The 55,750-nt window shown below is 46.3% G+C and carries 60 protein-coding genes and 6 pseudogenes (2 of these 66 only partly in view); 30 read left to right on the top strand and 36 right to left on the bottom strand.

The window, feature by feature from the left end; translation table 11 throughout:
* Positions 1–153, top strand: partial view of a DUF2203 domain-containing protein gene (locus QUA56_RS04065; RefSeq protein WP_333353551.1) — the end only. Its footprint begins 213 nt before the window's first position; the window shows 153 of its 366 coding nt (coding positions 214–366); its start codon lies off the left edge, out of view; the stop codon is at positions 151–153.
* A 109-nt stretch (positions 154–262) separates the two neighbouring features.
* Positions 263–1,654 carry an asparagine--tRNA ligase gene (gene asnS / locus QUA56_RS04060; protein WP_333353548.1) on the top strand — a complete coding sequence of 464 codons (1,392 nt, stop codon included), beginning with the start codon at positions 263–265 and terminating at the stop codon, positions 1,652–1,654.
* A gap of 80 nt (positions 1,655–1,734) precedes the next feature.
* On the opposite strand, the gene QUA56_RS04055 is transcribed toward asnS, so the two are convergent.
* Together QUA56_RS04055 and QUA56_RS04050 are read right to left on the bottom strand one after the other, a co-directional pair.
* Positions 1,735–3,216 carry a pitrilysin family protein gene (locus QUA56_RS04055; RefSeq protein WP_333353545.1) on the bottom strand — a complete coding sequence of 494 codons (1,482 nt, stop codon included), beginning with the start codon at positions 3,214–3,216 and terminating at the stop codon, positions 1,735–1,737.
* A 270-nt stretch (positions 3,217–3,486) separates the two neighbouring features.
* Positions 3,487–5,082, bottom strand: a complete 1,596-nt coding sequence (locus QUA56_RS04050; protein WP_333353544.1) for a pitrilysin family protein — start codon at positions 5,080–5,082, stop codon at positions 3,487–3,489.
* Positions 5,083–5,394: 312 nt separating this feature from the next.
* Here QUA56_RS04050 and QUA56_RS04045 point away from each other — a divergent pair, with 312 nt between their 5' ends.
* Together QUA56_RS04045 and QUA56_RS04040 are read left to right on the top strand one after the other, a co-directional pair.
* Positions 5,395–6,009, top strand: coding sequence for a TetR/AcrR family transcriptional regulator (locus QUA56_RS04045; protein ID WP_333353542.1), 615 nt, complete (start codon positions 5,395–5,397; stop codon positions 6,007–6,009).
* 24 nt (positions 6,010–6,033) lie between these two features.
* The gene (locus tag QUA56_RS04040; RefSeq protein WP_333353539.1) at positions 6,034–6,555 is read left to right on the top strand and encodes a GNAT family N-acetyltransferase; all 522 of its coding nucleotides are present in this window, start codon (positions 6,034–6,036) and stop codon (positions 6,553–6,555) included.
* Positions 6,556–6,563: 8 nt separating this feature from the next.
* Here QUA56_RS04040 and QUA56_RS04035 read toward each other — a convergent pair whose 3' ends face one another.
* Positions 6,564–6,929, bottom strand: a complete 366-nt coding sequence (locus QUA56_RS04035; protein WP_333353536.1) for a hypothetical protein — start codon at positions 6,927–6,929, stop codon at positions 6,564–6,566.
* A 190-nt stretch (positions 6,930–7,119) separates the two neighbouring features.
* On the opposite strand from QUA56_RS04035, the pseudogene QUA56_RS04030 reads away from it, so the two are divergent.
* Positions 7,120–7,353 (top strand): annotated as a pseudogene (locus QUA56_RS04030) (TetR/AcrR family transcriptional regulator); the annotation flags it as partial.
* A gap of 64 nt (positions 7,354–7,417) precedes the next feature.
* Here the strand turns inward: QUA56_RS04030 and QUA56_RS04025 are convergent.
* Positions 7,418–7,780 carry a hypothetical protein gene (locus QUA56_RS04025; RefSeq protein WP_333353534.1) on the bottom strand — a complete coding sequence of 121 codons (363 nt, stop codon included), beginning with the start codon at positions 7,778–7,780 and terminating at the stop codon, positions 7,418–7,420.
* 120 nt (positions 7,781–7,900) lie between these two features.
* On the opposite strand from QUA56_RS04025, the gene QUA56_RS04020 reads away from it, so the two are divergent.
* Positions 7,901–8,671, top strand: a complete 771-nt coding sequence (locus QUA56_RS04020; RefSeq protein ID WP_333353531.1) for a cobalamin biosynthesis protein — start codon at positions 7,901–7,903, stop codon at positions 8,669–8,671.
* A 4-nt stretch (positions 8,672–8,675) separates the two neighbouring features.
* Here the strand turns inward: QUA56_RS04020 and QUA56_RS04015 are convergent, their stop codons facing one another.
* Entirely contained in the window at positions 8,676–9,044 is a 369-nt protein-coding gene (locus QUA56_RS04015) for a phage holin family protein (protein ID WP_333353528.1), read from the bottom strand.
* 109 nt (positions 9,045–9,153) lie between these two features.
* Between QUA56_RS04015 and QUA56_RS04010 the strand changes: the two genes are divergently transcribed.
* Positions 9,154–9,651, top strand: a complete 498-nt coding sequence (locus tag QUA56_RS04010; RefSeq protein WP_333353525.1) for a pentapeptide repeat-containing protein — start codon at positions 9,154–9,156, stop codon at positions 9,649–9,651.
* 292 nt (positions 9,652–9,943) lie between these two features.
* Here the strand turns inward: QUA56_RS04010 and QUA56_RS04005 are convergent, their stop codons facing one another.
* Together QUA56_RS04005 and QUA56_RS04000 are read right to left on the bottom strand one after the other, a co-directional pair.
* Positions 9,944–10,162: a transposase gene (locus tag QUA56_RS04005; protein WP_333353523.1), complete on the bottom strand. Its 219-nt coding sequence runs from the start codon at positions 10,160–10,162 to the stop codon at positions 9,944–9,946.
* A 491-nt stretch (positions 10,163–10,653) separates the two neighbouring features.
* Positions 10,654–11,076, bottom strand: a pseudogene (locus tag QUA56_RS04000) (IS110 family transposase); the annotation flags it as partial.
* 805 nt (positions 11,077–11,881) lie between these two features.
* Here QUA56_RS04000 and QUA56_RS03995 point away from each other — a divergent pair.
* Complete coding sequence (locus QUA56_RS03995; protein WP_333353520.1) at positions 11,882–13,324, top strand: cytochrome ubiquinol oxidase subunit I; 1,443 nt, start codon at positions 11,882–11,884, stop codon at positions 13,322–13,324.
* Between the two features lie 8 nt (positions 13,325–13,332).
* Positions 13,333–14,346, top strand: a complete 1,014-nt coding sequence (gene cydB, locus QUA56_RS03990; protein WP_333353517.1) for a cytochrome d ubiquinol oxidase subunit II — start codon at positions 13,333–13,335, stop codon at positions 14,344–14,346.
* A gap of 258 nt (positions 14,347–14,604) precedes the next feature.
* On the opposite strand, the pseudogene QUA56_RS36730 reads toward cydB, so the two are convergent.
* The 6 genes and pseudogenes from QUA56_RS36730 to QUA56_RS03965 all read right to left on the bottom strand — a co-directional run.
* A pseudogene (locus tag QUA56_RS36730) lies at positions 14,605–14,679 on the bottom strand (IS1/IS1595 family N-terminal zinc-binding domain-containing protein); the annotation flags it as partial.
* A 417-nt stretch (positions 14,680–15,096) separates the two neighbouring features.
* Positions 15,097–15,897 carry a class I SAM-dependent methyltransferase gene (locus tag QUA56_RS03985; protein ID WP_333353514.1) on the bottom strand — a complete coding sequence of 267 codons (801 nt, stop codon included), beginning with the start codon at positions 15,895–15,897 and terminating at the stop codon, positions 15,097–15,099.
* A gap of 144 nt (positions 15,898–16,041) precedes the next feature.
* A complete protein-coding gene (locus tag QUA56_RS03980) occupies positions 16,042–17,682 on the bottom strand; it encodes a 2-isopropylmalate synthase (RefSeq protein ID WP_333353511.1) in 1,641 nt (546 codons plus the stop codon).
* A 339-nt stretch (positions 17,683–18,021) separates the two neighbouring features.
* Positions 18,022–18,543, bottom strand: a complete 522-nt coding sequence (locus tag QUA56_RS03975) for a LabA-like NYN domain-containing protein (protein ID WP_006633075.1) — start codon at positions 18,541–18,543, stop codon at positions 18,022–18,024.
* Positions 18,544–18,878: 335 nt separating this feature from the next.
* Positions 18,879–19,529, bottom strand: a complete 651-nt coding sequence (locus tag QUA56_RS03970) for a response regulator transcription factor (protein WP_333353508.1) — start codon at positions 19,527–19,529, stop codon at positions 18,879–18,881.
* 646 nt (positions 19,530–20,175) lie between these two features.
* On the bottom strand, positions 20,176–20,601 hold the full coding sequence (locus tag QUA56_RS03965) for a ferredoxin (RefSeq protein WP_333353505.1): 426 nt from the start codon (positions 20,599–20,601) through the stop codon (positions 20,176–20,178).
* A gap of 425 nt (positions 20,602–21,026) precedes the next feature.
* Between QUA56_RS03965 and groES the strand changes: the two genes are divergently transcribed.
* From groES to QUA56_RS03925, 8 genes are all read left to right on the top strand, one after another.
* Positions 21,027–21,338 (top strand): co-chaperone GroES, encoded by a 312-nt coding sequence (gene groES / locus QUA56_RS03960; protein WP_332945088.1) that lies wholly within the window; start codon positions 21,027–21,029, stop codon positions 21,336–21,338.
* Positions 21,339–21,483: 145 nt separating this feature from the next.
* Entirely contained in the window at positions 21,484–23,127 is a 1,644-nt protein-coding gene (gene groL / locus QUA56_RS03955) for a chaperonin GroEL (RefSeq protein ID WP_015174510.1), read from the top strand.
* A 206-nt stretch (positions 23,128–23,333) separates the two neighbouring features.
* Positions 23,334–23,699, top strand: coding sequence for a Tse2 family ADP-ribosyltransferase toxin (locus QUA56_RS03950; RefSeq protein WP_333353503.1), 366 nt, complete (start codon positions 23,334–23,336; stop codon positions 23,697–23,699).
* 177 nt (positions 23,700–23,876) lie between these two features.
* Positions 23,877–24,257, top strand: a complete 381-nt coding sequence (locus QUA56_RS03945; RefSeq protein ID WP_333353500.1) for a hypothetical protein — start codon at positions 23,877–23,879, stop codon at positions 24,255–24,257.
* Between the two features lie 87 nt (positions 24,258–24,344).
* On the top strand, positions 24,345–24,839 hold the full coding sequence (locus tag QUA56_RS03940; protein ID WP_333353497.1) for a hypothetical protein: 495 nt from the start codon (positions 24,345–24,347) through the stop codon (positions 24,837–24,839).
* Complete coding sequence (locus QUA56_RS03935; protein WP_333353495.1) at positions 24,793–25,293, top strand: hypothetical protein; 501 nt, start codon at positions 24,793–24,795, stop codon at positions 25,291–25,293. Before QUA56_RS03940 ends, QUA56_RS03935 begins: the two co-directional genes overlap by 47 nt.
* 55 nt (positions 25,294–25,348) lie before the next feature.
* Positions 25,349–26,011: a glutathione S-transferase family protein gene (locus QUA56_RS03930; protein ID WP_333353492.1), complete on the top strand. Its 663-nt coding sequence runs from the start codon at positions 25,349–25,351 to the stop codon at positions 26,009–26,011.
* Positions 26,008–26,436 carry a hypothetical protein gene (locus QUA56_RS03925; RefSeq protein ID WP_333353490.1) on the top strand — a complete coding sequence of 143 codons (429 nt, stop codon included), beginning with the start codon at positions 26,008–26,010 and terminating at the stop codon, positions 26,434–26,436. The genes QUA56_RS03930 and QUA56_RS03925 overlap by 4 nt, the downstream gene beginning before the upstream one ends.
* A gap of 31 nt (positions 26,437–26,467) precedes the next feature.
* On the opposite strand, the gene QUA56_RS03920 is transcribed toward QUA56_RS03925, so the two are convergent.
* Both QUA56_RS03920 and QUA56_RS03915 read right to left on the bottom strand, forming a co-directional pair.
* The gene (locus QUA56_RS03920; RefSeq protein WP_333353487.1) at positions 26,468–26,638 is read right to left on the bottom strand and encodes a hypothetical protein; all 171 of its coding nucleotides are present in this window, start codon (positions 26,636–26,638) and stop codon (positions 26,468–26,470) included.
* Between the two features lie 166 nt (positions 26,639–26,804).
* Complete coding sequence (locus tag QUA56_RS03915) at positions 26,805–27,776, bottom strand: SH3 domain-containing protein (RefSeq protein WP_333353485.1); 972 nt, start codon at positions 27,774–27,776, stop codon at positions 26,805–26,807.
* Between the two features lie 599 nt (positions 27,777–28,375).
* On the opposite strand from QUA56_RS03915, the gene QUA56_RS03910 reads away from it, so the two are divergent.
* Positions 28,376–28,819, top strand: a complete 444-nt coding sequence (locus QUA56_RS03910; protein ID WP_333353483.1) for a hypothetical protein — start codon at positions 28,376–28,378, stop codon at positions 28,817–28,819.
* A 336-nt stretch (positions 28,820–29,155) separates the two neighbouring features.
* Here QUA56_RS03910 and QUA56_RS03905 read toward each other — a convergent pair.
* A pseudogene (locus QUA56_RS03905) lies at positions 29,156–29,491 on the bottom strand (tRNA ligase subunit PheS family protein); the annotation flags it as partial.
* A 113-nt stretch (positions 29,492–29,604) separates the two neighbouring features.
* Positions 29,605–29,787 (bottom strand): hypothetical protein, encoded by a 183-nt coding sequence (locus QUA56_RS03900; RefSeq protein WP_333353480.1) that lies wholly within the window; start codon positions 29,785–29,787, stop codon positions 29,605–29,607.
* Here QUA56_RS03900 and QUA56_RS03895 point away from each other — a divergent pair.
* Complete coding sequence (locus QUA56_RS03895) at positions 29,786–30,442, top strand: aspartate/glutamate racemase family protein (protein WP_333025910.1); 657 nt, start codon at positions 29,786–29,788, stop codon at positions 30,440–30,442. The genes QUA56_RS03900 and QUA56_RS03895 overlap by 2 nt on opposite strands.
* A gap of 244 nt (positions 30,443–30,686) precedes the next feature.
* Here QUA56_RS03895 and pheS read toward each other — a convergent pair whose 3' ends face one another.
* Positions 30,687–31,691, bottom strand: a complete 1,005-nt coding sequence (gene pheS, locus QUA56_RS03890) for a phenylalanine--tRNA ligase subunit alpha (RefSeq protein ID WP_333353477.1) — start codon at positions 31,689–31,691, stop codon at positions 30,687–30,689.
* A 223-nt stretch (positions 31,692–31,914) separates the two neighbouring features.
* Between pheS and surE the strand changes: the two genes are divergently transcribed.
* Positions 31,915–32,721, top strand: coding sequence for a 5'/3'-nucleotidase SurE (gene surE / locus QUA56_RS03885; RefSeq protein WP_333353474.1), 807 nt, complete (start codon positions 31,915–31,917; stop codon positions 32,719–32,721).
* Positions 32,722–32,846: 125 nt separating this feature from the next.
* Positions 32,847–33,245, top strand: coding sequence for a hypothetical protein (locus tag QUA56_RS03880; protein ID WP_333353471.1), 399 nt, complete (start codon positions 32,847–32,849; stop codon positions 33,243–33,245).
* 345 nt (positions 33,246–33,590) lie between these two features.
* On the opposite strand, the gene QUA56_RS03875 is transcribed toward QUA56_RS03880, so the two are convergent.
* Together QUA56_RS03875 and QUA56_RS03870 are read right to left on the bottom strand one after the other, a co-directional pair.
* Positions 33,591–34,841 (bottom strand): LL-diaminopimelate aminotransferase, encoded by a 1,251-nt coding sequence (locus QUA56_RS03875; RefSeq protein ID WP_333353468.1) that lies wholly within the window; start codon positions 34,839–34,841, stop codon positions 33,591–33,593.
* 233 nt (positions 34,842–35,074) lie between these two features.
* Positions 35,075–35,401, bottom strand: coding sequence for a thioredoxin domain-containing protein (locus tag QUA56_RS03870; RefSeq protein WP_333303548.1), 327 nt, complete (start codon positions 35,399–35,401; stop codon positions 35,075–35,077).
* Positions 35,402–35,544: 143 nt separating this feature from the next.
* On the opposite strand from QUA56_RS03870, the gene QUA56_RS03865 reads away from it, so the two are divergent.
* Positions 35,545–36,306, top strand: coding sequence for a biotin/lipoate A/B protein ligase family protein (locus QUA56_RS03865; protein ID WP_333353465.1), 762 nt, complete (start codon positions 35,545–35,547; stop codon positions 36,304–36,306).
* A 76-nt stretch (positions 36,307–36,382) separates the two neighbouring features.
* Here the strand turns inward: QUA56_RS03865 and QUA56_RS03860 are convergent, their stop codons facing one another.
* The 5 genes from QUA56_RS03860 to psaK form a co-directional block, all read right to left on the bottom strand.
* Complete coding sequence (locus QUA56_RS03860) at positions 36,383–37,177, bottom strand: DUF928 domain-containing protein (RefSeq protein ID WP_333353463.1); 795 nt, start codon at positions 37,175–37,177, stop codon at positions 36,383–36,385.
* 17 nt (positions 37,178–37,194) lie between these two features.
* Positions 37,195–39,171 carry an adenylate/guanylate cyclase domain-containing protein gene (locus tag QUA56_RS03855; protein ID WP_333353460.1) on the bottom strand — a complete coding sequence of 659 codons (1,977 nt, stop codon included), beginning with the start codon at positions 39,169–39,171 and terminating at the stop codon, positions 37,195–37,197.
* Between the two features lie 8 nt (positions 39,172–39,179).
* Positions 39,180–39,317, bottom strand: a complete 138-nt coding sequence (locus QUA56_RS03850) for a hypothetical protein (protein WP_333353457.1) — start codon at positions 39,315–39,317, stop codon at positions 39,180–39,182.
* Positions 39,318–39,361: 44 nt separating this feature from the next.
* Positions 39,362–40,558, bottom strand: a complete 1,197-nt coding sequence (locus QUA56_RS03845) for a site-2 protease family protein (protein WP_333353454.1) — start codon at positions 40,556–40,558, stop codon at positions 39,362–39,364.
* An 81-nt stretch (positions 40,559–40,639) separates the two neighbouring features.
* Complete coding sequence (psaK, locus tag QUA56_RS03840; RefSeq protein ID WP_333353452.1) at positions 40,640–40,924, bottom strand: photosystem I reaction center subunit PsaK; 285 nt, start codon at positions 40,922–40,924, stop codon at positions 40,640–40,642.
* Positions 40,925–41,057: 133 nt separating this feature from the next.
* Here psaK and QUA56_RS03835 point away from each other — a divergent pair, with 133 nt between their 5' ends.
* Positions 41,058–41,705 (top strand): phosphoribosylanthranilate isomerase, encoded by a 648-nt coding sequence (locus tag QUA56_RS03835; protein WP_333353449.1) that lies wholly within the window; start codon positions 41,058–41,060, stop codon positions 41,703–41,705.
* A 456-nt stretch (positions 41,706–42,161) separates the two neighbouring features.
* Here the strand turns inward: QUA56_RS03835 and QUA56_RS03830 are convergent, their stop codons facing one another.
* Positions 42,162–42,452, bottom strand: a complete 291-nt coding sequence (locus tag QUA56_RS03830) for an acylphosphatase (RefSeq protein WP_333353446.1) — start codon at positions 42,450–42,452, stop codon at positions 42,162–42,164.
* Positions 42,453–42,508: 56 nt separating this feature from the next.
* On the opposite strand from QUA56_RS03830, the gene QUA56_RS03825 reads away from it, so the two are divergent.
* On the top strand, positions 42,509–43,084 hold the full coding sequence (locus tag QUA56_RS03825) for a CPBP family glutamic-type intramembrane protease (protein WP_333353443.1): 576 nt from the start codon (positions 42,509–42,511) through the stop codon (positions 43,082–43,084).
* A 45-nt stretch (positions 43,085–43,129) separates the two neighbouring features.
* Complete coding sequence (locus tag QUA56_RS03820) at positions 43,130–44,425, top strand: HEAT repeat domain-containing protein (RefSeq protein WP_333353440.1); 1,296 nt, start codon at positions 43,130–43,132, stop codon at positions 44,423–44,425.
* A 252-nt stretch (positions 44,426–44,677) separates the two neighbouring features.
* On the opposite strand, the gene QUA56_RS03815 is transcribed toward QUA56_RS03820, so the two are convergent.
* Positions 44,678–44,788, bottom strand: coding sequence for a transposase-like zinc-binding domain-containing protein (locus QUA56_RS03815; protein ID WP_445242870.1), 111 nt, complete (start codon positions 44,786–44,788; stop codon positions 44,678–44,680).
* A gap of 67 nt (positions 44,789–44,855) precedes the next feature.
* Entirely contained in the window at positions 44,856–45,635 is a 780-nt protein-coding gene (locus QUA56_RS03810; protein ID WP_333353437.1) for a DUF6816 family protein, read from the bottom strand.
* Positions 45,636–45,920: 285 nt separating this feature from the next.
* On the opposite strand from QUA56_RS03810, the gene QUA56_RS03805 reads away from it, so the two are divergent.
* Both QUA56_RS03805 and QUA56_RS03800 read left to right on the top strand, forming a co-directional pair.
* Complete coding sequence (locus QUA56_RS03805; RefSeq protein ID WP_333353434.1) at positions 45,921–48,104, top strand: iron uptake porin; 2,184 nt, start codon at positions 45,921–45,923, stop codon at positions 48,102–48,104.
* 135 nt (positions 48,105–48,239) lie between these two features.
* Positions 48,240–48,809 carry a class I SAM-dependent methyltransferase gene (locus tag QUA56_RS03800; protein ID WP_333353431.1) on the top strand — a complete coding sequence of 190 codons (570 nt, stop codon included), beginning with the start codon at positions 48,240–48,242 and terminating at the stop codon, positions 48,807–48,809.
* Between the two features lie 76 nt (positions 48,810–48,885).
* On the opposite strand, the pseudogene QUA56_RS03795 reads toward QUA56_RS03800, so the two are convergent.
* Positions 48,886–49,333, bottom strand: a pseudogene (locus QUA56_RS03795) (transposase); the annotation flags it as partial.
* A gap of 84 nt (positions 49,334–49,417) precedes the next feature.
* On the opposite strand from QUA56_RS03795, the gene QUA56_RS03790 reads away from it, so the two are divergent.
* Positions 49,418–49,564 carry a hypothetical protein gene (locus QUA56_RS03790; protein WP_333353428.1) on the top strand — a complete coding sequence of 49 codons (147 nt, stop codon included), beginning with the start codon at positions 49,418–49,420 and terminating at the stop codon, positions 49,562–49,564.
* Positions 49,565–49,576: 12 nt separating this feature from the next.
* Here the strand turns inward: QUA56_RS03790 and QUA56_RS03785 are convergent.
* The 7 genes and pseudogenes from QUA56_RS03785 to QUA56_RS03755 form a co-directional block, all read right to left on the bottom strand.
* Positions 49,577–49,729, bottom strand: a pseudogene (locus QUA56_RS03785) (IS5/IS1182 family transposase); the annotation flags it as partial.
* Positions 49,730–49,823: 94 nt separating this feature from the next.
* A complete protein-coding gene (gene fabF / locus QUA56_RS03780; protein WP_333353425.1) occupies positions 49,824–51,077 on the bottom strand; it encodes a beta-ketoacyl-ACP synthase II in 1,254 nt (417 codons plus the stop codon).
* 97 nt (positions 51,078–51,174) lie between these two features.
* A complete protein-coding gene (acpP, locus tag QUA56_RS03775; protein ID WP_333353422.1) occupies positions 51,175–51,429 on the bottom strand; it encodes an acyl carrier protein in 255 nt (84 codons plus the stop codon).
* A gap of 346 nt (positions 51,430–51,775) precedes the next feature.
* Positions 51,776–52,183, bottom strand: a complete 408-nt coding sequence (locus tag QUA56_RS03770; RefSeq protein ID WP_333026923.1) for a GFA family protein — start codon at positions 52,181–52,183, stop codon at positions 51,776–51,778.
* A gap of 369 nt (positions 52,184–52,552) precedes the next feature.
* Complete coding sequence (locus tag QUA56_RS03765; protein WP_333353419.1) at positions 52,553–52,834, bottom strand: hypothetical protein; 282 nt, start codon at positions 52,832–52,834, stop codon at positions 52,553–52,555.
* 93 nt (positions 52,835–52,927) lie between these two features.
* The gene (locus QUA56_RS03760) at positions 52,928–53,167 is read right to left on the bottom strand and encodes a hypothetical protein (protein ID WP_333353416.1); all 240 of its coding nucleotides are present in this window, start codon (positions 53,165–53,167) and stop codon (positions 52,928–52,930) included.
* Complete coding sequence (locus QUA56_RS03755; protein ID WP_333353413.1) at positions 53,151–53,426, bottom strand: BrnT family toxin; 276 nt, start codon at positions 53,424–53,426, stop codon at positions 53,151–53,153. The genes QUA56_RS03760 and QUA56_RS03755 overlap by 17 nt, the downstream gene beginning before the upstream one ends.
* Positions 53,427–53,711: 285 nt before the next feature.
* Between QUA56_RS03755 and QUA56_RS03750 the strand changes: the two genes are divergently transcribed.
* Positions 53,712–54,617 carry a CoB--CoM heterodisulfide reductase iron-sulfur subunit B family protein gene (locus QUA56_RS03750; protein ID WP_333353410.1) on the top strand — a complete coding sequence of 302 codons (906 nt, stop codon included), beginning with the start codon at positions 53,712–53,714 and terminating at the stop codon, positions 54,615–54,617.
* A 345-nt stretch (positions 54,618–54,962) separates the two neighbouring features.
* Positions 54,963–55,750: the 5' portion of a chloride channel protein gene (locus QUA56_RS03745; protein ID WP_333353406.1), read on the top strand. The gene runs 424 nt beyond the window's last position; the window shows 788 of its 1,212 coding nt (coding positions 1–788); its start codon is at positions 54,963–54,965; its stop codon lies off the right edge, out of view.

The following is a 55,750-nucleotide window of genomic DNA, read 5'->3' as shown; positions in this document are numbered from 1 at the left end:
CGGGAAATTGAGCAAGAATTGGAAACTATCGAGTTGAATTTAGAAAGCAGCCTGTTTTCTTGGGGAAGCATAAAACAACCTTTTTGGCAAGCAGTTCGCTTTGGGGGACTCGGCATTTTGATCGGTTGGATTTTGAAATCCTATGCAGGTTGAATTATGTTATGATTTTTGATTTTTTTATTAACCGCAGAGGGCGCAGAGGGCGCAGAGGAAGAGAAAAGAGAGAATTATGGTGCAAAATATTAAATAAACAGGAGTAAATATGACAAATCAACGAATAGCAGCAATTTTGCGCGCAGGTGAACCCGACGAAACTGTAACTGTTCAAGGTTGGGTTCGCACTAAGCGCGAATTGAAAGAATTTGCTTTTGTCGAAGTCAACGACGGTTCGGCGATGGCTAATTTGCAAGTAGTCATAAATTCCGATTTGCCAGACTTTGAAAACGTACTCAAACAACTGAATACAGGTGCATCTTTAGAAGTGTCGGGAGTGCTGGTAGCGTCTCCGGCGAAAGGACAGCGAATAGAGTTGAAAGCGTCACAAGTACAAGTTTACGGCGATGCAGACCCGCAAACTTATCCGCTGCAAAAAAAGCGGCATTCTTTTGAATTTTTGCGAACAATCGCCCATTTGCGGCCGCGCACAAACACCCACGGTGCTGTCTTTCGAGTCCGCAATGCTTGTTCGGCGGCGGTACACCAATTTTTTCAAGAACGCGGTTTTTTGTGGGTTCACACTCCGATTATTGCTGCTAGCGACTGCGAAGGTGCGGGGGAAATGTTCGGCGTTACCAACTTTGATTTAAAGAACGTGCCGCGCACTGATTCGCAAGAAGTTGATTATGCTCAAGACTTTTTTGGAAAGCGTGCCTATTTAACAGTTAGCGGTCAGTTGGAAGCGGAAGTTATGGCGATGGCTTTCGGCAATGTTTACACTTTTGGGCCGACTTTCAGAGCGGAAAATTCTAATACTTCGCGACATTTGGCGGAGTTTTGGATGATTGAACCGGAGATGGCTTTTTGCGATTTGCAGGGAGATATGGATTTGGCTGAGGCGTTTTTAAAGTACATTTTTAAATACGTTTTGGATCGTTGCCCGGAAGATATGGAGTTTTTCAACGAGCGCATTGACAAAACGGTTTTGGCTACTGCTGAAAATATCATTAACAATCAGTTCGAGCGGATTACTTACACGGAGGCGATCGCACTTTTGGAAAAAGCCGACAAAAAGTTTGATTTTCCGGTAAGTTGGGGTTTAGATTTGCAGTCGGAACACGAGCGTTATTTGGCTGAGGACTTGTTTAAAAAGCCGACAATTGTCAGCGATTATCCCGTCGGGATTAAAGCATTTTATATGCGTTTAAACGATGACGAGAAAACGGTGCGAGCAATGGATGTTTTGGCTCCTAATATTGGGGAAATTATCGGCGGTTCGCAGCGGGAAGAAAGGCTGGATGTGTTGGAGCGGCGCATGGAAGCGCAGGGTATGAATAAGGAGGAATTGTGGTGGTATTTGGATTTGCGCCGCTACGGTACTGTGCCTCACGCTGGGTTTGGTTTGGGGTTTGAGCGGTTAGTGCAGTTTATGACGGGAATGGGGAATATTCGGGATGTGATTCCGTTTCCGAGGGCGCCTTTGAGTATTGATTTTTAGTTGACGATTGTGCGGGAAAACGTAGGGACACGGCATTGCCGTGTCCTTACCCGGATCAGCGATTCACAATCACAAATAAATTAAGTTGCCGAGGGAATTGTGATATCAACAGATTGCACTTTTACCGAAGTTCCCAAACTCGATAAGGGCGGTTGAATCTCCGCCGTATTTCCCACTACTAATGTTACTAGATTCTCCGGTTTCAAGTAAGTCTTGGCTACGCGCTGCACGTCGGCAATTGTTGCTGCTTCGATGCTGCGGCGGTAGCTAAAAATGAAATCTTCGGGATAACCGTAGTATTCGTAGCGCATTAATCGCGACAAAGTTTGACTGGGATTTTCAAATTTGAAGATGAAAGAATTCAGGGTGGAATCTTTAGCGAAAGCTAATTCTGCCGGGGTAATTGCTTCAGTGCGGATACGATCGATCTCAGCGCGAATTGCCTGGATAAACGGTACTGTTGCGTCCGATCGCGTTTGGCCTCCTGCGACAAACACCCCCGGATAGTCATATCTCGGACTCCAAGCTGCGTATACTGAATAAGCTAAACCTTGGCGCGATCGCACATTATTAAACAAACGGCCGCCGAAACCGTTGAGAACCCCATTCATCACGTCCAAAGCACCGTAATCTGGACTGCTGAGCATTCCGCCCAAATGTCCCATCTGCACGTAACTTTGACTTAATTGCGGCTGATTTACCAAAAATACGCCGCCGTCCTTTGCTGGCGATACGGTTGGTAGCGCAGGCACTTCTGCACTTTGAGTCGGTTGCCAGTTGCCGAATTTTTGCTCGACGAGCGATCGCATTTTAGCAGTATCAAAATCGCCAGAAATACCCAAAATCATGTTTTTGGGGTGGAAATATTTCTGGTAGAAACTCACCACATCGTCGCGGGAAATATTGGCGAGGGTTTTGTATTCTACCGTGCGCGCGTAAGGACTGCGATCGCCGTAAATTAACTTTTCAAACTCGCGGCCGGTAATATCGTTAGGATCGTCATTGCGGCGGGCGATCGCGCCTTGACTTTGGTTCTTGGCTAAATCCAACTTTTCCTTAGCAAAGATTGGCTCCCGAATCACTTCCGCAAATAGGTCAAACACGGGTTCCACATCTTCAGCTAAAGCATTAAAATTAGCGCTGCCAGAAGTAACATCAATCCCCGTTTCTACTGAAGCTGCTCGCTGTTCTAGCAACTGATTTAGTTCATCAGCCGTATGCCGGCTCGTGCCGCCAGTTCGGAGCACTTCTCCCGTCAATCCTCCCAATCCAATTTTATCAGCAGGTTCAAAGCGATCGCCCGTGCGAAATAGCGCCGTTCCCCCAATTAGCGGGAGTTCCCGGTCTTCCATCAGATACACCCGGATGCCATTTTTCAGCTCGAAGCGAGTATATTTAGGCAGTTTAATTTCTGGCACCGCCGGGAATGTTAATTCGTCGTAGTGTTTCGGTGCAGCCGCTAACGAAGGTAACAAATTAAACGTGCCCAGTGAAACAGTAAAAATGCAAAGCGATAGCAGAAATAACTTTACGTTTTTCAGTCTCAATTTAGTCCTTTTCATTCTTTCTCCTAAGTTTCCTATTGTGACATAGCGTCGGGATCGTGCCCCGCGCCCGCCCTAGATGCAAGACTATCTCGCTTGTCTGCGAAGGCAGACTTTGTTTGTGTAGGATCGGTTTCAACCGCCGAGTCTAAATCGAGGCTCTTCCTCTGGATCTGCGTTCCCAGGCAGAGCCTGAGAACGAGTCTTTCTTACTGACTTCTACCTCACCCTACCCTCGATTATTCATCCGTGTATCCGTGTCAAAATCCGTGTCGTGCTTCCTTCTTCTTACAGCGGCAAAAGCTTGCCAATCGTGCGATTTTCCGGCCGGAAAGTTGCCTGAGCGACACGCTGAATGTCAGCCGGAGTAACAGCCGCGATCGCATCCAATTCCTTGAACAAATTTCGCCACGAACCGGTGTTTACCTGATAGTCCAGCAGCGAAAATGCCATGCCCATATTAGAATTGAGCGATCGCAACAAATCGGCTCTCGCCTGAGTTTTCACGCGATCCAATTCCAAATCAGAAACCGGCTCTGTTTTCAGGCGATCGATTTCCTTGCTCAAAGCTGCTGCTACTTCATCAACCGTGCGGCCCGGAGCAGTTTGAGCGTAAAACAACATCAAATTCGGATATTTTTCCCCCGGATAACCGCTGAAACCTTGAGCAGCTAGGGCTAATTGCTGTTGTTCTACCAAAGATTTATAAAGCCGAGAAGTGCGGCCATCGCTGAGCAAAGAACCAATCATTTCATAAATCGCATTGTCGGGATGATTCATCGCCGGTCTGTGGTATCCTTCCAAATACCAAGGTTGAGTTTTTAATTTCAGCGTTACTTCCTTAGTTTGCGTTTGGGGAGGCTCCACAATTTCCAATTCAGATGGCACAGGTTTCGCCTTGTAGCGGCCGAAATAAATTTGAGCGAGTCGTTTCACTTCTGCAGCTTTCACGTCTCCTACCACCGCCACAGTCAGCTTGCTGGGGACGTAGTGAGTATCGAAAAACTTCTGCACGTCGCTGCGGCTGAGGTTTTTAATGTCTTCAGTATAGCCAATTACGGGGCGGCGGTAGGGATGAACAGAAAAGGCTTTGTCGGCAAAAACTTCAACCATTTGTCCGATCGCAGAATTCTCGGTTCGCAGCCTGCGTTCTTCTAAAATTACTTGTTTTTCTTTGTAAAATTCCCGAAATACCGGTTCTAGAAATCGCTCGGATTCCAGCGACATCCACAGTTCTAACTTGTTAGCTGGGAGGCTGTAAAAATACATTGTGGCGTCGGTGGAAGTAGCGGCGTTTAGTCCGACTCCGCCTGCTTGTTCAACTATTTTGCCGAGTTCGTTGCGCTTGACAAATTGCGAAGCTTCGGCTTCAACTTTGTCAAATTCTGCTTGGAATTTGGCGACTTCTTCAGTTTTGCCGCTGGCTTTTGCTGCTTGCATTTGCTCGAAGAGTTCGTCTTGTTTTTCTAGCAGCGGCTTTTCGGCTTTGTAGTCGGTAGTGCCGATTTTTGGCGTGCCTTTGAAGGCTAAATGTTCGAGATAGTGCGCGACTCCGGTTTTGCCGTCGGGTTCGTTTGCGCCTCCTACGTCAGCGTGAATTAGAAACGATGCTACGGGCGATCTGGGCCTTTCGAGCACGATGAATGTCATGCCGTTGTCGAGCTTAAATTCGGTGACTTGCTTGATTACTCGATCGAGCGACGGTTGAACAGAGACTGCTTGGGAGCTGCTAGCGGGGTTGGGGCGGGCGAGGGCGATTTCGGGAGAAATTCCCCACCACAGCAGTACAGCGGCCAGCAGGGAGGCGATGAATCGAGTTTGGCGATCGGGCGATTCCCTACGGGATAGCTTCGCTTCACGGGGTTTTTGAAACTGCGGGGTCATTCGATTTTAGATTTTAGATTTTGGATTTTGGATTGTCAAACAAAAAAATGTTTGTGCTCGGCGACGAGACATTCTTTTCTAAGGATAAAGATTTTTGGAGGCACAAGCGATCTGTTGCGCCGCAGATGTTAGGCTGATACAGCAAATCTCAAAAAGGGTCATTCGATTTTAGATTTTAGATTTTGGATTTTGGATTGTCAAACAAAAAAATGTTTGCCCTGAATGCCAGAGATTCTTTTTAAAACTTAACATCAATTAGTCCCTCAGTCCAGCTCCCGCAGTTCCAAGTCGCCAATTACCGATTGCAAAGCCATGCGAATTTTTAATCAGTCTCCTCCTGAAACAGAAACCAAGAAGCGAATTTTACAAGCAGCTCAGCGGTTGTTTGCCCGCAGCGGATACGACGGCACGACAACTCGCGATTTAGCAGCGGCGGCGGGGGTGGCGGAGGGTACGCTATTTCGGCATTTTGATAATAAAAAAGCGATTTTGATTGAGGTGGCGACGGAAGGATGGGTGGAGTTGCTGACGGATTTGCTGACAGAATTGAGCGAGATGGGCAGTTACAAAGCAGTGGCTCAGGTGATGCGGCGGCGGATGCTGAATATCCGCGAGAATAGCGACATGATGCGGGTGTGTTTTTTGGAGGCGCAATTTCACCCGGATTTGCGCGATCGAATTCAGTTGGAAGTCATCGGAAAAATGAGCGATGTGGCTGAAGCTTTTTTTGAAACCGCGATGGAAAAAGGAGTTTATCGAAAGATGAATCCGAAGATTGTCGCTCAGGTATTTTTGGGTATGTTTACAGTCGCGGGTTTCAGTCAAAATACGATTATGGAACCCAATGCTTCTCCGCTGCAAATGCAGGAAATGGCGGAAGGATTAGCCGATATTTTTCTGAATGGGGTTTTGCAGAAAGATGAATAATTAGAGCAACAGGGAAAAGTTGTTATGGGCAAAGTTTTGGACTATTCTATTCGGCCGCTAACGCAGGAAGACGAGCCTTTTCTGTGGCAAATGCTGTATGAAGCGGCGCACATGGCAGAAGAAGGTGAATCAGCGGTGCAAGCTGTTGTCAATCATCCTTTAATTGCGAAATACGTGCAGAATTGGGGACGTGCAAACGATCTGGGCTTCGCAGCAATCGAATTGAACGGCAGTCAGCCAGTAGGAGCCGCCTGGCTGCGTTTGTTTGCAGGGGATGAAAAGGGATTTGGCTGGATTGACGATACTATCCCGGAATTGGCGATCGCCGTTCTTCCAGAATATACAAGTCAGGGTGTAGGAACGCAGTTGCTGGCTCGTTTGCTGTCAGCAGCAAAAGCCTCTTATCGATCGGTATCCCTGAGTGTCAGAAGCTCGAATCGAGCCCTGAGTTTGTACGAGCGATCGGGATTTAAAGTAATTGAGGGAAGCGAGACACTCAACCGCACAGGAGGGACATCATTCACCATGAAAGTTGATTTTGATTGAGTGAATTATTACTCGTCGTTAAATTCGTACATTTGCTGTACCCACTTCTCCCGATTATCCTGCCATTCATCCCTCATTACTTCCCAAGTTGTATTGCTTTCAAGTTCCAGCAACAGACTTGATACTTCTTCAAGCGTCGATGCTATGCGACATTCTTCTACCCAACTTTGTCGGAGCATTTTCCATTGACTTTGTACTGCTTGCATCTGAAAATTTGATTCTAATTCAACTAGCAATTTGGCTAGCTGTTTTTCGTCAATTGCTGCTGACACCTCGCTTATCCAAAAGTCGCGAGGTTCTTTCCATTGTTCCGTCACTGCGTCCCCGTTTAGGTGGGCTTCAAACTCTAACAGTAATTGGTTTAGTTCTACCATATTAAATTTTGTCTTGTTTGCAGTTTGTGCTATGATTGTACAAATTTTATTGATTTAGACTGTTGGTTTTTTATAGTGAGCTATAGCCTTTCTTAAAAAGATGAGGTATGATTGACAGATTATATAACCACTTAAACGTATAGGGCCCAAGCCCAACTACGTCCGCGAATCTTTCTGAGAACGGCTATATGTGGCTGAGGCTTTTTGGGAAACGGCGATGGAAAAACAAGTTTATCCAAAGATGAATCCGCAGATTGTCGCTCAGGTATTTGTGGGAATGTTTGCAGTCGCGTGCTTCAGTCAAAATACGATTGTGGAGCCGAATGCTTCTCGGCAGCAAATGCAGGAAATGGCTGAAGGACTCGCAGATATTTTTCTGAATGGGGTTTTGCAGAAAGATGAATCCTTAGTCATTAGTCATTAGTCATTAGTCATTAGAAAATTTTAGAGCCTGAAAACGCATATCTACAGGCTCTGATTCGTCGAAACTACTCCTTAAACTTGTGCATTTGCTGTACCCAATTCTCGCGATTGTGCGACCATTCATCAGCCATAGCTTCCGAATTGGTATTGGTTTCTAGTTCCAGCAATAAACTTGATACTTCTTGAACAATTGATGCTCCCAGACATTCTTCTACCCAACGGTTCCGACGCTCTTGCCACTGAATATCAACCGATTCTCCCTGGAAGTTTGATTCCAATTCAACTAGCAATTCTGCTAGATATGTCACGTTAACTGATGCTGCCACATCGCTAACCCAACTTTCCCGGCGCTCTTTCCATTCTTTTGTGACTCCTTCCGATTTGAGGTTGCTTTCAAACTCTAACAGTAACTGATTTAGTTCTACCATCTTAAATGTTTGATTTTTTGTAGTTGGTGCTACAATTATACCAAAAATTTCACTAAACAGAGTGTTAATTTTTTTTTAAGATTGCGGTCGCAGTGAAACTACAGAATAGATAACTTAATAATGAGCGATGAATTTACGTTAGATATGCTAGACATTCCCAGCAGTTGGAGGGGCGGGGAAGGGGACTGGACAGGAGTGGCGGCAGCTATTGCGAGAGGAGAAACAGTCGAAGTAATTCAAGAAGTTGGTTCTACGTTGTGGCGAAATAGCTTGCCAGAAAAACATTGTTTGTATTGGGAGGGGGAAAATCTATCCACTATCAAAGCCAGAATTTGGATTAGTTTCACGCAGAGAAGATTTTCGCCGGAATCTGCTTTGCCAAAGGTTCAGTGGCATCCGAAAGTGTTGTGGATAGGGATAGGTTGCGAACGCGGAACAGGGCGAGAATTAATCGAAACTGCGATTAAACAAGTATGCCGTGCCTATCATTTAGCCGAAAGTGCGATCGCGGGTATTGCTACAATAGACACTAAAGCAGGTGAAGTCGGATTGTTAGAACTTTGTCAAGCGCGAAATTGGCCGTTAAAAACCTTTGCTGCTGACATTTTAAGTTCCGTAGAAGTCCCCAATCCTTCAAATATTGCAGCAAAACAAGTCGGGACGCCCAGCGTAGCAGAAGCTGCGGCACTTTGTGCGATCGAACTGATATCTTGTACCATTCTCAAGAACAGGCAAGATGCCTGTGAAGCGCAGAGTGAATCTGCTTGTGGGGTGGGCAGGATGCCCGCCCGTGAAAGGCTTTTAGTCCCTAAAAAAATATTTCGCTCGGGCAAAAAAACAGGCTCTGTAACAGTAGCGGTTGCAGTTTGCCCGATCGAGTATCTAGGATAATGTATTACTGAGCCAAAGTATCGGCACTCACAAATCGACCGATCAACCCAGAAACGAATGACAAAACAATCGAACCAAACAAAGCCGGCCAAAAACCGTTAACCGCAAAGCCGATACTGAACGCACCCGCCAACCACGAAGCCAGGGAAAGCGAAATTGCATTCACAACAAACAAAAACAAACCTAAAGTAATAATGCTCAAAGGCAGCGTCAGCAATGTAATAATCGGTCTGACAACCGCGTTCACCAATCCGATAAGAACAGCAGCCACCATCGCCGCCGGAAAGCTCACCACCGCAATACCTGGTACAATGTTAGCGGTAATGACCAGCGAAACCGCTGCTACTATCCAAGTTAAGAAAAAACTTAGCATATGTTTTTTTTCATCTCCATCACTCTTAATTAAGATTGTAACTGTTTAGTCGATCGACCAAAGTTCGGGATACACTACGAAATACCCACCTTGCAAGAATATCAGACTTATGAAACTCCGGCAACTAGCTGCATTGCTATTCGCGCTAACTATCTTCATCCTCCCGCGGCCAGCGCTGGCTCAATCTAAATATTACGCTCCTCCGCTGTCTTTTAGCAACGCCGAACTGACAAGACGCGATTTTTCCGGTCAAATGCTGCGTGCCGCTGAGTTTTCTAACGCTAATATGGACTTGACTAATTTTTCTAATGCCGATTTGCGGGGAGCAATTATGAGCGCTTCGGTGATGACTCAGGCGAATTTGCACGGAGCAAATTTAACTAATGCCATGATCGATCAAGTTAAATTTACTAAGGCCGATTTAAGCGATGCAATTTTAGCTGAAACAATTTTGCTGCGTTCTACTTTTGACGGTGTTGATATCACCGGCGCTGACTTTACTGACGCAATTATGGACGGCGCACAAGTTAAAGAATTGTGTACAAAAGCCAGCGGGATTAATTCTCAAACTGGGATTTCTACTCGCGATTCCTTGGGATGCCGCTGATATCATCTCCGGTCAATTACTGATGATTGTTTGTTGAGTGGGGGCGGGTTTTTTAGATTGTTTGTTTGGGGCGATTATGGTTGGTGGAACCCGCTCCTACGAAACCATATTTTGTAGATACTGTCTTGACTTGTCAAGGGGTAGCAGTCAAATAATTAGGATCGAAAGGCTTTTGGGATTTTAAAATCCCAAAAGCCAAATGCACCAACTTCCGATATCATTGCACGAATCACCTGCATTTTGACGAAAGCCACGACCCAATAATCGTTCACTCATAGCTTTGAGCAAGGGGTTATGACGCATTGCCACCACCGCAGGCAAATACAATGCCTTTTTTCGTCTGACATTTCCGGTACAAGATGCCTTTAACCTCCGTCCCTGAACTGCGTTCACAGGGAGTTAAACCCTCATGAGCAGCTAATTGACGAGCATTGTTGTAATCGGAAATCCGACCGATTTCAGCTAATAACACTCCAGCCGTTTGTTCCCCAATACCAGGAATTGAGGTCAATCGATTTGAGATTTGAGATTTGAGATTTTAGATTAAAGATTAAAGAATTGAAGCATTGACCCAGCCCAAAAACGGATACGCTGCCACGTACTTAAGTCGTGGAAAGATCAAAATTTTAGACCCTAGTTCAAGCTCCCAGATTGCATCTGTGGGGTAAATCTAAAATCTCAAATCTCAAATCTCAAATCGACTGACCCCACGGCTCAATTCGGGGGCTCCTCGATGGGATAAAAGTTTTTTACTTCTGAACATATTAATCCGGGGGCTTGTATCCTGGATGCTTGATTGTCAACAGGTCACGTTGTTGTTTTAAATGCGGAGCTTGGTCAAAATGGTCACTAATTAATTGTTTAATCAGTTTTTGTTGCTGTTCTAGGTACTCCAAATGCGACTGAGGAATGAGAATTAAATAACTTACACAAGGAAAGTGGGGTGGGCTCTTATAGCCCGCCCTTTTTTGGACGGGCGGGACGCCCATCCCACCATAACAATTAAAATTGTAAGTTATTTAATTCGCGATCCTGAGTAAGGTTCGCCACAGTTGCCGTAGCTGTTTCCAAACGGTTGCGTTCTTGATTAGACATTTCGATTACAGATTCCAGCCGCCGTAACCAGGCTTGCAACTCCTTAACTTCGGGCGCAGTAGGTGTCCATAATAAAGGTTTAACAGCCGCACAAAAACGGGCAATCAGTGCTGCATCTACGGAGTCTGTTTGAGTTCGTAGAAGTTCGCTTTTAGCAAACCCTTTAATCCGGGCCGGATTGACGATACTGACAAAAAAAACAGCTCCATCAAGAAATTCAGCCAAGGCTTCACGCCAAAATACTGGTGGCTTCCATGTGCTCGCGTGAAGTTCAGAAGCACTATGTTGTTTGAGCCACTGATGTAAACTCTCAAACCCTTGAATATTGTTCGTAAACTTTTTGTTTTAGCTGCACAATTTTCCTTCACTAATGCGACATGAAATTCTTTTTTACTGATATCTATGCCTCAGATTTTTGGTGTCATTGTTGGCTCCCGATGTACTCCGATTTATGAAATAACGTGACAGGCAATTGAATACTAACAAGAGTCAATGCAGGCTGTCTTGATGATATCGAGCGCGGTATATACCCCCTGTGTTTTGTGTGAGCCTGTCATCAGTAATGTCCGCCGATCTACACAACAGACTTATGAAAGTCTAAGGGGCGGGCCCATTTCACCAATTACTGATGTCCTTGGAGAACACTTTCTGCTGAAACTTGCACTCTTGCGCTAAGCTGTTGAACATTTAAAACAGATTGTATGGTGCCGGGCGTCCGAAGTATTTCCCGTTTAAGCGGAGCGTGTTGGCGGATGACGCACCCGGAACAGCCTAGTTAGTGGTTTAAATGCACAACAGCTTACATTTTTCTTGTTTCTTTAGATTTACGCCTGTTTGGTGGAGCGATCGCCCACTCTTTTGTGGCGATCGCCTGACTGACTCTTTTAAGATACAAGGGGCGGGTTCACCGATAATAAATGCCTAAAACCCACAATCTCATAAACCCGCCCCCACCCAACGGCAAATCATAATCTACCTATTTTAAAATACAAGAAAATACAACCCAAATCTGTATAAAACCTTAAAAATTGCCAACTCTACAAATAGTCGCCAACTTTTACATTACATTATAACCAGTGTCAATTCTGGAACTCGTGCAAGCTAACCTCTCTTGAACTGACCAAAGGATATAAAGATGGATATCTTATCTAACACCGTGGCGCTATCACGGATGCAATTTGCACTAACAGCCATATTCCATATGCTGTGGCCAGTTCTGACTACTGGAATGGGGATTTATCTGGTAATTGTTGAGGGAATGTGGCTAAAAACTCGCAATCCTGACTACTACCACCACGCTCGTTTTTGGTCTAAACTCTACGTCCTCAACTTCGGAATTGGAGTAGCTTCAGGAATTCCAATGGAATTTCAATTCGGCACAAACTGGGCACCATTTTCCGAAGCAGTCGGTGACTTTTTTGGCAGCATTTTAGGCTTTGAAGCTTCAATGGCATTTATGCTCGAAGCCGGCTTTTTAGGCATTATGCTGTTTGGTTGGGAGCGCGTTCACCCGATCGTCCATCTTTTCGCTACAATCATGGTAGCCTTCGGCGCTAACCTATCAACCGTCTGGATTTTAGTCGCTAACTCTTGGCTGCAAACTCCTGCGGGCGGAGAAATGGTCAATGGCAAGTTTATTGTCAGCGATTACTTTCAAGCAATTATGAACCCGTTCGCATTAAACAGCATTCTCCATATGTTTTTTGCGACGTTAGAAACTTCGCTTTTTGTCATTGGCGGAATTAGCGCTTGGTACATTCTTAATAAGCGCAACGAAGCGTTTTTTTCCAAGTCTTTAAAAATTGCGATCGCAACAGCAATCGCCGTTGCACCCTTGCAGATATACATCGGACATTTGAGCGCCGAACAAGTCTATCACTATCAACCCACTAAATTAGCAGCAATCGAAGCTAAGTGGGAAACCTCACCAGCGGGAGAGTCAGCAGATTGGACTTTGCTAGCTTTGCCTAATGAAAAAGCCCAAAAAAACGACTGGCAAATTAGCATTCCTAATGGCTTAGGATACGTTCTGGAATTCAAAGAAAAGCTCTCAGAACCCGTACTAGGTTTAAAGGAATGGAAGCCAGAAGATAGACCCCGAATGGTGGGTTTAATCTACTATTGTTTCCGCATCATGTCCGGCATTGGATTCTTTTTTCTAGGATTGATGCTGTTGAGTGTAATTCAATGGATGCGAGGCAAACTTGCTGCTGAAAATATTAGCAGTCAACCTTGGCTAATGCGCGCTTGGGTATTAGCTGCTCCCCTCGGATATATTGCTGTAGAATCAGGTTGGATTGTCCGCTGTGTCGGCAGACAACCGTGGGTTTTATACGGGCAAATTCGCACTGCTGATGCTGTATCAGTAATCCCCGCTAGCAATGTTTTAGTTTCCCTCAGTTTCTTTGCCGTTATCTACAGCTTTTTGTTTGTTTGTGCCATCTATTTCGGCAGCAGAATTATCCGCAAAGGGCCTAATTTAACTCTGCCGTTACCGGGATCGGACAATGAACCCGCAATCGAAACTCAACCAGCAGAACACATTCCCGATCGACGTCCAGTAGAAGCACAGCAATAAGAGATTTTATGCAAGCTTTAGAGCATTTTCTCCCGCAAGTTTGGTTCGTAATTTTAGGTATCTTTCTCTTGCTGTACGTCATGCTAGACGGTTTTGACTTGGGAGTCGGAATCTTGTCTCTGACTGCTGACGACGAGGAACGCAGGGGCATTTTAATGACCAGTCTGGGCAATGTTTGGGACGCTAACGAAACTTGGCTGGTGTTGATGGGAGGCGCTCTATTTGGCGCATTTCCCCTCGCTTACGGCACGATTTTAACCGCGCTGTACATACCGATTTGCATGATGCTTTTTGGTTTGATATTTCGGGCTGTCGCGTTTGAGTTTCGCGAGCATTCTAACCGGAAAAAATTCTGGAATTACGCTTTTGGTGCTGGCAGTTTTTTAGCATCTTTAGCTCAAGGATTTGCCCTCGGTGCGGTGCTCGAAGGCATTGCGGTTGACGAAGCGGGTCACTTTGTCGGGACTACTTGGGACTGGCTGGATTGGCGATCGATCTTGGTTGCTTTGACGCTGATTCAAGGCTACGTTTTGATCGGTTCAACCTATCTAATTATGAAGACTGACGGCGAACTGCAAACAACTCACTATCGCACTGCTAAAATTGCGGCAGTGACGACTTTAATCGGAGCAGTTTTAATTACGATCGCCACTCCGGTTTTTTACGAAAGTACGAGAGCGAGGTTGTTCGAGAAACCGCTAGTTTATATCTTTGCTGCTATTCCTTTGCTGGGAGTGCTGTTTGTGGGAATGTTGCTGAAAAGTCTCGCAAGCAAAGAAGAACGGACGCCGTTTATTTGGACAATCTTGATTTTCTTGCTCAGTTTCATCGGTTTGGGATTGATTGTTTTTCCCTACATTATCCCGACTAAAATCACGATTTACCAAGCCGCAGCTTCGCCCAGCGCGCTGGTGTTTATGATTGTGTTCATCGGCTTTCTGATCCCGATTATGATTTTTTACAACATCTACAATTATGTTGTATTTCGGGGTAAGGTGGTCGGCGGCCACTACGGGGAATAAAATTGGTTTGTAGTGAGAACTTCAGTCCTCATAAAAATCTGAGGACTAATACCAAGTTGCTAAAGATGGTATTATTTGAGGAAATACAGCATATTCCAGGTTGATGAAGTACAGTAGCCGCTATATTTATATTGTGTGATGTTAATATGTAGGGTGCGGATCTGCGACCTTTTAAATAGAACTTGCAGATTGACGGGTGGCGACGCACCTTACTTACGACTCTTATTGTGTGTACCGCATATACATGGAATATGCTGTAAATTGTCTACCACAGTTAACACATAGATAGTTCTGCTTACCTTTTTTGCACCCATTTTTATTGATACAGCGTATTCCAGGTTCATGAAGTACACTCTTCAGCTATTATTGTGTGGTACGTGTTATGTAGGGTGCGGATCTGTTCTATGCTTCAATGCAACTTGCAGATTGACTCTGAAAGCGACGCACCTTACTTACGACAAAATTGTGTGTACCGCATATACATGGAATATGCTGTATGAGTTGACTTGACAGAAAGGACATTCCATTTAATCTGACTTGTGTTTAATTATTTTTTGTGAATTGCTCTCAGAATCAATCATACCTCAATTCAGCAACGCCCTAATTCTGTTTACCTCTTTTATGCCCATTTTTATTGAGTTGACTTGACAGAAAGGACATTCCATTGATTCTGATTTAATGTACATTATTTTCTGGCTCTTTCACTCGATAGTTCAATCATACTTCAATTCAGCAACGCCGAAAATCGTATTACTTTGTTGCCACCACAGCCAAATTCCAAGCCAACCGCTTCATCAAAGGCAACTTCTTCAAAAACCCATCCAACCCTTCTAACCGAGAGTATTCCGGCTTTAATCTCCCCTGTTCAATAATAATCTTTTTCCAATAACGCTCCTCATTCGGATGCACTTTTTCTATCAAATAAAAACGCAAAAAAATCCAAAGCGCCGTCAGCCAAAACGTATCATAAGCCGTCTCCGAAAACAAAGACTTGACAAAATTCACAATATTAATATCCAAAGGAGTTTCATCCTCCGTCCGCACCTCAGTCGCCATTCTGCGGTAAACATTAATCACCGGATTGTGCTTCATCGGGTCCCAAAAACAAGCTTTACCCCCAGGCTTCAGGACGCGGTGCATTTCGCGAATTGCCTTTTCCGGTTCCGGCAAATGGTGCAACAAATTAGAAGCATAAACAATATCAAAACTGTTGTCCGGGAAATCTAGCGCCATTGCATTCACAGTGCAACCGTCTATTGTGACGCCGTTTTTCTCCGCCAATTTCAGGGCTACTTCTACCATGCCCTGAGAATAGTCGGCCGCCACACAATTCGCGCCTTTTTTAGCAAAATAAACGCTGTTTTCTCCAGCACCGCAGCCTAAATCTAACAGGCGTTTACCTGTAATATCGCCCAGTTGCTGGACGATAAATCTATTTTCAGGGGCGGTACAAGCTTCAAAGTAATCATTGACTCGAATGCCGTCAATATCGATTGTGGATGCCCAAGCATCGTGGAACTGCCGCTCTTTTTTTAAAGTTTCGTCTTGCATTTTTCAAGAGTTTGTTATTAGTAAAAAAAAGTAATTTTAAACCGCAGATGAACCCGAATTAAGGCAGATTAATTTATATTTATCTGCTTTGATGATGGGTTCGTCTGCGGTTTGTTTCAAGAAAAATGGCTGACAATAAATTTATCAGCGCTGTGCTTCTGCAACAACTTGATTTCTGATCTGAGTTGGCTGTTCGGAAGATTTTTCAGCATTAGACTGCAATGCCTGATACAGCCGATTTAAAGCGCTGATGTATGCTTCTGCGGAGGCTACGATAATGTCGGTATTTGCCGAGTGACCGGAAAATACTTTGCCTTCGTGCCGCAAGCGAATTGTTACTTCGCCGATCGCATCTATTCCCGCTGTCACCGACTGTACAGAAAACTCGATCAACTCATTCGGGACATTTACCACGCGGTTAATTGCCCTGTAAATCGCATCTACAGGCCCAGTGCCGATCGCCGCATCGGTCAATTCTTCCCCCGCCGGATTCCGCACCGTTACGGTTGCTGTCGGCCGCGATTTGTCGCCGCAAGAAACTTGCACCAATTCTAACCGGAACAGTTCCGGTGCTTGGTGGGCTTCGTTGTTGGCGATCGCCTCTAAATCCCAATCAGTAATCTCTTTTTTCTTGTCCGCCAAATCTTTAAACTTGACAAAAGCCTTATTTAGCTCATCGTCGGCCATTTCAAAACCCAACTCTTTCAAGCGAGTGTGAAAAGCGTGGCGGCCGGATAATTTGCCCAAGACGATTTGATTTTCTGTCAAGCCGATCGACTCAGCATCCATAATCTCGTATGTCAGCTTATTTTTCAGCACCCCGTCTTGGTGAATTCCCGACTCGTGGGCGAAAGCATTTGCTCCCACAATCGCCTTATTTGGCTGCACCAACATCCCCGTCAAATTGGAAACCAAGCGGGAAGTTTTGTAAATTTGGCGCGAGTCAATATTAGTCAGCGGTTCGTCAGATTCCGCAGGTCTGCCCAAGAACGGATTATAATATTGGCGCCGCACGTAAAGCGCCATTACCAACTCTTCCAGAGCGGCATTTCCCGCCCGTTCGCCAATCCCGTTAATCGTGCATTCTAACTGTCTGGCGCCATTTTTTACGGCTTCCAAAAAGTTAGCAACAGCCAATCCTAAATCATTGTGGCCGTGAACCGAAATAATTGCGCGATCGATATTCGGCACATTTTCCTTAATTCCCCGAATCAAAGCTCCAAACTCGCTCGGAGTCGTGTAGCCGACAGTATCGGGAATATTAACAGTAGTCGCCCCAGCGGCGATCGCCCGTTCCAGAACCTGATACAAAAACTCCGGTTCCGAACGACAAGCATCTTCCGGCGAAAACTCCACATCATCCACAAAAGATTTAGCGTAGCCCACCATTTCCGGCACTATTTCCAGAATTTCTGCCCGCGTCTTTTTCAGCTTATATTCCAAGTGAATATCCGACGTAGCCAGAAACGTATGAATTCGCGAATTTACGGCCGGTTTCAGAGCTTCTGCTGCTGTTTTAATATCCGGCTTTCTTGCCCTTGCTAAACCGCAAATTGTCGGCCCATTTTCCGTGCCAACCGATCGGGCTATTTTTTGGACGGCCTCAAAATCTCCCGTGCTGGTGAAAGGGAAACCCGCTTCAATCACATCCACGCCCAATCTCGCTAACTGGCGAGCGATCGTCAGCTTTTCATCCACATTCAGAGATGCACCCGGAGATTGTTCTCCGTCCCGCAAAGTCGTATCGAAAATAATAATCCGGTCTTGACTTGGTTGAGTTTTCATAGCTCTAAAAAAAAAGTGTTTTCCTGATTTTTACTTGTCCGTTTTTCTGAGTTTTTAGCCCCCAGTCAGTCGATTTTAGATTTTAGATTTTAGATTTTAGATTTACTCCACAGATGAATCTGGGAACTTGAACCTTAGTCTAAAATTTTGGGCTACTGGCGGCTCCTCTCGGAAAGCAAGTATGCGTTTTTGGGCGGGGGCACCAGTCCCGTGTTTCGCGCCAATAACGAATAATTAATAACCCATAACCCATAACTACTGACTAATGACTAATAACTACTAACTAATGACTAATGACTAATGACTAATGACTAATGACTAATGACTAATGACTAATGACTAATAATCCATCTTCTCGATATGTTCCCTAATTTCATTTAGGTCTATATACCTATCTGTAGCATTTCGTAACTCTCTAGCAATCATTCCTTCGGTTGATACCACAGTAATATGAGTATTTTTAGATCGCAACAGCTCGATCGCCCTCTCAAAATCCCCATCCCCGCTAAACAGCACAACTTGGTCGTATTGATCCACCGTATTAAACATATCAACCACAATCTCTATGTCTAAATTAGCCTTTTGAGAATATCTGCCCGAAGCATCATCGTAATATTCCTTAAGAATTTTAGTGCGAACCGTGTAACCCAGACTGATCAAAGCATCTCGAAATCCCCTTTGATCTTGGGGGTCTTTTAGACCCGTATACCAGAAAGCATTGATTAAGATGACATTCGGCTGCGAAGTTTTGAAATATTCGAGCACCCTGCGAGGATCAAAAAACCAGCCGTTCTTTTGTTGAGCGTAGAACATATTGTTCCCGTCCACAAAAATAGAAAGGCGGTTCATTAAGTTTGTCATAGAAACTTAGACCTAATAATTGTAGAAAGAAGTTAATCTAAATATCACATTTTAGCAACATGGAGCTAACTGAGGCAATAGATTAAACTTCAGAAAACTCCATTCCCCCAGTATTTCATATTTTCGGCTCTACCGCCAGAGGGCTATTTTAACGCTGCTTGCATTCGATCGACAGGTTCGATCGAACCCGACGCCCTGTAACTCTATAGCGGCTGAGGTTTCAAGGTTAATTGGGCTTCAAGCTACCGCCCTACCGCCTTACCGCCAAGCAGGTATGCCGAAGCGCATTGCAGTACCTTTTGCTCCCCTGATTTCATAGCAGAGAACCCCCGCGATCAAGCCTTTTTGCTTTCAAGGGCCCAGCGAGCTAACTCTGTCCGGTTGTGCAGACCTGTTTTGCCCAGCATATTGCTGACGTGGCTTTCTATAGTCCGCTGGCTGACATTCATCACGTCTGCGATCTGGCGGTTTGCCATACCCTGCGCTAACAACTGAACCACCTTTAACTCAGTTGGAGTCAATTCGACATTGCGACGTGCCTTAATTTTTGGGCCGCTCTCAATACCTTCATTTCGGTGGCGAATCAAGCGGGATGCCGCTTTCAGAGAAGATTCTACTTGAGCTACCAGTTCTTCGGGTTCAAAAGGCTTAACTATATAAACATCAGCCCCCGTGCTCAAGCCTTTAACTCGGTCTGAACTTTGACCTTTAGCAGACAAGAAAAGAACCGGAATCCAGTTAGTGCGCGGGTCTTCTCTGATGTGTTTGACTAAAGTGTACCCGTCCATTTCCGGCATCATCACATCGCAGATAATCAAGTCGGGAATTTCTTGTTCTAGTTTTTCCAGAGCGTCTCTGCCGTTTTCTGCTGTAATGACGTTGTAACCCCGAAACTCTAAGTAATCTTTGACTAGCAAGATCAAGTTGGGGTCGTCGTCAACCAGCATCAGCCGTTTTTGCTCTCCTGAAGTATTTTCCTTTGTCATGTTTATTCCCACTAAAGTATCCCGCTCACTTCCTTTTTTTCACTCATGTTTTTTCCGTCAGTCTCCCGCCACCCGGCTGGGGGGTGGAGGACGGCGGTCTGGTGAAGGGATAGCGGTGAGGGAAAGCGGGGCGGGTATTACCGCTTCCCAACCTGTGCTCGACGGCGGTTTGTGAAGGTCTTGCGACCTGGAACGGAGCCGAAACCTGTAAGGGACGATCGCCCTGTCAAGATCGGCCTTGATTGATTGGAGACTCCCTAACAGAGCCCAAGTTAAATATTTAATCTCGATCGGTTTAATTGCAGGTTGATGCCCCAGTTTTAAATGATACTTCTGATATAGAGAAATTTAAGCAGACTCCCTACTTACGTATTTAACTGTTTCTAGTGTAGTTTGGCAACCTGCTTAGTGTCTGCCACTGAGAAACTTTTGCACAAAATTTCACAGTTCCTCCGATCGATTTTTTTGGGCGTACCTTTTGAGCAACACCAGCGACAAGCCAAGCCCGACTACCAAGACAACCTAACTACAGTTTTTTTGAGCTGTAGCAGGTGCGATCGCCCGGGCGCCCAACGGTCTCAAATTCTCACCCTTAACCTTAAATTTAACACCTTACCTATAACCCTGTAGTTTAACAGCGCTATACTTAAATGTTTGCCTGTGCCTGTGCCGGCACAGGCAAAGGATGAGTCAAAAAAGCATATTCTTGAACAACCTTTGAGTTTAGGAGATGTTCCTGAATAATTCTCTCAATGACGGGGGGAGTAACGTCTCGGTACCACACTCCGTCTGGATAGACTACCATAATCGGGCCAGACGCGCACACTCGCAGGCAATTGGCTTTCGTGCGAAAGACGCAGGTTGGTCGATCGGCACTTGGCTTGTCCAACCCCAATTTTTGCAAGCGTTTTTTTAAGTAATTCCACGCTTCCAGACTGGTTTGGCGATCGCAGCACTTGGGCACGGTTTGGTCGGCACAGATAAAAATATGCCGCTCGATTTGAGCGATTCCCAGGCTTTGGACGCAAGCGCTCAAGCTTTGGCTGCAATATTCATCGTTATTTTCTGTCATTGTCTTCATCAATCAAAAGTAATTGGTTAGCGATCGAAAGTCATATCACCACAGCCCCCACTCCCCCCCTCTCAAGGGTAGGTTTTTTACAATTCAGAAATTGAGGGCAAGCAAGGGGCAAGTTTTAAAGGCATAACAAGTCGAAATCCGGGCTTTTTCGCTTCTGGCTCTCTCCCTCTCTCTCCCTCTCTCCCCCTCTCCCTCTCTCCCCCTCTCCCTCTCTCCCTCTCTCCCTCTCCTTCCCTCCAACTCATTCTCGGTTCGGGAACCCGTACTGACAACTAAGTTGCGATCGCCGCTTTCTAAAGCTAAATTAGCACTCAGGAGTCGAGAGTGCTAATATGTCAGTTGTAAGCAGTCGGCTGTTGCTTTCATAGCAACCCTGACCCCTGACTGACTAGGATCTGTAATCTGGAGATTTATTTATGGCAGCAGTATCACTGAGTGTTTCTACCGTTAAACCGTTAGGCGAGCGCGTGTTCGTGAAAGTAAGCGCTAGCGAAGAAAAAACCGCCGGCGGCATCCTTCTACCCGACACAGCTAAGGAAAAGCCCCAAGTAGGCGAAGTAGCAGCCGTGGGCCCCGGCAAGCGCAACGATGACGGCACTCGCATTGAAATGGAAGTCAAAGTCGGCGACAAAGTTCTCTACTCGAAATACGCCGGCACCGACATCAAACTCGGCACCGACGAATACGTCTTGCTGGCAGAAAAAGACATTCTGGCGATCGTTAACTAATTAATCATTAGTCATCAGTCATTAGTCATCAGTCATCAGTCATTAGTTTAAAGCGAACGCCGCCAAACAACTAATGACGCAGGACAAATGACAGACATCCATCATCCCCAATCCAAAATCTCAAACCCTCAAATCCCCAAAAACTATGGCTAAGCGTATCATCTACAACGAAAATGCACGTCGCGCCCTCGAACGCGGTATGGACATTTTGGCCGAAGCAGTGGCCGTAACCCTCGGCCCCAAAGGCCGTAACGTGGTTCTCGAAAAGAAATTCGGAGCTCCTCAGATCGTCAATGACGGCGTTACCATCGCCAAAGAAATCGAACTAGAAGACCATGTAGAAAATACAGGCGTTGCTCTAATTCGTCAAGCCGCCTCCAAAACCAACGACGCAGCAGGCGACGGTACCACCACTGCTACCGTTTTGGCTCACGCAATGGTTAAAGAAGGCCTGCGTAACGTAGCAGCCGGCGCAAATGCGATCGCCCTCAAGCGCGGTGTTGACAAAGCAACCACGTTTTTGGTAGAAAAAATTGCCGAACACGCCAAACAAGTAGAAGATTCCAAAGCCATCGCTCAAGTCGGCTCCATCTCTGCTGGTAACGACGATGAAGTCGGTCAAATGATTGCCAACGCAATGGACAAGGTGGGCAAGGAAGGCGTGATTTCCCTGGAAGAAGGGAAGTCAATGACCACCGAATTGGAAATCACCGAAGGGATGCGCTTTGACAAAGGCTACATTTCTCCCTACTTCGTCACCGACACCGAACGGATGGAAGCGATTCTCGAAGAACCGTTCATCTTGCTGACAGACAAGAAAATCGCTCTGGTACAAGATTTAGTACCTGTGCTCGAACAAGTAGCCCGTTCCGGCCGCCCGCTGTTGATCATTGCAGAAGACATTGAGAAAGAAGCTTTAGCTACCCTCGTTGTCAACAAACTGCGCGGTGTGTTGAACGTGACTGCTGTTAAAGCACCCGGTTTTGGCGATCGACGCAAAGCCATGTTAGAAGATATCGCCGTATTGACCGGCGGTCAACTAATCACCGAAGACGCCGGTTTGAAACTGGAAAACACCAAGCTCGACATGATCGGCAAAGCCCGCCGCATCACCATCACCAAAGACAGCACCACAATTGTTGCCGAAGGTAACGAAGCCGCGGTCAAGTCCCGCTGCGAACAAATTCGCCGTCAAATGGACGAAACCGAGTCTTCCTACGACAAAGAGAAGCTGCAAGAACGTTTGGCCAAATTGGCTGGCGGCGTCGCAGTCATCAAAGTCGGCGCGGCTACCGAAACAGAAATGAAGGATCGCAAACTGCGTCTTGAAGATGCGATCAACGCTACCAAAGCTGCTGTCGAAGAAGGAATTGTTCCTGGCGGCGGTACAACTTTGGCTCACCTGACTCCTCAATTGGAAGAGTGGGCTAACAGCAGCCTGAAGGGCGAAGAATTGACCGGTGCTTTGATTGTGGCACGGGCTCTGGCTGCTCCTCTGAAGCGGATTGCTGAAAATGCTGGTTTGAATGGCGCTGTGATTGCTGAGCGCGTCAAAGAAAAGCCGTTCAACGTCGGTTTCAACGCAGCGACAAATGAGTTTGTCGATATGTTTGAAGCTGGTATCGTTGACCCCGCGAAGGTGACTCGTTCTGCTCTGCAAAATGCCGCATCTATTGCTGGCATGGTGCTGACAACCGAGTGCATCGTCGTTGACAAGCCTGAACCGAAGGATGGCGCTGCTGCTGCTGGCGCTGGCGGCGGCATGGGCGGCGGCGACTTCGATTATTAATTAATCGATCGTTTGATGGGGCGGGCTTTTGGGCCTGCCCTGTTATTTTGGTAACGGTTTTTAGCATAGGCATAACTTTAACTCTGAACGAAATTAACTAAACGCACAATCTATAAGGCCCCGTGCCTCTGTACTCAGACGCGAGCGAGGTTATATACCCAAAAACCTCACCCTGCGTTAGTTAGTTCGTAAGGAATGTTAATAACATGACTAAAACACCAGTTGCCCTGTATCGACAAGGAAATGCTAATTCACCTAGAATGGATCATGTCAGACCCAAAGATATTGCCGTTTATGAACAGCAAGGTGAATTATGGGTTATGCTTACTTTAAAAGCAGAAAGGTTGCCAGAAGGAATGTCTCGGCCGGAAGGAATATCAACCTATGAGAGTCCAGGCTCAGGAAAAAATTGGTATAAATTAGACCTCGGCACTGACATTCCACCAGAACTGGAATTAGTGAATGATGATCGTCCCGGTCATTGGTTATTCCAGCCAAATAGACCGATGACTCTAGAAAAATACAAAGAGGCACTTCACCTCATAGGCACCTTGTTCCATAAACTAGAATAAGTTAGTAGTAGGTTGGGTTTAAGTAGAGAAACCCAACCTACTAATTATAATTCATAGTATGTTTGATTACTTGTTTCTTCTATTTATCATTTTACCTGAAATCTTAAAAAATAGTATTTTGGGGATTTTCAATTAACTTTGGACGACTGAGTATTTATTTTTAGGAAGGGAACTAGCATGAACTTATCATTTAAAGATTTCAGGTTTATTATAGAAGCGATTGAACACCAAATCAATGCCTATCAAGAACGTTTGCAAGTAATTGAAGATATAGAAGAGGATGAGGATGAGGCTGCGGATCTAGGGAATGATATTAAATTCTTAGAGCTTCTCCACGCAGACATGACGACAACTTTAGAGCAGAATACTTTAGTCAAAACTTTAAGTTATGGTGAGGTTTCTTCGCCAGATCAGAATGATAAATTTTCAGAAACATCCAAAAAAATATCGTTTCAAGAATTAGTTGAATTAACCCAGAAGTTGTCACTTAGTGAGCGATTATTTCTAGTAGAGGCGATTACCTCGTCTGTGCGTCAGGAAGTCACAATAAGTAAATAATCAGCCAATTACAGGATTTCCAGAAGTTTGTTTTGATGATATACTGAGAATGACTGATTAATCGTAAAGTGAGCAGAGGTCAGACAAATGTCAGCCACCATCACAATTAGCCCCAGCGAAATTCGGCAGATATTTCAGCCCCGCACGTCCAGCGCTTCAAGGTTTTGGGAATTGGCTCAAAAAGCAAACAATTTAGCTGTAATAATTGAAGACCGTTGGGAAAAAATTCCTGCTGAAACGCAAGAATTACTCAAAGTTTTTGCCTATGCTTTCATTGAACCCCCTCAAGGAATTAAAGAGAGGTTGCTTAAATTTGTGGGGCTTGTTTCTTTGGCTATCGCTTTACCTTGGATTGTACTTAAAGGTGAACTCGATAGTTTTGTAGCTTATATTAACGCCTTTAATAGACTTATTAATGCGATTTTGAGTGCACTAGAACGGGAAGATATTGCTTATCAAAAAGCACTATCTGAAGCCCTGGAACAGACTTTTGCAGAGTTAGAAACTAGCGAGGCGATGACGGCGGAGGAGGCGTGTGAACGGATCAGAGCAATTTCATATCAAGCTCTCGAAGAACTTTGATAAAACTCAGCAAAAACTAATCCGCGATCGCTATCGTAAAAATCAGGCAGGATTAGTAAAATTTGTCGAATTACTCCAAAAATTCCTCAGAATTTTGAGCGTTGACCCCCGTCCCCGTCCACCGTTGGGACATTTAGAACCTTGGCCAAAAGGCAGTAGCCGTGATGGATGGGAACTGTGGAAGTTGGAGTTTAAAATGCCTCAGCTTCGCGGAGCTGCTGAACAGGGGCGACTTATATATTTGTTAGATATTACAAAACAAGAAGTTGTGTTGCTGTGGATTTACACGCACGCAGAATTTGAAAAACGCCCACCGGAGCAGAATCTAAAGCGTTTATTACTCGAAATTATGGATAATTATGAACTTTCCGATGAAAGTAAAAATTTAGACGACAGTGGAGACGGTGAAACTGGAGAGGACAAAGTTGGAGAGAATAAATCAAATGACAGTTAAGGTGCATAATCAAAATGTGGCTTTTATTACCTTTGAATAACCAGGCACACCAATTATGAAACTTTACCATACTCCCATTTCCGCCAACTCCCGCCGCGTCTGGGTCGCCCTCTTAGAAAAAAACCTCGACTTTGAATTAGTAGAAATCCACTTGGACGGCGATCACTTAGATCCTGAATTTGTGGCAATGAATCCTTTTCACCGCATCCCTGTTTTGGTCGATGATGACTTCACTGTCGTCGAGTCTCTGGCAATTCTTGACTATCTAGAAGCGAAGTATCCAGAACCGGCAATGCTGCCGAAAGATCCGCAAGATTTGGCAGTTGTGAAAATGGTAGAATTGGTCACGGTTAACGAACTTGCGCCGGCACTTTACCCCCTCAGCAGTGAAAAAATGGGATGGGGAACTCCCCAAGCGCAGGAAATCGCAAAGGCTAAGGAAAAAGTCGATACTGTGTTGAAATTCTTTGAAGGTTTGTTGGACGATCGCCCTTTTTTCGCTAGCAACACTGTTACCTTTGCCGAGTGCGTTGCCGGTACCGTCGTGCCCTTGCTAGCTTGGGTTGGTGTGTCCCTAGACGGCTATCCTAAAATTCAAGCTTGGTGCGATCGCCTGCTTGCGCGCCCCTCCTGGCAGCAAACTCAATCCACCGAAGCAGATTTGGTGACTTTCGTAGCTCGGAGACAAAAATTTCTCGCACAAACTCAAGTCTCATGAACAAATCACTTGTGAAGCGATCGCTCTTTTTCCTAGCTATTTTCACCTGCATCCAAATTCCCATCGCAGCAATGGGGCAGCCCGCCGCCCGATCGAACTACGAAGCAATTAACCCTAAACAGTTCGTTGCCGATCGCCAAATTACCGTCTCCAACCCCAAAGATATCGCAGCAAAACTTTTTAGCAGCGATCGAGAATCTGAAGGCAGAAAAAGCGACCAAATTTCGGTTGAATATCCCACGCGAGAAACAGCCGTAATTGTCCAAACTGTCGTCGGTTTAGCTGACGATTCTGTTGCCGGAATGCGGCACCGCATCGAACTCAGACTCAGGCAAAATAAGTGGGAAATTGTCTGGATTGGCCGACAATCGAAGTGTCAACCAAATCGCGGACACCAAGATTGGGCAAGCGGCCTCTGTAGTTAGAAAGGTCGATCGGCTTTTTACTTAAATTGATTCACCCCGCCTTCGTTGCGAGGAAAGAAGCTAGGACTTGACGAAACCAATGATTAAAAACAGAAGCCCAGAAAGATCCGCTACCGCTGCTTCTTCCCGATAGAAATACAGAAGATTCCACATTTATGAAGTACACCGCACGATCGTGAGCTTCCCCGTAGGGACACGGCATTGCCGTGTCCCTACATTTCATAAACTGGAATACGCTGTAAGTTATTCATGCGTAAGTCCAAGAAGCAGTCTCTGTTCCGCATTGTTCCCTGGCTGCGCGACAATCTTAAAACTATTTTCGGTGTCGATCGCTCTTTTAGTCAAAAAGAGCGATCGAACTCAGAATTTTACTTGCACATGATCAAATTTCCAGCCGAGATGAATCCGGGTACAGGGGCTGAAATTTCAACCCAATTGCGATTTTCTCCATTCTTATCTTTGACTAACTGGAAATTCGGCACAAGCGTTACTTGACCGTTAGCCGCTACGCCACCTTTAACCGCAGCAGTCTTTGAAGGCTCCGCACGGATAGCTAGACCCTTCGGCGCTACGCGAGGTTCTACTTGGCGGCACAGACTTACGGGGCCCGTTGCGGGTGCGGGTGTAGGTGCTGGTGCGGGTGCTGGTGCGGGTGCGGGTGCAGGTGCTGGTGCGGGTGCAGGTGCAGGTGCTGGCGCAGGTGCAGGTGCTGGTGCAGGTGCTGGCGTCGGTGCAGGTGCTGGCGTCGGTGCAGGTGCTGGCATAGGTGCAGGTGCTGGCGTCGGTGCAGGTGCTGGCGTCGGTGCAGGTGCTGGCGTCGGTGCAGGACTTGGACGGGGTGTCGGTGCCGGTGCTGGTGCTGGACTTGGACGGGGTGTCGGTGCCGGTGCTGGTGCTGGTGCTGGACTTGGGGAAGGAGTTTGACTAATTGTGCACGAACCTAAATTACTTTCGTCTTTGGGATATCCGCTAGCCACATACCCTTTGACGGGAGAGGTAATTTGAATCCAGAGGCGGCCGTCGGAGGCTTTAACAGAAGTAGCGCCTTGGGACAGCGTTACCTGAGTGTTAAGTGCTACCCCGCCAACTCTAGGGGATTTGGGGTCTGGGTTCTGGCGAACGGTCAAACCTTCTTTGGGAGTGACTTTGCGGCAAAGGTTGCCAGCTTGGGCTATTTGAAAGGTGGCGCTATTTTCAAAGGAAATATTTTCAGCATCTTGACTGACAGTGGGTGTTGATGGGGCGGCAACACCGATCGCATTCGCTTGCAAACTTCCGGCTGCGATCGCGATCGCGCCCAGCAATGCAGCGGGTTTGTTCCAGTAACTCAAGTTTTTCATCCGTTCAACTCCTCATCTAATCAAAACCATTATCTTTATTGCAGGTCAATATAGCAAAAAAATTGATTTGTCTTCCATAAAAAAGCTTTATATAACATTTTTATGACGGCAAGTCAACTTTTATTTATATAATTTAATGTTTGGTGAGTTCAGGGAAGACAAATAAAGCTGCTACGCCTAGAATTTGTTGGTTGTGGCAGAGCGGGAAAGGGGGAGAGTGGGGGAATGGGAGAGCGGGAAAGTCAAAACTTAACAGTTTAAATGCGTAACAGTCGATCGAACATTACTTCAAATTACCGCGAACAACTGACATTGGGATAGTCCCGAAATTCATCTGTGGAGTCAATCTAAAATTTTAAATCTAAAATCTCAAAATCGACTCATCTTAGTTAAACCTCCCAGAGCGCGGCTGTGCAGTCAAATCTAAAATATAAAATATAAAATCTAAAATCTCAAGTTGACTGAGGTTCATTGCTTCAATCTATCAAAAGAGGGAATTTTTTTAACAGCTCGTCGCTGGATAACCTCTATCTACAGAATGGTTCAGCCGATCGCTCAAATCGAGTACAAATAGAAGGTCATATCTCATTTTGTATTCTATGAAACTGAATTATTTTACGAAACGGCTTTCGACTGTCGGCCGCTGGATGGCTGCAACTGTGCTTTGCGTATCAGCGATGGCCTTCGTTTGGCAGGGTGCGTTTTTCTCGAACACCGCAGCAATGGCTTCTCCTGCTGTAAACATCGCAGCAGCAGATGTGGGCGATAAAATTCAAGAAAAAGCCAGCAAAGATGCTGGAAGAGCCAAGAATTTCATCCGAGATACAGAAGAGAAGGTTAAGGAAACTGCCAAGACAAATGCTGCTAAAGTCGATCGAGCATCTGATGACGGTAGTGTCGTAGAGCGCAAAGCCAAGAAAGATGCGGCCACAATTGAGAAAAGAGCAGAGGAAGATTCAGCTCGGACTCAGAAAGCAGTTGATAACACCAAGAATGCTGTAGAGCGCGCTGTTGACAACATCAAGGGTGCTTTTGGCAAGTAGAAAATAAATAAGTAGGTAAGCGCAAAAAAACAATAATATCTTGCAGGGGCTTGTAGGGGCCGCTTTAGCGCCGATCTACAGTAAGGGCGAGTCGATCATTGCAGAACCCGCCCTCTCCCCAAGTGAGGTTTATTTGTACTTACTTACTTACTTATAGCCTTTCTCAAAAAGATGAGGTATGACTGACAGCTTACATAACCACCCAGACTTATTGGGCCGGGGCCCAACTACGTACCTCATATTTCTGAGAACCGCTATACTTAAAACTGGAAGATTGATTTACATTGACCAACACCTCGATACGGATCGATCGTGTTACCAACCCCAAGCCATTCTTTAAAATTGCCGCAAAAAGCGCAAATCGCTAGCATAAACCCGGCGAATGTCGTCGATTTCATAAAGTACCATTGCGAACCGCTCGACACCAAAACCGGCCGCAAACCCAGTATATTTTTCTGGATCTAAACCAACTCCTTTAAGAACGTTAGGATCGACCGTTCCGCAGCCTAAAACTTCCAGCCATTTGCCGTTCCACTGCAAATCAACTTCGGCAGAAGGCTCTGTAAACCGAAAGTAACTCGTGCGGAAACGAATCGGCAAATCTTGCCCGAACATTTGCCGCAAAAAATGTTTAATTGTGCCTTTCAAGTCAGTAAATGTCAGACTTTCATCACATATAACCAAAACCATTATCTTAATTGCAGGTCAATATAGCAAAAAAATCGATTTGTATTCCAGAATCAGACTTTAAACAATTTCAAGCCTGCACTTAAGTCAAGTAATTGTTATAAAATTATATTTTTTGTTGCAGTCGCCCCTGAACTTGGCAACAAACTGAGAGCCGGGACGATCGTACAATCATCTGGAGTGGCAACTCGCTCCAGCCGCCTGCGGTCATTCAGAATTCTATGTATCAACTTAGTAACTATGAGAATCAAGGTCATCAACCCAAATACAAATGTCAGCATGACTCAAAAGATTGGTGCGGCTGCCGTTGCTGTTGCCAGCCCGGGAACAGAAATTGTTGCCTGCAATCCGGTGTCAGGTCCGACTGCAATCGAAGGACACTACGACGAAGCCATGAGTGTAGTAGGGGTGCTAGAAGAAATTTCTAAAGGGGAGGCCGCAGGAATTGATGGCTACGTGATTGCTTGCTTTGGAGACCCGGGGCTACTGGCAGCACGGGAGTTGGCAAAAGGTCCGGTGTTGGGAATTGCGGAGGCGGCTATGCACGCTGCCAGTTTTATCTCCACTGGGTTTTCTATTGTCACCACCTTAGAGAGGACACGGGTGATTGCTCAACATTTGGTGGATAACTATGGAATGACCCGGTTTTGTCATAAGGTGCGGGCGATCGACTTACCCGTATTAAGTTTAGAAACCCCCCACGCAAAAACGGCAATTTTACAAGAGTGCCGCTTGGCACTGGAAGAAGACCATTGTGGGGCGATCGTACTGGGTTGTGGTGGCATGGCTGATTTACCAACTCAGTTAAGTCAGGAATTGGGAATTCCCGTCATTGATGGGGTCAGTGCGGCAGTCAAACTTGTGGAAGCCCTGGTGGGTTTGGGACTGGGAACCAGCAAGGTGGGTGATTTGGCGTATCCAAACTCTAAATCCTAACTTAGGAATACTTCGTTAATTCAGTGATTCGATTCAGATTAATGAAGAAGAATTCAGGAGTTAGAATTCATGCGCTCCCGAATGATATTGTTTCCGCGCTTCATCGGAATCATACATAATTTTTCGAGTTGCAGTGCGAGCGGGACGCTCGCTATAAGTAGCGCTCGATCGCGATCCGCTTGCACGCTTATCATTCCGATGCCACCGGATTTGATATGACTCCTGACTCCTGAATTCTTTCTTTTTAAAATTGCCGCAAAAAGCGCAAATCGCTAGCATAAACCCGGCGAATGTCGTCGATTTCATAAAGTACCATTGCGAACCGCTCGACACCAAAACCGGCCGCAAACCCAGTATATTTTTCTGGATCTAAACCAACTCCTTTAAGAACGTTAGGATCGACCGTTCCGCAGCCCAAAACTTCCAGCCATTTGCCGTTCCACTGCAAATCAACTTCAGCAGAAGGTTCTGTAAACGGAAAGTAACTGGTGCGGAAACGAATCGGCAAATCTTGCCCGAACATTTGCCGTAAAAACTCTTTAATTGTACCTTTCAAGTCAGTAAATGTCAGACCTTCATCTATTGCTAAAAGTTCAATTTGGTGGAAGACTGCAGCGTGAGTAGCATCAACAGTATCGCGGCGGTAAACGCGGCCGGGAGAGACAATCCGAATCGGCGGTTTGTGCTGTTCCATGTAGCGAATTTGCACCGATGATGTCTGAGTCCGCAGCAAGTCGCCTCCTGGCAGGTAAAATGTATCTTGCATATCCCGCGCCGGGTGGTCGGGCGGTGTGTTCAGCGCCTCGAAGTTGTAATAATCTGTTTCCATTTCCGGGCCGTTGGCGACGGTGTATCCGAGGCCGACAAAGATATCGAGAGCGCGGTCTATGACGGCGTTTAAGGGGTGAACGCGGCCTTGGGGGCGAAAAATCCCAGGCATGGTGACATCGATGGTTTCTGAGGCTAATTTGGCTTGGATTTGGGCGGTTTGGAGGGCGGCGCGCTTGTCTTCTAAATTGGCTTGCAGGGCTTCTTTTACAGTATTGGCGATCGCGCCTACTTTGGGACGCTGGTCTGGCGGCAGTTTGCCCATCATGCCTAAAATTTGAGAGAGTTGACCTTTTTTGCCGAGGTAGCCGACGCGCAACTGTTCGAGTTGTTCGAGGGTATTGACAGTGGCGATCGCACTTTTGGACTCTTGACCGAGGATTTCTAGTTGAGTTTCAATGTCGCTTAGCTGGACAGTCATTTTGATTTTAGATTTTAGATTTTAGATTTTAGATTGAGGGCAGTTTTGAGCCAAGTTGAGTTTAGCGCAATTTTGGTTCGACAGTCTTGTCGATTTTAGATTTTAGATTTTAGATTTTAGATTTTCGGTAGTTGCGGATAATTTGTAATAGGTAATTGGATGTTATAGCGATCGCCCGACTTGAATTTAGTTTAGTATTGTGATCTGGCCTACAAAACTTTTCATGAAACTTTTAATTAGCAACGACGACGGCATCTTTGCACAAGGCATCCGCAGCCTCGCCAACGCTCTCGCCGCCGCCGGTCACGACGTGAGCGTAGTTTGTCCCGACAGAGAGCGCTCCGCTACCGGCCACGGCCTTACCCTGCACCAACCCATCCGCGCCGAAATTGTCGAATCTATTTTTGATCCCGCAGTCCAAGCTTGGGCCTGTTCGGGAACTCCCGCCGACTGCGTGAAACTCGCTTTGTGGGCTTTACTTGACAAACCGCCGGATTTTGTGCTCTCCGGTATCAACCACGGGCCCAATTTAGGCACGGACATCATCTGTTCGGGCACGGTTTCTGCCGCAATGGAAGGAATTATGGAAGGCATTCCCAGCATTGCTTTCAGCCTCGCGAGCTATACTTCGCAGGAATTTGGTCCAGCGGTGGATTTCGCTGTTACCTTGCTGGCACAGTTGGAAAAACAGCCAATGCCCAAACCGGTGCTGTTGAATGTCAACATACCAGCAGTCACACAAGCAGAAATTACCGGAGTTGCGATCGCCCGTCAAGGCATTCGCCGCTATTTCGACATATTTCAAAAGCGCACCGATCCGCGCGGCAAAACTTATTATTGGCTGGCTGGCGAATTGTTAGAAGATGTAGAAGAAGTCACCGATCCGGCGGTGCTGCATGATATTCCTACAGACGTACAAGCTATTCGCGACAACAGAATAACGGTAACTCCCCTGCAATACAATCTCACCTGTGCTCCCGACTTGCACTCGTTGCGGGATTGGAAATTTGAAGGTTTTCCCAAGCAGTGAGCTCCGATCGACCCGATCGGAGCGGTAAACTAGGAATTAAGGAAAAGTGCCTCTTCAGGTCTATGCCTTAGGCGTTAACACAGGCTCCCAATTAGTTGTTGGTTTTTTACTCAAGAAAAGCAGTTATGAACGCTCCCACCTATAACACTCATTCTGTCACTTGCCCGATTTGCCACCGTTCCAGCGTCGTAGGCCCAGTCGGAATGGTCAGCGGACTATTCACTTGTCCTCACTGCCATTCTCACATGGTAATTAGCTGGAGCGGTCATTTTGTGCGCGATCCTTTTAGTCTCAAACAACTGACGGTGGGAAAGATGCTCAGGCGCGAGAGCAGGCCGTTAGCTCGCCTTCAGCGCGACTTTGGGCTGGGTAAGCATTTTCCGCTGATTGCAATTTTGGGCAGTTTGGTATTTTTGGGATGTGCGATCGCCGTTACGGAACAATCGCTGCCGCGACAGAATTCATTTCAAGGATTTTTAGAGTGGGTGAGCGGAACTGGCAATTCTGAAGATGCCTCGCGTTAACATTTCTCAACATGAATTCTGACAGATACTCCGTGCAAATATCTATTCCTTTAGGTAGAAATCACAATATTTTAGCAATTGCACCAATCTTGAGCTGCGGGTAAGGACTTAGGCCCCGTGCCCTTCTTTATGTCAACAAAAACGTCAAAACCCCAGTCCGGCAGGGGTTAAAACCCCTGCCTCAAAGCGTCCGGTGGACTTAAGTCTCACCACGGTGTTTCGGGTTAAGTTGACATATACAGCGGTTCTCAAAAAAGTGAGGTATGCCCTATGCCCTATGCCCTATGCCCTATGCCCTATGCCGGATAGTACCTCATCTTTCTGAGAAAGGCTATATCACATCGCTCAATTTACAAACTCAGCAATTTTTCTAACTGCTGCTTCCAAAATTGCTGGCGACTCGACTAAGGCAAATCGCACGTAGCCTTCTCCTGATTTCCCGAAACCGGCACCGGGGGAAGCTGCGACTCCTGTACTCTTTACTAGCTGAGTGCAAAATTTTACGGAATCTTGGGCCCAAGGTTCCGGCAGTTTCGCCCAGACGTACATGGTGGCGGGGGGTACGGGCACTTGCCAGCCGATGCCCTGTAGCGCGTTTACAAAGGCATCCCGCCGTTTTCTGAAGGTTTCTACGCTGGTTCTGACGGTATCTTGAGGGCCGGTTAATGCGGAGATCGCTCCGTTCAAAATCCCTCGGTATTGGTTGAAGTCCACTGCGGCTTTTACCTGTCGCAGCGCTGCAATTAGTTCGGAATTGCCGATCGCGTATCCGACTCGAAAACCTCCCATACTGTAGGATTTGGATAGTGTAAAAAACTCGATCGCCACACTCTTATCTCGATCGGCCTGAAAAATTGACGGCGCCATCAATTTTCGATATTCTTCCTCGTTACCAGGCTCTGCCTGGTAAGGCATATCCAGAGGCTCCGCCTCTATTCTAGATACAGAATTGCGATCGTCAAATACCAAATCCACATAAGGGAAATCGTGCACCAAAACTAGCCGGTGTTCCCGACAAAAAGCCACAGCTTTCTCAAAAAAAGCAACCGGGGCGATCGCAGTTGTAGGATTGTGAGGATAGCTCAAAACCATCATCTTCGACTCAGCCAGCACTGCTGTCGGAATATCTTCAAATATCGGCAAAAACGCATTTTCGGCTAATATCGGCATCGGATAAATTTGACCGCCGGCCAAATGCACACCGCCCGCGTGGGAAGGATAGCCCGGATCGAGCAGCAAAGCAAAATCTCCAGGGTTGAGTACAGCTAAAGGCAGGTGCGCCGTGCCTTCTTGGGAACCAATTAACGGCAGCACTTCTGTTGCTGGATCGACTGAAATCCCAAATTTTTGCTCGTACCAAATAGCTGCTGCTTCCCGAAAATCTGTTGTGCCGTTAAACAGCAAATAGCCGTGAGTGCTGGTGTCGGACAGAGAATGTGCGATCGCATCTGTAATGTGAGCAGCCGCCGGCAAATCCGAAGAACCCAGAGACAAGTCAATCACATTCTGCCCCGCTGCTCTAGCTTGAGCTTTTGCCCGATCCATATCGGCAAATACATTAAATTGCAGTGGCTCTAAACGTTTGGCAAATTGCATATTTTTTGTAATTTTGGGGGATTTTAATGAATATTTTTATATTGATAAATTATTATTTAATTTTTTGCTGTGGCATTCTTATTTGCTTTGTGAATGTTTTTTTTATAACCACAGAGAGCGCAGAGGGCGCAGAGTTTGAGAGGAACATCGAGGAAAAAAGAGAGATGTAAAAAAAATTGCGATTGCTATAATTGTGAGTTGGGAGTTGGAAACTCCCCTATCATTTCCCAACTTTATAAGTGAGCGTCGAGCAAACCGATCAAAGTTTGTTTAGTAATAGCTCCTTCGTGAGAAAGCACTACTTCGGCATTTTTAAACAGCCTGAGAGCTGGGACTCCTTCTACTTTATACTGTTTGACAGTATTAGGATTGGGGTCAATTTCCATTTTAACCACTTTCAGCCGATCGCTGTAGTTGGCCGCCACCCAGTCTACCGAAGGCGCGATCAGTTTGCAAGGCCCGCACCAACTAGCCCAAAAATAGGCAAGCACTGGTTGCTCAGCTTTCAGGACTTCTGTTTCAAATTTTTCGTCGTTAATAACAATTACAGTGTTGCTCATGGTTCTGCGATTATTTTTCCTATTTATTTCTAAAGCACCGGCTCGGTAAAACTTGCACCAACTTAGAAGACAGACCCAAAAAACTGTTACTAATTTTAAAACATTCTGCGAATTATTGAGTGCGAACTCAGGACTGGGGACTGATGGCTAATTCTGTATGGCGTTTAATTCCACTGTTGTCGGCGTCTGGTAGCGTGCAGATGGCGATCGACCAATGGCTGCTGGAACAGCATCTAGCGGGCAAAAATCCGCCAACTCTGCGATTTTACACTTGGCAACCGGCGGCGATTTCTTTGGGCTACCACCAGCGCAGGTGGCCGGAGTTTTGGCAGCAGTTGTCTTGTTGCCAGGGAATGCCTGTGGAGTTGGTGAGGAGGCCCAGCGGCGGGCGCGCCGTGTTGCACCAAGGCGATTTAACTTATGCAGTTGTGGCGTCGGGATTTGGAAGCAGCCGCATGAAAGCTTATCAGACTATTTGCGAGTTTTTGATTGAGGGTTGGAGGGCGATGGGTTTGGATTTGCACTACGGGGAAGCTGGAAGGGGTTACATTCACAATCCGAATTGTTTTGGTACTGCGACGGCTGCAGATTTAGTTACACTTGATGGCTGCAAGTTAATTGGTAGCGCCCAATTGCGACGGGGTGATGCTATTTTGCAGCACGGTTCGATGCGTTTGCAGCCGGATGTTAAATTGTTTTCTCAAGTGTTTGGGGAGGAATTAATTCCTGTGAAATTACCTCTATCTGAAGGGGGAGATGATTTGATTTTAACTGTAATTGATGTTTTGAGTGCGGCGGCTTGTCGCTGTTTTGGGATTGATTTGGAGGTGCAGCCGCTTTCGGATGAGGAATGGGAAGCTATACAGGAATTATGCACTCCGACTCTCATCAACCGGGTTTTTTAGCGAATCTGCGGGCGACAACGAAGTATTTTTGTAAAAAACAAAACCCGGTTTCTGGGCCCCCATGCTATGCAATAAACTATGGCTGCGGCTGTGGATCAATTGGAACGATCGGCTCTGCCGCAATTTCGCTCAATTTCACAGAATCCAGCAAGATTTTCCAATCAGCAACTAATTCTGCATCATTAGGATTAGCGCGACGAGCGGCAACTAGAGTGCCCAGAGCATCTTGCCAAATCCCATTTTCAGCATAAATGACAGTTTTCTGGCGCGGATCTGCCTTCTCTAATTGACTGCGGATATCTGCACTGAGTTCAACTCGACGCACAATACCTGTTTCCATCTGATCGATCGATCGGTCTTGAGAGTCGCAAATCACTGTAAAATTCCAACGGTAACTTTTGCCTACTTCCAAGGGCGGCACATTTTTGTTAGCGGGGATACTAACGCCGATCACTCCTGATAAATTGCTAATTGTGACATCCTGTTTATAAATCTGGTTGCGGCTTTGATCTTCTAGGGTAAATTCGGCTAATTCTGCCCCTGTTTGAGGTAAGTAGAAAAACAATGTTGGATAGTCGGAAACAGTCCGTCCGATCTTATTTTCAGGCACTAAGGCTTTGAGACTTAGCTGACTAATGCTCCCGCAGCCACCGCGCACAACAGGGTTTCTCCGTTGATTGGGGGGGCGATTGTCGATATCTTCACGGGGCTGAACGAAGCGCGGCCCTCCCGATTGAGTGGGTGGCCCGCCATCTACGTTGTTTGGAGTCGGCTGTCCCACAACTGCTAATTGGGAAGCATTAAGTGTTGCTATCAATACTATTGAGCCAACAGATGTCAGATTGATGAGAAACTTAGTAGTTTTTTTCATATGAAATCCATGAATTTTTAGGGATAGATTCTCTTTTTTTCTTTGTTTTTTCTTCCCAAAATCCGGTAGACATTAACTTTTTGCTCCCTGCCTTTTAAAGGCAAAGCTCCCCAAGATTCTACCTCAAATTTGTCTGCCAGATGCAGTAAGGTTTCTTCTGCTATCAATATCCGGCAAGTGTCCTCTTGCCGATCCTTTTCGCAGCTTTCGAGCCGAGAGGCAATATTTACGCTGTCGCCGATCACTCCATATTCTAAACGGGTTGCGCCTCCCAGACTACCCACCATCACAGGCCCTGTAAAGATTCCTACTCGCATTTTTGCGGACGGCAAACCCCGATCGAGCCAATTTTGATTCATTTCTGGCAAGCGGGAACTGATGGCTAAAGCGCAAGATACGGCGAGGCGAGCATCTTCGGCAATTTCTTCTGGAGTGGTGCGGGGAATGGGTACGCCAAATACTGCCAGCATTCCATCTCCGGTAAATTTATTAATCACGCCTTGATGTGCTTGGACTTCTTGGGCCATTGCTGATAAATACTCATTTAACCAACTCATTACTACTTCTGGCGGTAGTTTTTCGGAGATTGTACTAAAACCCTGCAAGTCGGTGAGGACGATCGTAGCAGTAACTTTTTGGCCAGGCAATAACCCTGATTCGAGGAGATGGACGCGCTCTTTCCACAGGGCATTTGCGATCGCGGGTGAAGTTTGTTGTCCTAATAATTTCATCACAATCCCTTCCTGTTGCCTCGACTGCTCGTATTTATAGGTGACTGCAACTGCTGCGGTGATTAAAAGTGCCATAGCAGGGGAAATTAGAGGTATCCACCCTTGTTGGATGAATAGGAAAAAGGTGAATCCGAATAATGAGCCGCAAGCTGCGATCGCACTTCCCATCAAACTCAGCGATTTTTCTAGCCGCCAAGCTAAACAGCCGCCCACTGCACTCCAAACAGCGATCCAGAGAATTTCTTGCCATTCGTCCCAATACCAAAATAGCCCTTTGCCGTCTAAAGCTGCACTGAGAATTTGGCTGGTTGCCGTTGCGTGAATGAATACCCCAGGCATCGGCTGGTTTCCGCTTGCAGTAGCGCTGTAAGGGCTGGAAAAGAAATCTTTGACAGTTCGCGCTGTAACGCCTATTAGCACTATTTTACCCTTCACCAATTTTGGATCGACTTTTCGATCCAAAACTTGAGTTAGTGTCACTGTCTTTGCTATATTTTCAGCAGAGCGGTAATTGAGTAAGACTTGATAGCCTTGGGCATTAATGTTTTGATAACCTCCTGAGTTCGATCGCAATTTTGAAAATACTGTTTTATTAGCCTGAATTTCTTGTTTTTCTGTCAATTTAGCATCTATTTTTTTGCTATCCAAATAGGCAAAAGCTAGCCGCATTGAAAATGAAGTATGTGTGGTTTTCCCATCGCCAACAAACATCAAATTTCGACGCACTTTACCATCAGGATCTAGGACTAAATCGTTAAATCCTATCCGTTTTTTTGGTATGTTGGGAGGTGGCGGAGCTCGATCGTACTCTGAGTTGCCGATGAAAGTAATGGGAAATACTTTGGGGTTTTTCAGTTGAGTTGCTAATTCTGCATTCCCCGGTTCGTAGGGAGTCGCGCGAATTATATCTATGCCAATAGCTGTGGGTTCAAGACGCGCTATTTCGGCGATCGCTTTTGCTAAAGTGCGATCGGAAATTGGCCATTTTTCAATATTATTAATGTCCAGATCGGTAATTGTTACTACCAGCAACCTAGGGTCAGGGCCCGCATCGGGGCGCAACTGCACCATCACGTCAAAAGCATTTAATTCCAGTGGCTGCAACCAGCCTAAATGTCGCACTCCCAATAGAGTTCCTGTCACGACAATGCAGGTAATAGCAAGAGGTTGCAAGTCAGGGAATTGGAAGAAATGAGTTAAGTTTTTCCAACTCCAGTCTCTCTGCTTCAACTTATGATGAAATTGAGCCAAAAATTTGGGCATATCGATAATTATTTTTTCAACTTTCCTTGAAAAAATGCACCACCTCTTAACTTATCAAACAATTTTGGATTTTTGATTTGAGATAATGGAATTGGATACATGGTCTGCACAGATGAATCCGGGGGTTCTGCTTCTTTTAATCCCAAATCCCAAATCCCAAATCCCAAATTGTTTGACTAATGCCAAATTTTTAGTTGTCTTGTGCGGTTTTGGCGATCGCACTTAATTGCAATCCTTGAGGATAGCTGTTTTCTTCTTTGCTGCGCTTGATGTCGGCTTCGGAAATCTGCGGTTTGAGGTATTTTGCCAAAACTTTAACCACGTCACCCCGATCGATCGTTCCTGCTACTGAACCAATCGGCGAGAGAACGATGATTCGGGGGAGTTGACGGGCTTCCATGCTGTTAATTACTTCTGCGATGGATGCTTTTTCTGAGACTGTGGGGGTTTTTCCCAGGGGTTTTACAATTTTGTGCAAAGTCTGAAGTTGCCATTGACTGCGTTCTGTGAAGCGGATATCGTCGATCGACACTAAGCCCAAATCTCGCCCGTTGGTCGCAGCAATGTAAAATGGAAACGGATTGACTTCTAACAAATATCGATCGGCAAATTCTCGCAGAGTCAAATCTGCATCTACCACTCGAAAATCGCGGCTCATCGCATCGCCGGCTTTAATTTTGATCAGGGCTTCTTGCAAGGAAGCAAAGCGGCTGTAGGCCTTAGCATTGCGAATCGCAAACCCGCCGATTAGCGCAATCCACAAGCCGCCGTACTCGCGCGCTAACAAGCATAAACTTAGACCGAAAGCAACGGCCAGCCAACCTAAAACTTGCCCTGTTTTTGCCGCCCAGCGAACGCCGGCAAATCGAGATCCGGTGATTTTCCAAATTGCTGCTTTTAAAACTTGTCCTCCGTCCAAAGGCAGGCCGGGAATTAAGTTAAATAATCCCAAAACTAAATTAATTTCTGCTACTCTTTCTGCCACAATTGCAATCAAACTTGTCTGAGGGAGAACTTGAGATCCCAAACCGAGTATTAAAAACAGCGCAAAGCTGACGAGAGGGCCGGCGATGGCTACTTGAAAAGCTTGACCGGGAGTTTTTGATTCCGAGTCGATCGATGCAATTCCACCAAATAAGAATAGGGTAATAGAATTAACTTTAATGCCTTGCGATATGGCAGCCAAGCTGTGTCCGAGTTCGTGCAAGAGCACGGAAGCAAACAGCAGCAGAGCTATTGCCAACCCCGCACTCCAGGAGAGCGCAGGCCCCCACAAGCGGTAACCGCTCGCGTATTGGCGGGTTGCTAGGGCTAAAATTATAAACCACGAGTAATCTATAAGTAGGGGGATGCCAAATAAAGTTCCGATTCGCCAACCTGTCTGCATGAAAGTTTCCTGCCGCATGAGAGGAAGAAAGAGTTTCTATTATATCTTTTCTTCCCCTTGCCTTTCCCCTTGCCTTGATTTTTAAAGAACTCCGGCGTTTCCTAAGCCCAAGATTACTCCAGCTCCGAGCAAGTGGCCCAAGCTGGTTGTTGCTAGCAATTCTGGTATGCCGAAGCCTTTGAACATTCCAGGCACTTCAACGGGTAAAGCTGGGCCCTTGCCTCGGTTGTCCTTGTTTATGCCGTAGTAGCCGATCGCGATCGCCAGCAAGTTGCATAAAATCATTGTCAGTCCTACCAGTGGCGACCACTCCGGCGTTGAGGGAACGGTAGATTGTACGGCTAACAGCAAAGATGAGTTGATCACGTTCTTATCTCCTGATTTCACAGATCAATTGATTTCCAAGATTATAAAAAGCGGTTTGCATTAAACTAAGATTTGTTTTAATAGTTAACAATTCGTTTATATTTTGATACAAATTCGGAACGGAGGAGGAAGAGTGCGGGTTAAAATTTGCGGAATCACTAAATTAGACCAAGGAATTGCGATCGCCCGCTTGGGAGCCCAAGCTTTGGGGTTTATCTGTGTGCCGGCTTCCCCGCGCTATGTCAGCCCAGAAACTATTCGCCTGATTGTCGAGCAGTTGCCGGAAAATGTCGATCGCATCGGCGTTTTTGCTAACACCACAATAGAAAATATCTGTCAAGTAGCGGCAGAGTCAAATTTAAGCGGGGTGCAGTTACACGGAGATGAAACAGCCGAATATTGCGATCGGCTGCGCGAGTTTTTGCCGGGAATTGAAATTATCAAAGCCCTGAGAGTTAAGACTCCTGAAACTCTAGAGACTGCGGCTGTTTACGCTGTTCGTGTCGATACTTTACTGCTGGATGCTTACCATCCCAATCAACTCGGCGGTACTGGCAAAACGATCGACTGGATGATGTTAGCAGGCTTTAGACCGCAGTGTCCTTGGCTGCTGGCGGGCGGTTTAACAGCGGATAATGTTTTAAATGCAATTGATAGCGCGATCGGCTATAACTTCAGCGGTGTTGACCTTTCTAGCGGCGTAGAAATAGCGCCGGGAGATAAAGATTTGACCAAAGTTGCTCAGTTGTTCGCTAAATTAACTCAACTTGCTAATCATTGATAAATTGGCAATACCAAATCCGCGCTTTTTATCGGATTCATTCTTGAGTTTGGGTGAGCGAAGCCTGCCGCAGGCTAGGCAGACTTCGTTTGTATAGCCTTTCTCAGGTAGATGAGGTATGAGTATTAATTGGTAAGTAATTAAACAGAATTAATTACACACTGATTTTTTGCTAATTTTTTACTAGACAAGGCTTGTAGCCCAACTTTTGTGTAATTAATTGTGTCCTACTACTTAATGGAAGTTGATGGCGGTGCTTACCTCACTTAACTACATAAGCACAATTAAGAGGGCTAAAGCTAGGGCTACGTACCTCACTTACTTGAGAACCGCTATACAGTAGCGGTTTTAACCGCCGATTTCGATCGGGAGGTTGTGACTTTATACTTTAGTCTGCCAAGGCAGGCTTCGTTTGTGTAGTGGCAGTTTCAACCGCAGTTTATGCCGTTTATTATTTTATCGGCGGAGCTCAAAAGTGCGATCGCCCTCCGGGTCTTCGTATTCCAAAACCAACTCACTAACCCTAGCACCGGTGGGGCCGCGGCGGCACCAACCGATCATTCCTTCAACAGCTTTTTTATCGCCTTCAAAGACAGCCTCGACGCGGCCGTCGGGGAGATTTCTCACCCAGCCGCTGAGGCCGAAATACTTTGCTTGATTCATTGTTGAATATCGGTATCCTACTCCTTGAACTAATCCCGAAACAAACAGGCGGACTCTGACGGGCGGCGGTGATTGGTTTTGCATAAACGGGTCAACTTACTGCTAACATCTGTTTAAAAATTTTAAGGATCAGTTTGATTATGTTCAATTTTAGTGCGATTCCCTTCGGGATAGCTCCGCTTCACGCGCTGCCGGGATTGCTGGTACGCCGCGTCACTCTGGCTTTTTCAACTATTCCCGATTTCACTGATTGGCTGGTTGCAGTTACGATCGCGCTGATTTACACTTCGATCGCGCTTCCCATCGGTTTTTGGTCTGGATTTCTGAAAGTTGATGTGCAAACCTCCAGGCGTACAATTGTGGGAGTGCTCGTTGGCTGTTTGTTAAGTCCGGGGATTACCGAGGAAGTATATTTCCGCGTGTTAATGCTGCCGCATCCGTTGGAGAATGCTTCTGGGTTAATGCTGTGGTTTTGGGGATGCGCGAGTTTGGCGGCTTTTGTAGTTTACCACCCGCTGAACGCGCTGACTTTTTACCCGGTTGGTCGATCGACCTTTATGAATCCAGTGTTTTTGCTGCTGGCGGCAATTTTGGGAGTTGCGTGCTCCATCGCATACCTGCAAAGCGGTTCTATCTGGCCTGCGGTGGCGATTCACTGGCTGGCAGTGACAGCCTGGCTGCTGCTGCTGGGCGGTTACAGGAGGCTGTATGGTTAAATGTAAAAAGTCTAGGATAACTATTTTGTCGGGAGGATCTCAGTTGTGGGTATCATAGGAGCGATCGTAGGTTTTTTGGCAGGGATAGCAGTTGCTTACTGGTTAGTGGAAAAGCGGTTAAAGAAGCAAAAGCAAGAATACTTGCAGCAAACTCGCAGAATTACTGAGGAAATAGAAATAGCTCAGATGTCTCGGGTGCAACAAGCTGTCGAATCTCAGCAAGGAGAACGGGAAAATCAGCTTACACAAGCTACTCTCGAACACGAAAATCAGCTCAGACAAGTTACTAACCAATACGAAAATCAGCTCAGACAAGTTACTAACCAATACGAAAATCAGCTCCAACAAGTTCTGGCAGAACGCGATCGTCAGCTCCAACAAGTGACCGGCGCACACGAAAATCAGCTCCGACAAGTCAGCCAGGAATTAGAGGCCGCTAACAATGCTAGGCTGCAGGAAAATATGCAATCTTTGCAAGCAGAACACGAACATCATTTACTCAGAGTTGCTGACGAATTACATCAAAATTATCAAGCTCAGATCGAGCAACATTTGCAAAGCCTGCAAAACGATCACGAAATTCGATTGAGGCAAACTGCCGAGCAATATGAGAACCGCGAGGTTGAGATGCAGTTAACTATGGAGGCTTTGCAACAGCAATACGAGAGTCAGTTGCAAGCGGCTAACGAGCAGTTGAAAGCTCACGAAGCTCAGATGCAAGCAACTATTAGGTCTTTGCAAGAGCAGTACGAGAGTAACGTACAACAAGAAGAAGTCTCCCAGCAGCAGTTCAGTCAGTTAAATTCCACAGAATTTGGAGAAGATTTACCACCACAAGCAGTTTGGCAGGAACAGTCAAGCGAGTTAAATCAAACAGAATTTGAAGAAGAGTTAAATTACACAGAATTTTCTGAACCACAATCAATTGAACATCAACCCCAGGTCGAACAACAGGTTCCAATTGCCAGACAAGCACCAAGCTATTCGGTGGCGCAGTTGATGGGATGCGTTCAAAGTCAGGACACAGAAACCCGCAAGTTTGGAGCGTCTGCTTTAGGTAAAATGGCTGCTACTAATCCTCTGAGAGCCGAAGGTCAGCGAGTAATAGAAACTTTGGGAAAATTAGCTCAAGATGTTCACCCGGAGGTACGCGAAGCTGCTGTGGAAGCACTAGCAATGATTAAGTCTGAAAAAGTGATTCCGCTGTTGCAAAAAGCTTTGCGCGATACAGATAGCGGTGTGGCTAAATCGGCAAGTGCTGCGCTCAATAAGTTTAAGTTTTATCCGCGCACTCCGCCGGCTAAGCCGAAAACTGTTGAGGTGAAGAAACCAAAACGTTAAGCAGTTAGTAGGTCGGGTTGAATGTCGCTGAGCCTGGAGCAACGCCCTTGCCCGACTACTTTTGAAAATAGAATTATCTAACTATAGCAGGAGTTTTCCCAGAGTTAAAATCCAATACGCTTGGGATCTGACACTCATGGAGACAAAACCCTGTGAAAAATAGATACTCCGAAGGCGCGTGCGGGCCCTTCGGGCTTATGCTTCGCCCAAAGCTCTCTTCGGACAAAAAAACATTAACCCAAGCGTATTGGGCTATATTGGTGGATAAACTGGCGATCGCACTTGACACAGATGTGGTGTATTTTTACCTTTCTTAATGCCATTTTTGCGGATATGGGTTGATTTACATTCAGGACATTGCATAAACACTCACCTAGATTCATACATCTATTCTGCAACGCCGAGTTGCCATAATTCACAATCAATTAGCTTATTCTCCCGGTAACAACTCCAACCGATATCGGTACAAAGCCACAGGATGCCCCCCAGCAGCAAAATAATCCGGGTCTTGCGGCGACAAATAAATCGCTGTCACCTGATCCGCTTCAATTCTTTTACTCGCAGAACCGCTTTTTTCCCCGCTTCCAACAACTCGATAAGCCGTGGTTGTTTCCACTTGGTTTAAATAAATATCGGACTCTCCCCGAAACACTTGCTGAGAAATCTCTGCAGACACAAACTCGCGAGGATTCGGCGTTTCAGTTCCCCGCGCTGTCACAATTGAAATTAGTTGGCGTTCCCCTTTCAAAACAGTAATTTGGCGGTTGGGATTGTTCGGATCGACTTTCACCGAAAGTACGCCACCATCGCCTAAATAAGCTTTGGCAATATTCAAACCGTTGAAAGTGCGATCGGCTACAATTTTCTGAGCTATTTTCGATTTATAATTAGAGATAAACCCAATATTTTTTTCCGGTTGAAACCGCACTTTAAACAATATCTGCTGCTGCAAATAGCGGCGGTTGCCTTCAAACCCGGGCGTCACAATCTTTGGGGCTAAAGGAGCGGCTAAATCCACCAAAGTGCTCGCAACATTCCAAGTGCCAGCCATCCAATCTGGATAAACCAAATCTCCCTTAGCTACAGCGATAGGAGGTTTGCCTTCCCAATTGGGAAAACTGGATGTGCGATCGCTCAAAACTCCCGCACTGGCACCACCGCACCACAGAAGTAACGCCAAAACCCAACAAAAACCCCAAATTGCTCTCATACCAAGCTGCATCTCACGGGCTAACTTTGTTCTTCCTCTTTTTTTTGTCTTCTCTGCTTTCTCAACTTGTAAAGCTATGGTACCGCTACGTCCATAACAATGAGCTAAAAGCAGGATGCAGATTTTCTGTTCGCCTAGCTAAAAGAATTTATTATAGCAAGTTACCTACCAATCGCAACAAATAAAAGTTAGAAATTACTTGCTCAAAACAAACAATGAAAAAAAAAGTGAGCGAGTACGCAAGTTGTGATATGTTGGCAGCTAGGATGTGAGGATCAATATACTATGAATACACTTTTTGGCAAAACTTTAGTAGTTACGCTAACTGTTTTAGGCAGTGGACTGATGCCGTTGGCGGTCGCCCGGGCAGTCGATTCCCCAATTACAGAAGAACCAACAGCTTCACCAATCAACAGCGAAGAAAGCGATCCCCAAATAAATAATGGGGAAGCAGATCCACTGCCAGAATCAGTAGTTAGCGGTGAAAAGGTGAGCGAGAACTCCCCCAACGGCCTGCTTCCAACCCCTACTAACACTGAAATAGTAACGCCAGTTAGCAGTGAAAAGGTGAGCGAGAACTCCCCCAACGGCCTGCTTCCAACCCCTACTAACACTGAAATAGCAACGCCAGTTAGCAGTGAAAAGGTGAGCGAGAACTCCCCGAACGGCCTGCTGCCAACCCCTACTAACACTGAAATAGCAACGCACAAAGCCGCGGATTTCAGTCAAGAAATAAGTCCAAATCAGGAAACAGGGTCAGAGCCAACAAAGGAAAATTCCCTAGTTTCCGATCCATCGCCACAGAGCACATTGACCCAACAGGTGATTCCTGTCTCAGGGCTAACAGCAGAACTTCCACAAGAAGATACCTCAATTGAGCCAGCCAGGGAAAAAACCCTCAACCCCGAATCATCGCTTGTCGATCGGGATACCGCTGTTGATCCTGACTTGAAAAATCCCCTCAACCGGGAATTATCAGAAGACAACACATCGTCGATGGACCAAGTGACCTCAGTCTCCCAGCTATCCGACGTGAAGCCAACAGATTGGGCATTTCAAGCATTGCAATCTCTAGTCGAACGGTACGGTTGTATCGCCGGCTATCCCGACGGCACCTACCGCGGCAACCGGGCAATGACCCGCTACGAATTTGCCGCCGGCTTAAACGCTTGCTTGGATAAGGTGAGAGAGCTAATTAACGCTGGGACGAACTTAGCGACCAAAGAAGACTTGCTTGCCGTCCAACGGTTGCAAGAAGAATTTGCAGCGGAATTGGCAACCCTGCGGGGTCGCGTAGATGCTTTGGAAGCTCGGACGGCAGAACTCGAAGCCAACCAATTCTCCACCACCACAAAGCTGACCGGTGAGGTGTTGACTTATCTGGGAGATGCTTTTGGCAAAAATGCTAGCGATGCGAATAACACTACATTGGGCTATCGACTCCAACTCAACTTGAATAGCAGCTTCACGGGTAAAGACAGCTTGTTCGTCGTTATGGAAGCCATAAATTTAAGGCCACTCAGCACGGCTACCGAATTTCCGCAAGGTCGTCTCAGCGGCCCGACTGATGAAACTCGTTTCCTGCCATCCGACATATCAGGAAATGGAACTTTGAATTTGATCGGATTGGGATACCGCTTCCCGGTGGGTGACAAACTGCTGGTTTCTTTAAATGCCTTTTCTAGCAACCGGCTACTTTCAGCACCCCTGAGTCCATTTGCCAGTCCCACAACAGGAGCTCTATCGTACTTTGGTTCAATCAACCCGATTCTGTACCCCGCCATTCAGCAGACAGGGATTGGCGTACAGTGGAGAGCAACTCCGTGGTTGAACTTCGATTTCGCAGCCGGCAGCGAATTCCGGACTAACGACCCGAGTGTAGGTTTCTCCAAAGCCGGCTACAGTGGTTCTATACGAACGGTCTTCGATTTCGGCCCGCTCGATATTTCTTTAAATTATGTCCACTTATACTCTCCTCAATTTGGGGTTGATACGTTCAGCGGCAGTAACGCTGCCCAAATTCAAGGGGCAGGAGCAATTGTCGCCAACGCATATCTTCCTGGAATCTCTTATCGAGTCTCGCGGACTTTGGGGTTAAGCGGTTCTGTCGGTTTCATTAATGCTCGTTCCTTGGGCAACGGTACGAAGGGAGATGCTAATGTGGTGGACTATCGTTTTTCTTTGGCTTTTTATGACTTGGGCAAAGAAGGCAACTTAGCTGGTATTGTGTTTGGGGTGCAACCTCGGTTGACTGGTACGAGCAATGGGGCGATCGCTCAAGCGATCGGTTTACCTCCGGGACAGCGCAAGGATCGCGACGTGGGATTTCACATTGAAGCCTTTTATACCCATCGACTGACCGACAATATCACGATTACTCCTGGTATCTTCTGGTTGACCGCCCCCAACCATGACGATCGCAACCCCGATGTTGTTGTCGGAGCAGTCAGAACTACCTTCTCTTTTTAACTCAAATCGGACGATCGCACAGACTGAACTTTTACACCACCTGTAGAGTTTTGGTGGGCAGTTCCCACCCTACAAATAGAGTCTGTGCGATCGTCCTGTTTAACTCACATAGGACGATCGCACCCACTCTTACATATGAACCAACAAGTTTTAGCAGTCATTGAAAAAATCCGTGTCCTCGGTGGCGAACAGTACGGTGAAAGTGCTTGGCGAAACCCGATTCGTCAAGATACCGGCCCAATTCTGCAAGCTCTTGTTGCTGCTTTACGACCAAAGACTATCCTTGAACTTGGTACTGGATATGGTCTCTCTACCTGCTACCTCGCACTTGGAGATCCTCAGACTACCATCCACACCGTCGAGTTCGATAAATCTGTGGCAGAGCAAGCCGGGGAATACTTTCAACAAGCAGGAATAGATAGCCAGATTCGGCAGTGGATTTGTCCTTCTGAGGAGGCTATTAGGCAAATTCCGAAAGAGATTCCGCTGCCGGATTTGGTGTTTGTAGATCACGCGAAGCGGCCTTATAAAGACGACGTTCGCGCCATTATTGAACGCTGTAGCGGCAAACAAATTCTGATTCTTGCGGATAATGTCGAAGATCGCAAGCAGGAACTTTCCGATTTTCTCGAATGGTTTGGGGGGATCGCACTCACAAGTACGATCGTCCCTACCCAGTGCGGTTTGCTCGTTGCATGGGTATAAGTAGGGCTTGCTGAATAAGTAAAGGAAACTTAAAAAGAGATCGCTGATTTCAGCAAGCCGATAAGTTAAGTGTTTGTTATCCTTGGGATACCCGGAAATAATTTTTGATAATCGCCGACCGAGAGCAAGTTGTTATCGATGAAAATTGACACAAAAAAACCAACAATAACCTTCTCAATCCTGCGACAATATTCATGACTAAAAAGGCGATTGCAATAGCGGTTTGAGAAGTATTATCAAGTTTTGTCATGACTCGATAGAGACTAAATCTTCGTTTAGTCTAGTCCGAATTTTCCTTCGATCGCGTTCCGGCTTCTCTCATCTTCTAATGCTTGCTTCTTTTTTTCTTTACTCATATTGGCTGACGGTCTTCCGTCATGAAGACCGCTCATCCTAATTCCTCTTTCTTTACACCACGCTCGGTTGGCTCGGGTGCGATAAATGCGATCTTCTTCGAGGGCTTCGCTAACAACATGAACTGATTCTGGATAACACCCCGTCAATTCTTTAAAGGCTTCTACTTGGGCTTAAAAGTCTCCTGATATCGTTTCCGGTTGCATCGGAATCATAGATTCGAGTCAACAGTCAACCGATTTGAGATTTGAGATTTGAGATTTGAGATTTTTAACAGTCAACAGTCAACCGATTTGAGATTTTTAACAGTCAACAGTCAACAGTCAACAGTCAACAGTCAACAGTCAACAGTCAACAGTCAACAGTCAACAGTCAACAGTCAACAATCACGGACGGTGTAACCGGAATTGATATGATTCATTGAAGTTGTCCCAACTAATTCGATCTAAAAATACATACCCTTCAAAGGTGCGGGCTGACTGTTTTGCGCCAAATTCTGTGGGTTTTCCTGCTTTACCTCTGACTAGGGGACGGATATGAGGTTGGGTTAAACTGACGATCCGCTCGTAGATTTTATTTTTCTTATGTTTATACGTCCAGGCTTGCTGAAGGTAAAAAATTAATTTTTTACCTTCTAACTTGCGACTTTCCGATTTCCCGTTACTGAACAAACTTCTTGAATGCCAGAGTCACGTTGTGGCCGCCAAATCCAAAAGAATTAGACAGTGCCACATCAACGATTAGATCGCGACTTGTATGAGGAACATAGTCCAAATCGCACTCAGGATCGGGATTTTCCAGATTAATTGTCGGCGGGATTTTGTCATTGGCGATCGACATTACCGCAGCCACCGCCTCAATGCCCCCAGAACCGCCCAAAAGATGGCCGGTCATCGACTTTGTAGAACTAATTGCTACTTTGTAAGCGTGGTCTCCCAAAGTCTTTTTAATCGCCTTCGTTTCCGTCGAATCGTTGGGAAGCGTGCTCGTGCCGTGAGCGTTGATATAGCTCACTCGATCGGGCGTCAAACCTGCATCCTTGAGCGCTAAAGCCATCGCCCGCGACGCGCCGTTCCCCCCCGGTACCGGAGAAGTCATGTGATACGCATCGCAGGTTAAACCGTAGCCGACGATTTCTGCGTAAATCTTCGCGCCGCGGGCCAGAGCGTGTTCCATTTCTTCTAAAATCAGAATGCCAGCACCTTCGCCGACGACAAAACCATCACGATCGCGATCGAACGGACGAGAAGCATGAGTCGGGTCATCGTTGCGAGTCGAAAGCGCCCTCGCCGCAGCAAAACCCGCCACGCACAAAGGTGTCACCGCAGCTTCCGTACCGCCGCAAATCATCGCTTGCGCGTAACCCCCCTGAACTAGGCGAAACGCATCGCCCACCGCATTCGACCCGGCAGCGCAGGCAGTCACCGTGCAAGAGTTCGGCCCCTTAGCGCCCGTTTGAATTGCTGTCAGGCCCGCGGCCATATTCGCAATCATCATCGGAATCATAAACGGGCTGCACCGATCGGGGCCGCGAGTCAGATAGATCTCTTGCTGGTCTTCCAAAACCTTCAGGCCACCAATGCCAGTGCCAAGAATGACACCCACCTGTTCTGCGTTCAGGTCGTTAATCTCAAATTTCGCATCAGCAAGAGCCTGTTTGCTCGCTGACACTCCAAACTGAGCAAAGCGATCCATCCGCTTTGCTTCCTTGCGCTCTAAATAGTCGTGTGGGTCGTAACCCTTCACCTCTCCGGCAAAGCGGCAGTCGTGCCGCGACGGGTCGAATAAGGTGATCGGGCCTATACCATTCTTCCCGGCAAGCAACCCGTCCCAATACTCGGACAAGGTATTGCCGATCGGTGTAATCGCGCCGAGACCCGTGATAACAACGCGCTTACGCTCTAAATTTGTCATGATTTCAATTTCAAAAAATTAAACACCCAGAACGCAGAACAAAAGAGGAGTTTTCAGTTTTCTAACTTCTCTCCTCTTAGGGGAAAAGACAGGTATTTTATGATTTTTTAACTGCCAGTTGGCTGTTGATGAAATCTACAGAAGCTTGAACCGTAGTAATTCCTTCGGCTGCTTCGTCGGGAATTTCAATATCAAACTCTTCTTCCAAGGCCATGACCAGCTCTACAGTATCTAAGGAATCTGCTCCTAAATCGTTAGCAAAGTTGGCTTCGGGCTTGACTTCGCTCTTCTCGACTTCCAGTTGCTCTGCCACAATTTTCTGGACTTTAGCAAAAATGTCGTCTTGGCTCATAACATCGTGTCCTCATTGGTTGCTGCGTATCTAATCTTATCCGAAAGGGGGATCTTCAGGAAAAAGGGTTGCCGCTTTTCTAAGTGACACGGGCTAGCGACAATTGGGGCACGCACGATCGCAGCAACTCTAGGACTGTTATGGGGTGGCGATCGCTATGGCTCTCTTGGATTTGTGTGGGAAACTATATCGACCGGCACAGAATATTCTTGAGGAAATCGCTGAAACCCTTGTCCTGAGACATATAAGCTATATCGATCGCCGGATAGCCTGGAGAGCCGGTAAATCTTTGTTTGATTGGGCTGATGGTTAAAAGGCTTGCAACCTTTTAGCTCTCAAATGGGTTCTATAGATGCTTTGTCTCGGCTGGAGGCGCACCCCAGTTGTTGTTACGGCCATCCGAAAATCGAATTGGCGCTTCAATTAGTTCCGTTGGATCGGCGTTGTCGAGGGCGGCCAATTGGACTGAAACGTAGTCACCGCCAATCTGTTCGTGGTGTCCGCGTGCAAACGAGCGCACCCCGCAGTGCTTGCAAAAAAGATGATGTCCAATCTTTGGATTGAACTGGTAATCGCTCAAATCGCCCTCGCCGGATAGCAATCGGAATGCGTTGGGTTTGATGATGGCGTTCCAATTCCGCGTTTTCGTGCAGATCGAGCAGTTACATTTGTTTGTGCCCAAGCTCAAGTCGATGTCGGCTTCAAATCGAACTGCGCCGCAATGGCAGCTTCCAATAAAGGTTTTGATCGTCATAATCTACCAAGAGGTTGTCGTCCGAAAAGTGTACAGGCTTTGACGGCGATTGTGTGTAAGACAACTTCGGGTACGGGTTCTGTCATTGGCTTCAACTTAACGGCATTACCGATCGGTATAGCGGTTCTCAAGTAAGTGAGGTACGTAGTTGGGCTTTAGCCCTCCGATCGTGCTTATGCAGTAAATGAGGTAAGCGCCTAACAACTCCAATTACCAATTATCAGTCATACCTCATCTACCTGAGAAGAGCTATAGCCTTTCTCAAAAAGATGAGGTATGACTGACAGCTTACATAACCACCCAAACTTATTGGGCCCAAGCCCAACTACGTACCTCATCTACCTGAGAAGAGCTATATATTCATTACCATCAAGTCTTTTGGGCATCAATGCGATAAGATTCGATTTCTGGACATGATTCATCGTGACGCAAGACTCGGACTATTTCTGCACCAGGATGTTTGAACAACACATCAAACTCACTATTGGGCATTCTCAAGCTTTCAGGAACTAGATGAGTCTGTATGGGTTGTGTTAGCACTAACCCATGCCCAGGAAAGAGGAAAACGGTAATTTCACCACCGCGCAGGCATCCTAAAACTCGTACAGGAACACGCACATAAGAGGATGGATTGTCTTCTACCTGGTGCATTACAAGATGCTTAACTAGAAGCAAACAATGTCGTACAAACGCTCCGGTTGAGCAGCAGCAATTACCCTTTCACTACAACATCAAGATACTGAGTTAGTCCGCTCCAATCTGGTTGTTAGGCTGCTGGCGCTGGGCAATTTGGAGTAATAACCGCAGTGCCTCGTTTACAGAAGCATTCGTCGGAAAAGCCTTGGCAACGTCAGGATCTAGGAGAACCACATTGGTTCCTGTCCGGTATCTTTCAACGTACTTGCCTTTGACACCCCCTGCCATCTTAGAGAAGTCGTATTCAGGGCGTAGTTCATCCTCTAGCTCGTCAACTTCCTTCTTCATAAAACCTCTTTTCTTGGCGATTGGCTGTTCGGGCACTGATGATGCGGATGCGGTTCTCTCGGTCAGTATGGGAGACAATTAACAATTTCCCCAATTCAGACATTCCAATGATAACGTATCGTTCTTCGCCAATGGAACGATCGGGGTCAGGAAATGTCACAGATAACGAGTCATCAAATACGGTCGTAGCTTCATGGAAAGAGATACTGTGTTTTCTCAGATTGATATCAGCTTTATCTGGATTCCACTCGAACTCCATGCAGAAACTCTCATTGCCAACGACTCCTGTAGTTTATCAGGTTACTCAACCGTTAATCAGCCTAATCCAGTGTCTAGATGAACGATCGGTAATGCAATTTTTCCCAAAGCACCTTAAGCAGACTAGCGCGATCGCCCCGTCACCAACCTGAAAACTGCGTCCTCATCGATAATAATTGTCTAAAACTGGGTAAGGATATGGAGAGGGTAAACGAAGCAGGAAGCATCCCAACTTCGATCGCCCTCCTTTTTTGTCCCTTGCCTTGTCTCCCCAGCAGAAACAACCATGCCATCCTCAAATCTCAAATATGCTTACTTTCCCGGTTGCGTTGCCCAAGGGGCCGCCCGCGAACTTTACCTGTCTACCCAAGCCCTGACTCAAGCGCTGGGCATTGAACTGGTGGAACTCAAAAAAGCTTCCTGCTGCGGTTCTGGCACTTTCAAGGAAGATTCGCAGTTGCTGGAAGATACTGTCAACGCCCGCAATATTGCTTTGGCCGAGCAACTGAATCTGCCTTTACTCACCCATTGCAGCACTTGTCAAGGGGTAATCGGTCATGTGGACGATCGCCTCAAGGATTGCCAAAAAACCGATCCCAACTACATAGAAAAAGTCAACGGTTTGCTGGAAAAACAAGGCTGTTCGCCTTATCAAGGCAGCACCGAGGTGAAACATCTGTTGTGGGCGATCGTTGCCGATTACGGTTTGGAGGAAGTTCAAAAGCGAGTCACCCGCAAGCTTTCCGGTTTGAAGTGCGCGTCTTTTTACGGGTGTTACCTGCTGCGAGCTCAGGATAAGCTGCTTTACGATGACCCGCACCAACCGGAATCGATGGAAAATGTATTTCGGGCGATCGGGGCAACTCCGGTTTACTATCGAGGGCGGACGCAGTGCTGCGGCTGGCCGTTGGCCAGTTATGCCACTAACCAATCTTTTCAGATGGCAGGCAAACACATTCAAGATGCTCTTGACAATGGGGCTGATTGTATGGTAACGCCTTGTCCGCTGTGTCATTTAAATTTGGATTCGCGACAGCCGGAGGTGGAAAAAGTAATCGGGCGCAAATTGGGTTTGCCGGTGCTGCATTTACCGCAGTTGGTGGCTTTGGCTTTGGGTGTGGAACCGAAAAAACTAGGACTCGATCGGCATATTGTTTCAACTAAGCCAGTATTAGAAAAATTAGGCTTTTAGTCGATCGATTTGCGCCGCTTTGTAGTAAAGACTTTAGTCCTTTCTAATATCAAATCCAGGTTTGTAGTAAGGACTTTGGTTCTTTCTAATATCCAATCCCGTTAGATCGGAATTATACCCGAGTGCTAGCGGGACGCTCGATCGCGATCGTACATTGTTGAGTTCAGTCCTGGACTGCCGTTGTGAGACTGCGATTGTTAAAGCGCATTCGATAGCCCGAATCTACACTCAAAAGCAAGTGTGGTGGGCGGTAAGTTAATATGCAGATCGCAGAAGTTGTATACCATTAGACAAAATACTTTTTTAACACTTTCTAACTGGCTAGCTATTGACAAGGAATAAGCAATGAAACGAAACCCAGTAAATCTCACACGTCCGGTATTGCTATGGGCAATGCTAGGAATCATTTGTGGTTTGTTTGCTGCAAGTTATTGGATAGTTTTGTCTTACATAATACTGGGATTTGAATATTTTAGTGGAGTTTCTCTACTAATCATCATGCCCGTTGCTGGTTTGCTCGTCGGCTTGATAATTCATTGGCTGGGAAATCCTGGCGAAATAGGGTTGATTATTGACAATATTCATCTCAATGGTGGGCGATTACCCATGAACGAGAATCCTTCGATGATTCTGTCGTCGCTAATCAGTATTGCAAGTGGAGGCAGTGCTGGTCCAGAAGCACCAATGGTGCAAGTCACAGGTTCAATTGGTACGTGGTTGGCCGATCGCTTTCAATTGAGCGGAGAGGCACTGCGAACTTTGAGTATTGCTGGCATGGCATCTGGTTTTACAGTTTTGTTCGGTGCTCCTTTGGGCGGTACTTTTTTTGCTTTAGAAATCCTGCACCATCAGAATGTTGTGGAGTATTTTGAAGCAATATTGCCTGCGGTAGTGGCAAGTTGTGCAAGTTACACCATTTTTGTAGCAATTACCCAGCTTGGAATTGGCCCTACCTGGCATTTTCCTCAATACAATGTGCACAGCCTTTATGACTTTGCCGCAGCGATTGCTTATGGAATCGTAGGGGCGATCGTGGGGTGGTTTTTTATCGCTGTATTTCGCAGTGTCGGTCGCTTGTTTGATTCGATACCCAGTCCAATCTATGTGCGAACTACTTTAGCTGGGCTAGCACT

Origin of the sequence: Microcoleus sp. N3A4 (assembly GCF_036701805.1) — a bacterium.
In the GTDB taxonomy this organism is placed as follows: Bacteria; Cyanobacteriota; Cyanobacteriia; order Cyanobacteriales; family Microcoleaceae; genus Microcoleus.
This window is presented reverse-complemented; position numbering and strand designations above follow the sequence as displayed.

Coding starts and splice junctions, on each gene's coding strand:
- asnS (WP_333353548.1), top strand. CDS start 263: ATGACAAATCAACGAATAGCAGCAATTTTGCGCGCAGGTGAACCCGAC.
- QUA56_RS04055 (WP_333353545.1), bottom strand. CDS start 3,216: ATGAAAAGGACTAAATTGAGACTGAAAAACGTAAAGTTATTTCTGCTA.
- QUA56_RS04050 (WP_333353544.1), bottom strand. CDS start 5,082: ATGACCCCGCAGTTTCAAAAACCCCGTGAAGCGAAGCTATCCCGTAGG.
- QUA56_RS04045 (WP_333353542.1), top strand. CDS start 5,395: ATGCGAATTTTTAATCAGTCTCCTCCTGAAACAGAAACCAAGAAGCGA.
- QUA56_RS04040 (WP_333353539.1), top strand. CDS start 6,034: ATGGGCAAAGTTTTGGACTATTCTATTCGGCCGCTAACGCAGGAAGAC.
- QUA56_RS04035 (WP_333353536.1), bottom strand. CDS start 6,929: ATGGTAGAACTAAACCAATTACTGTTAGAGTTTGAAGCCCACCTAAAC.
- QUA56_RS04025 (WP_333353534.1), bottom strand. CDS start 7,780: ATGGTAGAACTAAATCAGTTACTGTTAGAGTTTGAAAGCAACCTCAAA.
- QUA56_RS04020 (WP_333353531.1), top strand. CDS start 7,901: ATGAGCGATGAATTTACGTTAGATATGCTAGACATTCCCAGCAGTTGG.
- QUA56_RS04015 (WP_333353528.1), bottom strand. CDS start 9,044: ATGCTAAGTTTTTTCTTAACTTGGATAGTAGCAGCGGTTTCGCTGGTC.
- QUA56_RS04010 (WP_333353525.1), top strand. CDS start 9,154: ATGAAACTCCGGCAACTAGCTGCATTGCTATTCGCGCTAACTATCTTC.
- QUA56_RS03995 (WP_333353520.1), top strand. CDS start 11,882: ATGGATATCTTATCTAACACCGTGGCGCTATCACGGATGCAATTTGCA.
- cydB (WP_333353517.1), top strand. CDS start 13,333: ATGCAAGCTTTAGAGCATTTTCTCCCGCAAGTTTGGTTCGTAATTTTA.
- QUA56_RS03985 (WP_333353514.1), bottom strand. CDS start 15,897: ATGCAAGACGAAACTTTAAAAAAAGAGCGGCAGTTCCACGATGCTTGG.
- QUA56_RS03980 (WP_333353511.1), bottom strand. CDS start 17,682: ATGAAAACTCAACCAAGTCAAGACCGGATTATTATTTTCGATACGACT.
- QUA56_RS03975 (WP_006633075.1), bottom strand. CDS start 18,543: ATGACAAACTTAATGAACCGCCTTTCTATTTTTGTGGACGGGAACAAT.
- QUA56_RS03970 (WP_333353508.1), bottom strand. CDS start 19,529: ATGACAAAGGAAAATACTTCAGGAGAGCAAAAACGGCTGATGCTGGTT.
- QUA56_RS03965 (WP_333353505.1), bottom strand. CDS start 20,601: ATGACAGAAAATAACGATGAATATTGCAGCCAAAGCTTGAGCGCTTGC.
- groES (WP_332945088.1), top strand. CDS start 21,027: ATGGCAGCAGTATCACTGAGTGTTTCTACCGTTAAACCGTTAGGCGAG.
- groL (WP_015174510.1), top strand. CDS start 21,484: ATGGCTAAGCGTATCATCTACAACGAAAATGCACGTCGCGCCCTCGAA.
- QUA56_RS03950 (WP_333353503.1), top strand. CDS start 23,334: ATGACTAAAACACCAGTTGCCCTGTATCGACAAGGAAATGCTAATTCA.
- QUA56_RS03945 (WP_333353500.1), top strand. CDS start 23,877: ATGAACTTATCATTTAAAGATTTCAGGTTTATTATAGAAGCGATTGAA.
- QUA56_RS03940 (WP_333353497.1), top strand. CDS start 24,345: ATGTCAGCCACCATCACAATTAGCCCCAGCGAAATTCGGCAGATATTT.
- QUA56_RS03930 (WP_333353492.1), top strand. CDS start 25,349: ATGAAACTTTACCATACTCCCATTTCCGCCAACTCCCGCCGCGTCTGG.
- QUA56_RS03925 (WP_333353490.1), top strand. CDS start 26,008: ATGAACAAATCACTTGTGAAGCGATCGCTCTTTTTCCTAGCTATTTTC.
- QUA56_RS03920 (WP_333353487.1), bottom strand. CDS start 26,638: ATGCCGTGTCCCTACGGGGAAGCTCACGATCGTGCGGTGTACTTCATA.
- QUA56_RS03915 (WP_333353485.1), bottom strand. CDS start 27,776: ATGAAAAACTTGAGTTACTGGAACAAACCCGCTGCATTGCTGGGCGCG.
- QUA56_RS03910 (WP_333353483.1), top strand. CDS start 28,376: ATGAAACTGAATTATTTTACGAAACGGCTTTCGACTGTCGGCCGCTGG.
- QUA56_RS03895 (WP_333025910.1), top strand. CDS start 29,786: ATGACTCAAAAGATTGGTGCGGCTGCCGTTGCTGTTGCCAGCCCGGGA.
- QUA56_RS03900 (WP_333353480.1), bottom strand. CDS start 29,787: ATGCTGACATTTGTATTTGGGTTGATGACCTTGATTCTCATAGTTACT.
- pheS (WP_333353477.1), bottom strand. CDS start 31,691: ATGACTGTCCAGCTAAGCGACATTGAAACTCAACTAGAAATCCTCGGT.
- surE (WP_333353474.1), top strand. CDS start 31,915: ATGAAACTTTTAATTAGCAACGACGACGGCATCTTTGCACAAGGCATC.
- QUA56_RS03880 (WP_333353471.1), top strand. CDS start 32,847: ATGAACGCTCCCACCTATAACACTCATTCTGTCACTTGCCCGATTTGC.
- QUA56_RS03875 (WP_333353468.1), bottom strand. CDS start 34,841: ATGCAATTTGCCAAACGTTTAGAGCCACTGCAATTTAATGTATTTGCC.
- QUA56_RS03870 (WP_333303548.1), bottom strand. CDS start 35,401: ATGAGCAACACTGTAATTGTTATTAACGACGAAAAATTTGAAACAGAA.
- QUA56_RS03865 (WP_333353465.1), top strand. CDS start 35,545: ATGGCTAATTCTGTATGGCGTTTAATTCCACTGTTGTCGGCGTCTGGT.
- QUA56_RS03860 (WP_333353463.1), bottom strand. CDS start 37,177: ATGAAAAAAACTACTAAGTTTCTCATCAATCTGACATCTGTTGGCTCA.
- QUA56_RS03855 (WP_333353460.1), bottom strand. CDS start 39,171: ATGCCCAAATTTTTGGCTCAATTTCATCATAAGTTGAAGCAGAGAGAC.
- QUA56_RS03845 (WP_333353454.1), bottom strand. CDS start 40,558: ATGCAGACAGGTTGGCGAATCGGAACTTTATTTGGCATCCCCCTACTT.
- QUA56_RS03830 (WP_333353446.1), bottom strand. CDS start 42,452: ATGCAAAACCAATCACCGCCGCCCGTCAGAGTCCGCCTGTTTGTTTCG.
- QUA56_RS03825 (WP_333353443.1), top strand. CDS start 42,509: ATGTTCAATTTTAGTGCGATTCCCTTCGGGATAGCTCCGCTTCACGCG.
- QUA56_RS03815 (WP_445242870.1), bottom strand. CDS start 44,788: ATGCAATGTCCTGAATGTAAATCAACCCATATCCGCAAAAATGGCATT.
- QUA56_RS03810 (WP_333353437.1), bottom strand. CDS start 45,635: ATGAGAGCAATTTGGGGTTTTTGTTGGGTTTTGGCGTTACTTCTGTGG.
- QUA56_RS03805 (WP_333353434.1), top strand. CDS start 45,921: ATGAATACACTTTTTGGCAAAACTTTAGTAGTTACGCTAACTGTTTTA.
- QUA56_RS03800 (WP_333353431.1), top strand. CDS start 48,240: ATGAACCAACAAGTTTTAGCAGTCATTGAAAAAATCCGTGTCCTCGGT.
- fabF (WP_333353425.1), bottom strand. CDS start 51,077: ATGACAAATTTAGAGCGTAAGCGCGTTGTTATCACGGGTCTCGGCGCG.
- acpP (WP_333353422.1), bottom strand. CDS start 51,429: ATGAGCCAAGACGACATTTTTGCTAAAGTCCAGAAAATTGTGGCAGAG.
- QUA56_RS03770 (WP_333026923.1), bottom strand. CDS start 52,183: ATGACGATCAAAACCTTTATTGGAAGCTGCCATTGCGGCGCAGTTCGA.
- QUA56_RS03765 (WP_333353419.1), bottom strand. CDS start 52,834: ATGCACCAGGTAGAAGACAATCCATCCTCTTATGTGCGTGTTCCTGTA.
- QUA56_RS03760 (WP_333353416.1), bottom strand. CDS start 53,167: ATGAAGAAGGAAGTTGACGAGCTAGAGGATGAACTACGCCCTGAATAC.
- QUA56_RS03755 (WP_333353413.1), bottom strand. CDS start 53,426: ATGGAGTTCGAGTGGAATCCAGATAAAGCTGATATCAATCTGAGAAAA.
- QUA56_RS03750 (WP_333353410.1), top strand. CDS start 53,712: ATGCCATCCTCAAATCTCAAATATGCTTACTTTCCCGGTTGCGTTGCC.